The organism is Acinetobacter sp. NEB149 (assembly GCF_012516415.1).
GTDB lineage: Bacteria > Pseudomonadota > Gammaproteobacteria > Pseudomonadales > Moraxellaceae > Acinetobacter > Acinetobacter lwoffii_V.
The window spans coordinates 288357-346027 of sequence record NZ_CP051208.1 but is presented as its reverse complement, the minus strand read 5'-3'; the positions used below and the strand labels follow the sequence as shown (position 1 = coordinate 346027).

Genomic DNA, 57671 nt, shown 5'->3' with positions numbered 1-57671 from the left:
TGATACTGATCAGGCTGATCACACTGTTCATGCTGTTAAACAAAAAATGCGGCTGAATCCGTGCCTGCATGGCCTGAATCCTAGCATTCAACTCACTATGCTGCTGCTGCTCCCATTGCTCACGCAAATAAAGATAGCGAAAACAGAAAGTTCCCAGCAAAATTCCCAGACTTAAATGGAGTCCGACCCGATCCAGCGCAATCGCCAGGTTTAAATCCTGAAAATTAAAATTCTGTCCAAAATATATCAAGATATTCAGGTTCACCGTAGTGAGCAGTACAATTGCCTGTAACAGCAGAAATCCAGAAATCAAAGCCAGTTTGATTCCCATACGTTGAAAGGCTTGATGGAACAGCTCGACCAGTGCTGCAAAACATAACAGTACCCAGTTGATATACAGCATATATTGCAGCAGGTGCATTCCATTCAAAGCCTGCCAGGATTGCGCTTCTGCAAGCGCCAGAATCATGGCCAGAATATTGCCGCCAGCAAACAGTTCCAGCAAATAGCGTAGATTGCCGATCTGGCTAAAAAAATAGGAATTTTGCGTCTGTTCGTTTATCGATGTAAAAGATTGAGCAGATGTGACTTCGGCAATGGGCTTTGAATTTGTTATACTCTTTTTCGTTCTACTGCTTTTAATCTGATTGAGCCGACATGACCACATCTTCTAATTCCTCTAATCCATCACACGCCCAGACTTCGGGTATGTGGGGCGGTCGTTTCTCTGAAGCGACTGATGCTTTTGTTGCTGAATTTACAGCATCTGTTCAATTTGACCAACGTTTTTATAAACAAGATATTGCAGGCTCGATTGCCCATGCAACCATGCTGGCAAAAGTGGGCGTACTGACCACGCAAGAACGCGATGACATTATTGAAGGTCTGACAGCGATTCAAGCCGATATTGAAGCAGGCAACTTTGAATGGCGCATTGATTTAGAAGATGTCCACATGAACATTGAGTCACGCCTGACTCAACGTATCGGCATTACTGGCAAGAAACTGCATACCGGTCGTAGCCGTAATGACCAGGTGGCTACAGATATCCGTCTTTATGTACGCGATGAAATCGATAGCATCCTGGAATTACTGAAAAAATTACAAAAAGGTATTTTAAGCTTAGCGGCTAAAAACACCGACACCATCATGCCAGGCTTCACCCACTTGCAAACCGCTCAGCCAGTGACTTTTGGTCATCATCTAATGGCTTGGTTTGAAATGCTGGTACGCGATTCAGAACGTCTGATTGATTGCCGTAAGCGTGTCAACCGTATGCCGCTTGGTTCTGCTGCACTTGCAGGCACTACTTATCCAATCGACCGTGCTTATACTGCTGAACTGCTAGGTTTTGAAGCTGTTGCTGAAAACTCGCTGGATGCAGTATCGGATCGTGACTTTGCGATTGAATTTAATGCCGCTGCATCTTTAATTATGATGCATTTATCACGTATGTCTGAAGAACTGATTCTATGGACATCTGCACAGTTCAAATTCGTGAATATTCCAGATCGCTTCTGTACTGGCTCTTCAATCATGCCGCAGAAGAAAAATCCGGATGTGCCTGAACTGGTACGTGGTAAAACCGGCCGTGTCTATGGCGATTTGATGAGCCTGCTGACTTTAATGAAAGGCCAGCCTCTAGCCTATAACAAAGACAATCAGGAAGATAAAGAGCCATTGTTCGATGCGATCGATACAGTTCGTGGTTCACTCATGGCATTTGCTGACATGATTCCTGCACTGGTTCCAAACATTGCTGAAATGCGCGAAGCAGCGCTGCGTGGTTTCTCAACTGCGACTGACCTAGCTGATTACCTGGTGAAAAACGGCGTTGCATTCCGTGATGCGCACGAGATTGTAGGTAAAGCGGTTGCACTCGGTGTACAAGAATCTAAAGACCTGTCTGAATTGACACTCGAACAACTGCAACAGTTCTCTGACCTGATTCAAGCAGACGTATTTGAAAAAGCCCTAACTCTTGAAGCTTCGGTGAATGCCCGTAATCACATTGGTGGCACCGCGCCTGCTCAAGTGAAAGCAGCCATTGAGCGTGCACATGCGCGTTTGGAACAACTTTACGCATAATTTTGGAGTATGGATATGTCTCGACAAGTTTTTTGCCGTAAGTATCAGGCGGACATGGAAGGTTTAGACTTTGCTCCATTCCCGGGGCCAAAGGGTCAGGAATTGTTTGATACCGTGTCTAAACAGGCTTGGCAAGAATGGCTAAAACACCAAACCACGCTAATTAATGAAAAGCGTTTGAACGTGTTTGAAGCTGATGCGAAAAAGTTTCTAGAAGAACAGCGTGAAAAGTTCTTTAACAATGATGCATCCCTAGAAAAAGCCGAAGGGCTAAAGCCTGAGTAAAAAAGAAAGCACTGCTTTTCTTTTTTACGTAAGACAAGGACGAAGTCCGCGTAGGCTTTAATCTAAAAGAATCTCCATTATTGGGGATTCTTTTTTATGTATTGCTCTAAACATTACTCAAGACCAGCGAAGCGGGTAGTTTTGAATGTGAAGAGCTCCCAATGCAGGAACTTTTCACATTAAAGCCCTGCCTTTCTTTTTTACACAAAACAAGAATGAAGTCCGCGTAGGCATAAATCTATCCCCTATTTCAGGGGATTTTTTGACTAATTCTAGCAAATCTTACTAACTCACACTTAGAGCACAAAAACAGATTTTTACTTATTCTATTTCGTTTATCTAGTCAGCCACTATCCTGCTGAAAAACATTCAGATTTGTATCAAAATAATAGATTGTAAAAGCAATATACAGAGTATTCACAAAACACAACATTCTGCTACAAGAAGCCACATGATTAAAAAAAACTGTCTCTCTATAATGAGCACTAAGAAGATGAGATATCTTTGAATAACTATAATAATAAGCAACAAATACCCCGATTTCATCCCAGTTCTTCCCCCAAAGACTGGGTATTTTTTTGCCTGCAATTTGCCGATTGGCTTGATAATTTAAGCGCATAAAAAAAGCCCCCTTTCAAGGAGCTTCTCTTTTCATTTCGATTAAGGCTGTTTCAGATATGGCCAAGCCGCTTTCAGATAAATGAACATCGACCATAAAGTGAGTACCACTGCGGTGTATAGCAAGGCATACGCCAGCATTTCTAGCGGTGGCCAGTTCAGCAGGAATACGGTGATAGCGATCATCTGAAAAGCGGTTTTGTATTTACCCACTGTTGAAACCGCAACATTGGTCCGCGCACCGAGTTCTGCCATCCATTCACGCAGGGCTGAAACGGTAATTTCACGCGAAATAATTACAATCGCAGCAAAAGCCATCGACATGGAAGGCTGCCATTGCACCAATACAATCAGTGCAGCTGCGACCATCAATTTATCTGCAACCGGATCGAGAAACCGCCCAAAAGCGGAAGTCTGGTTTAATGTACGTGCCAGATAGCCATCAAACCAGTCCGTTACCGCAGCCACCACAAAGATCGTGGTTAAAATGATATGCCGCGTCATATCGGGGTTATGAGCATCAAAGCCCATTGCAGGTGGCCAGTAAGCCACCAATAAAAATACCGGAATAAGAGCGATACGCGCCAAGGTCAAGATATTTGGAATATTCAGGATACGACCTGTAGTCATAGACACCGCCAATTTTTCCCCTCATGTACGATGAAAATGCACACTTTTTTAGAGGTTTGATCCATCATTAATAGGCTTCACTTTATACGAATTGACTTGCAGTGTCACTAGGCAAACACCGTCACTGTTTGTCTTGCCATCGCAATCAGGCGATTTTCGGCATCCCAGAGATAGGCATGCTCCGTCGCATAACCATCCGCAGCATAGTCGGTAAATACTTTATATTTAAACCAATCATGCAATTGATGTTGAACCGGATGCACATAGGTCACTGTCCAGGTCAGACTACTCGCAGGCGCCATGTTTTTAAACATCGGCAACACCCCAGGTGGCCAGATATCAAAAATAGCCATCAAGTCTGCGACCAGAAATTCACGGTTGTGATGCTTTTCAGGATGAAACCGGCACCAGCCACCAAAGTCCGGACGAGGACTGGCACTACAAGGTAGATTGACATCCGCCCAGGCTACTTCGAAATGGTCATAACAGTCTGGCATACCATAGCCAACAGGAATCTGAAACAGCTGCTCTGGCGCAGCATAGTCGGGTGCCTGAACTTTTTGCTTTACCTGAATCTCTGAATCACGGGAAATACCAAAACTGGCAATCAGAATACTTTGCACCGCGCCGTCCTGCCATAAGCGCACTTCAATCGTGGTCACCGACTTGCCCTGCCGCAGGATTTCGGCACTCAGTCGTACTTTGGCTTGCTGAATCGGGCCGACAAAGGTCACACTGCAACTCAGCAAATGCTTGGCCGGATCATTGATGTGAGTGACGGCTTTTTGCATCATCATCGCGGCAGCCAGACCACCATACAGAGTACGACCCTGTAACCATCCCTGTGGAAACTCTACCCATTCCTGTTCGGCAATTTGTGCATAAAGTGCATGCAAAGACATGTTGATCCCTCAGTAAGTCTTGATGCTCAGTATATTCGGCAAAATTCTTCAGGTTGTGAATGTCACGTGACCCAAGCGTCAATGCGCACTTTGGCCCTTGCATTTAAGCCACGCGTCATTCATGCAGCACTTTATAAATCATCCGGGCCATGACTGAACCCAGTCCCGGTACCAGTTGCAGATCTCTTTCTGAGGCTTTCAGTACGCCCTGAATCCCGCCAAAATGGGTCAGCAAATCCCGACGGCGTTTTGGTCCGAGCCCCGGAATAACTTCCAGCACTGATGAACCACGCTTTTTATCGCGTTTGGCACGATGCTTGGTAATCGCAAAGCGGTGTGCTTCATCACGTACCTGCTGAATTAGATGCAGTGCCTTATGATCCTCCGGTAATTGAATTTTACTGCCATCGGTAAAGTGCAAGGTTTCCAGACCAGGCTTACGTCCCTCACCTTTGGACACACCGACCATAAAGGCATCCAGTCCCAGTTCCTGCATGACTTCCATTGCCATGTGCAATTGCCCCTTGCCACCATCAATCAGCAGCAAGTCTGGCAACAGGGCTTTTTTATAACGACGGGTCAGCGCCTGACGCATGGCGGCATAGTCATCACCCGCCTGAATATCGTGAATGGAAAACTGGCGATAATCGCGCTTGCGCGCACCACCACTATCAAAGACTACACAGGATGCCACGGTATCTTCGCCCATGGTATGTGAAATATCGAAGCACTCGATCCGGTCTACAGGATGGCCGACCACCTGCTCCAGCTGATGAAAACGCTCATTTAATTCTATATGATTGGCCAGCTTGCCCTGAATCGCGTGCTGTACATTCATCTGCGCCAGTTCCAGCCATTCGGCCCGGGTTTCGCGGACTTTGGACTTGATCTGGATTTTCTTGCCAAAATGCTGCGAGAGTGCTGCTTCCAGTTCTTTACGATCAGCCACTTCCAGATTAACAATCAGTTCAGCCGGAATTTCATCGGCCACCTGAAAATAAAAATTGGCAATAAAATCGGCCAGCATCTGCCCCAGGTCATCACTGAGCATATCTGGGAAATAACTTTTTCCACCCAGCATTTTGCCGTTGCGCACATGCATGATCTGCACACAGGTCACCCCGGCCTGATAGGCAATCGACAGGATATCGGCTTCGCCTTTGAGCTTATAGATCGCCTGCTGCGACTGTACGTCTCTTAACAATGCCATCCGGTCACGATAGAACACCGCTTTTTCAAATTCCAGCGCTTCAGCGGCCGCTTCCATTTTTGCGATCAGTTCCTGATTCAGCTCCTTGGTATCGCCCTGCAAAAATCGGATCGAGTTATCGACATCTGCCTTATAGTCTTCCGGAGAAATAAATCCGACACAGGGCGCAGAGCAGCGTTTGATCTGGTATTGCAGACATGGCCGGGTCCGGTTGGCAAAAAAACTGTTTTCACAGGAACGCACATTGAACAGTTTTTGTAGCACCACCAGAGTATCCCGGGCGGTATACGCACTCGGATAAGGTCCAAAAACTTGCCCACCTGGTGCTTGCCCTTGCCGCGCCCACTGGCTAAACGCGGATAGGGTTTATCTGCCGAAACAAAAATATAGACATAAGATTTGTCATCACGCAGCATGATGTTATAGGGCGGATGATGCAGCTTGATCAGGTTCTGTTCCAGCAACAAGGCTTCAGTTTCAGAACGTACCACCAGGGTCTGGATATCATAAATCCGTGCCACCAAGGCCTGGGTTTTGGGATGATCCAGCGTTTTGACAAAATAGCTGGAGACCCGGTTTTTCAGGTTTTTGGCTTTACCCACATACAATAATTCACCGTCTTTGCCATACATCCGGTAGACCCCGGGCAGGCTGGTCATATTCGCCAGGATTTTTTCAATATGGGGGCGTGCGTTTTCGTTCACCTAAAGCCTATTTTTCACCTACAATCTGCAGATATATGTGATGATTGTTGCGTCATTTTCAAGCAAAAACACAAAATTCCCCTGAAGCTGCCACTTAATCTTAAAGTTCCTGTCGGGTTATCCCCCCAATCTATAATCCTCACGACATAAACTGATTGTTAAAAGCTATAAGTTTCAACCTTTAACTTTGTTATGCTCAAAAAGTCTAGTTTTGAGATGATTCGCATGACCCTGCAGCAATCGGGCATTCATATTGTTCAACCCTCCACCTCCACCCATCACCCGTCTGAACGTGCTCGCCTGATTGGTAAACCGCGTTTTCATTTCGAGCCGAGTAAGGTAATGCAACTGCTACGTGAACGGATTATTGGGCAGGATGCAGCCCTGAATGAAATTGAAAAAATGTTGCATGTGGTCAAGGCAGATTTTTCCAGTCCGGATCGCCCTTTGTCGGTTACCTTGATGCTGGGCCCTACTGGCGTCGGTAAAACAGAAACCGTGCGTCTGATTGCCGATGCGATCTATGGCCGCCCGGATGCCTTTTGCCGGATTGATATGAATACTCTGGCACAGGAACATTATGCGGCGGCTTTGACCGGCGCACCGCCCGGTTATGTGGGATCAAAGGAAGGTCACAGCCTGTTTGATGAAACTGCGATTGCCGGCAGTCATACCCGGCCCGGCATCATGCTGTTTGATGAACTGGAAAAAGCCAGTAACGAGGTGATTCGCGGCTTTATGAACGTGCTGGATACTGGCCGGCTGACATTGACAGCGGGCACCAAAACTATCGATTTTCGTAACTGCATGATCTTTATGACCAGCAATGTCGGGGCACAGGCGGCGCAGCAATATCTGAATAAACTCAGCTATCTGCCGGAAAAAATGCAGGCCCTTTGTCTGAAGCGCGTTCCCGTCCAGCACATCATTGAAAAAGTCATGCAGCGTAAATTCGACCCCGAGTTTCTCAACCGGATTGACCGCAGCCTGCATTATCAGGCGGTACAGCATGATGTCCTGCCACGTCTGGTCGAAATTGAACTGGATAAACTGAACAAGCGCTTGCAATATCAGCAACGCAGCGTGTATTTAAGCGCTTCAGCCAAAGCCTATTTCTATCAGGGTCATGATATCCGTTACGGTGCCCGGCATTTGGGCCGCAAGATGCGTACCGAACTGGAGCCAATTCTGGCGCTGTATTTTTTAAACCAGCCCGAGCAATTGAGCCTGCATCTGGACTGTGTCGATGGACAACTGGTGGTTCTGCCTGAGCAGGCAAAAGCTTAACTAAGTCAGACTCGACATCAGTTTTTATTCGGCTGAAGCGCCTGTATAAAAGCAGTCTGATCTTTGGGTGAAACCAATATAAATTTCTGCATGCCCGCATCTGTATAGTCAATTCGCAGACGCTTTAAGGATAAGGCTGGCGCAATGATAGAGTGGTCTGTGGGCTGAATGGATTGGATTTCACTTAACGGAATCTTCCAGCTTAACCACAGGCTTTTTATGGTCAACACCCCATTGTCTACCACATAGCGCGTACTCCACAGCGGCCACCATAAAATGATAATAGTCAGGACATAAACCGCAGTGTGCAGCGGATATTGCTGCATAGTGCCTTTGGCCTGCATGGTCAGCAGTAGTTGCAGCAACAGGCCACTCATACAAATCACAAAAGCCAGCAGCCACCAGTCTTTTTTAGAACGAAATACGTGCATCGATATCCCCCATATCTTGGTGCATGATCATCATAAACAATTCCATAGCAGATGACAGGGATTCAACCCGGCAGGATAGAAATTATTTCAAATCACACATCGATAGGATCGTTCTCATTTTCGATCTCATCAGAAAAGTTCAGCAACCGAAATGAGCTACTGCGCTTTTATTTGTACTGCTTGAACACTATCAGCAAAGACCTGAAAGCCCTGCACTCAGTATGCTTCAAGGCTAAAAATGGCACATTCAAGGACAGAAATTGACTGAATTGACAAAACTCCGCTAGAAATGAACCTTGAAAATCAGTCACCCTGCTCCATATCTATCAGGCTGATTGATAAAAAATAATGAATTGAAACAAAATCTTTGGTTCATCTGCTTTTAGAAAACTGAAAGGAAAAGTCATAGCGGTTCGAACCAATCCGGCAGAAATTGATGACCATTGCGTCACGGCTTGATACAACTTGTTATGTTCTTTTTGGATATAGTTATCGTAAGATTAGCGAAGTCAAAAAGTGCGCGGGACATGCGCACTTGCTTCACAACATCAACTTAGAAGTCCTCCAAAATAAAGGAGATCAGGGCATGATCCACGCTGGCAATGCCATTACCGTCCAAATGCTTGAGGACGGGATTGCAGAATTCCGCTTTGACTTACAAGGTGAGTCCGTTAACAAATTCAACCGTGCAACGATTGAAGATTTCAAGGCTGCTATCGAAGCCGTCTCCCATGCCGATATTCAAGGTCTGATTGTGACTTCAGGCAAATCTACATTTATTGTAGGTGCTGATATCACTGAATTCGGCGACAACTTTGCTCAGGGTGAACAAGCGATTGTTGACTGGGCAATGCCAGTACATGAAATTTTTAACAGCTTCGAAGACCTCGACATTCCTAAAGTGGCTGCCATTAATGGCATGGCACTGGGTGGCGGTTTCGAAATGTGCCTGGTGTGTGACTACCGTGTCATGTCAGAACAGGCACAAGTGGGCCTGCCTGAAATCAAGCTGGGGATCTTCCCGGGCTTCGGTGGTACAGTTCGTTTAAGCCGTCTAATCGGTATCGACAACGCGGTAGAATGGATGGCAATGGCCAATCCTAAGAAGCCAGCTGCTGCACTGAAAGACGGCGCAGTCGATGCTGTCGTTCCTGCTGACAAGCTACAAGATGCTGCACTTGATCTGGTAAAACAGGCAATTCATGGCCGTTTAGACTGGAAAACCAAGCGTCAGGAAAAACTCGATCCAGTTAAACTCAGCCCGATCGAACAGATGATGGCGTTTAACTCATCGAAAGGCATGGTTCTGGCAAAAGCTAATCCAGCTCAATACCCTGCACCAAAATTACTGCTTGATTCTCTTCAAGCGGGTGCGAGCCTGCATCGTGATGACGCGCTGAAAGCTGAAGCTGAAGGCTTTGCCAAAGCTGCGGTAACACCTCAGGCAGGTGCCTTGATCGGTTTGTTCCTGAACGACCAGATCGTGAAAAAAACCTCGAAGCGCTATGAAAAAGGTGCGCATCCAGTGAACCAGGCGGCTGTTTTAGGCGCGGGTATCATGGGTGGTGGTATTGCTTACCAGGCGGCAAGCAAAGGCACACCGATCATCATGAAAGACATCGGTAACCAGCAACTTGCTTTGGGTATGAAAGAAGCCAATGGTTTACTGACCAAACAAGTTGAACGTAAGAAGATGAAGCCTGCTCAAATGGGTGAAACTCTTGCGCGCATCCGTCCAACTTTAAGCTATGACGAGTTTAAAGAAGTGGACATCGTGATCGAAGCCGTGACTGAAAATCCAAAAGTTAAAGGCATCGTACTGAAAGAAACTGAAGCGAAAGTTCGTGAAAACACGATCATTGCATCTAACACTTCTACGATTTCAATCACGCGTCTGGCTGAAAATCTGGAACGTCCTGAAAACTTCGTGGGCATGCACTTCTTTAACCCGGTACACATGATGCCACTGGTTGAAGTGATTCGTGGTGCGAAGACTTCTGACGAAGCGATTGCAACCACAGTCGTTCTGGCTCAGAAGATGGGTAAAACACCAATCGTGGTCAATGACTGCCCGGGCTTCCTGGTGAACCGCGTATTGTTCCCTTACTTCGGCGCATTTGACCTGTTGCTTAAAGATGGCGCTGACTTCCAGCAAATCGATAAAGTGATGGAAAAATTCGGCTGGCCTATGGGCCCTGCTTACCTGATGGACGTGGTCGGTATCGACACTGGCGTTCACGGTGCAGAAGTGATGGCTGAAGGCTTCCCGGATCGCATGAAGCCTGACTACAAAGGCTCGATCCAAGTCATGTACGAAAACAAACGTCTGGGGCAAAAGAATGACGTTGGTTTCTACAAGTATGAACTTGACCGTAAAGGCAAAAAAGCCAAAGTGGTTGATCCGACTGCGTATGAGCTTGTAGCCTCTGTTGCAACTTCGGAAAAACGTGAATTTGACGCTCAGGAAATCATTGACCGTATGATGCTGGCTTTCTGTAACGAAACAGTTCGTTGCCTGGAAGACAACATTGTAGCGACTGCTGCTGAAGCAGATATGGCGATGATCATGGGTGTTGGTTTCCCGCCATTCCGTGGTGGTCCATGCCGTTACATCGATCAAACCGGTGTAGCTGAGTATGTTGCGCTTTGCAATAAGTATGCGCACCTTGGTAAAGCTTATGAAGCGCCAGAAATGCTGCGTGACATGGCTGCTAACAACAAAAAATTCTACGGTTAAGGAGCAACGTGAATGGCTACTTTAAATCCACGTGACGTTGTCATCGTCGATGGCGTACGTTCAGCAATGGGTAAAACCAAAAACGGTATGTTCCGCAATGTACGTGCCGACTCGATGTCTGCTGAGCTTGTCCGTGCCCTCTTGGTACGTAACGAATTCGACCCGCATGAAGTTGAAGACGTAATCTGGGGCTGTGTCAACCAAACCCTAGAACAAGGTATGAATATTGCCCGTAATATCGCATTACTGGCAGACCTGCCGAAGACCGTTGCAGGTCAAACGGTCAACCGTCTTTGTGGTTCGTCTATGCAGGCGATTCACACTGCGGCTGCGCAAATTGCAACGAACCAAGGTGATATCTTCATCATCGGTGGTGTTGAGCACATGGGCCATGTCGGCATGATGCACGGCATCGACCTGAACCCTGAAGCGTCTAAGCATTATGCTAAAGCGTCGAATATGATGGGCTTAACTGCTGAAATGCTGGGCCGTATGAACGGTATTAGCCGTGAAGAACAGGATGCGTTTGGTGTGGAATCACATCGCCGTGCCTGGGCTGCGACTGAAAATGGTCTGTTCCAGAACGAGATCGTCGGCATTGAAGGTCATAATGCAGATGGCTACAAAATCCTGTGTGATATCGATGAAGTGATCCGTCCAGATGCGAACCTTGAATCGTTCAAATCTTTGCGTCCAGTCTTCGATCCGAAAGGCGGTACAGTAACTGCAGCGACTTCATCAGCCTTGTCTGATGGCGCTTCTGCAATGTTGTTGATGTCTGCTGAACGTGCTCAAGCTTTAGGTCTTAAGCCACGTGCTGTAATTCGCTCTATGGCGGTTGCAGGCTGTGATGCTGCGATCATGGGTTATGGTCCGGTTCCGGCAACACAAAAAGCGTTGAAACGCGCTGGCCTGTCAATTGCTGATATTCAGACTTTTGAATTGAACGAAGCATTTGCTGCCCAAGGTCTGTCTGTTCTTAAAGGCTTAGGCATTTATGACAAACAGGACATCGTGAACCATAACGGTGGCGCGATTGCATTGGGTCACCCATTGGGTTGTTCTGGTGCGCGTATCACAACAACATTGTTGAACGTGATGGAACAGCAAGATACACAAATCGGTCTTGCGACGATGTGTATCGGTCTTGGTCAAGGTATTGCAACAGTGATCGAACGTGTTTAATTCTTAAATACTTCGACAAAAAGAAAACCCCGCTTTTGCGGGGTTTCTTTTTTATTGACTAAGCAATCATAAATACAAACTAAACGCTTATAGTTAGAATTGGCTTTGTTGCACAAACCTATCTGTAAAGGCTTTTTCAGCGATATAATTTTCAAATGAAGAAGCCTACACACAAAATCTACCGCACAACCAATTGGCCCGCATATAACCGAGCACTCATGAGTCGCGGAAATATTGCCATTTGGTTTGATCCTGCTACGCAATGGTATGCGCCATCAAAAGGCAAACAAGGGCGAAATCAAACCTACTCCGACGCAGCCATCCAATGCTGCTTAATGATTAAATCCTTATTCCGTCTGTCTTTACGTATGGTTACTGGCTTTGTGCAAAGTCTGATTAAACTTTGCGGATTAAATTGGATAGCTCCAGATTACACCACGCTTTGTAGAAGACAAAAGCATATTGATATTGTAATCAGCTACCAAAAAAGTAGCGATGGGCTGCATCTACTCATGGACTCTACAGGCATGAAGTTTCTAGGTGAGGGCGAATGGAAACGCAAGAAACATGGAGCTGAATATCGTCGCCAATGGCGTAAACTACATATTGGTATAGATGCCAAAACCCTACAAATACGCGCTATTCAGCTCACAACCAATAATGTCAGTGATTCACAGGTGCTTGGTGATTTACTTAATCAGATTCCACAAGATGAGCAGATTGACTCTGTTTATACCGATGGAGCTTATGACACCAAGCAATGCCGTCAGGTCATTGCAGATCGGCAAGCGCATGCGGTGATTCCACCTAGAAAAAATGCGAAACCATGGAAAGATACAAAGATTAGCTCGCTAGAGCGAAATGAATTACTTCGAACAGTTAAGCGTTTAGGCAGGACACTATGGAAAAAATGGTCAGGCTATCATCGGCGAAGTTTGGTTGAAACTAAGATGCATTGCATCAAATTATTAGGAGATAAACTCAGTGCAAGGAGTTTTGATAGCCAAGTGAATGAGATCCATGCACGTGTAGCAGTCCTTAACAGATTTACGGAATTAGGTCGACCACTTACCCAAGTTACGCCTTAAATTTGGCTCAATTAGGGGCGCTTTGCATTTCAAATCTTTGTGCAACAAAGCCTAGCCAAATTATGTTTAATTTTTATAAATGTTATTTATTTGTAAAATTGGTTTATTTCTCAATCATTAGACCTCTTGCGAAAGTAAAAACCACCTCAATATAAATTTCATGAGATATCAGAAATTAAATCGTTTTTCAGATTCTGAATTCAAACGCTTGGTTGGCGTACCTCGACATGTTTTTACTGAAATGGTAGAGGTTTTAGAAAAAGCAGAATCACTCAAAAAGAAATCAGGTCGTCCTCATACTTTAGATATAGAGGATCAGTTGTTATTAACTCTCAATTACTTACGGAACTACAGCACTCAACTGGAATTAGCGGCAAATTACCATATCGCTGAAAGTAATGTGAATCGAACCATTAAAAAGGTTGAAGATGCATTGATGAAATCAAGACGTTTTACTCTGCCAAAACGAAGCATTACCACAGCAGACGAACACTTTAACTGGGTCATTATTGATGCGACAGAATGTTCAATAGAACGTCCGAAAAAAAAATCAGAGTAAGTTCTACAGTGGTAAAAAGAAGAAACATACGCTAAAAGCACAAGTGATCTATCATCCGAACAGCAAACAAATCATAGGGCTAGATATATCGAATGGCAGTCAGCATGATATTAAATTGGCAAGAAAAACGGTTAAGAAATTCAAACATTGTGAATATGTTATGACCGATTTAGGGTACTACGGATTAGAGCAAGATGGCTTTAAATTATTGATACCAATAAAGAAAAAGAAGAATTTACCCTTATTTGATGTTGAGAAAAGGTACAATAAAATGATTGGAAAAATACGAGTTGTGATCGAACACATTAATAGTCAATTGAAAACATTTAGAATATTAAGTGAACGCTATCGAAATAGACGGAAAAGATTCGGTTTACGCATTAACTTAATTGCTGCACTCGTAAACCGGATAAACTTGCAATAATGACTTTCGCAAGAGATCTATTTAAAACTTATTTATAAATTACTTAAATTTTATATGCGTATGATCAAGCCTCTTTTTTTCTATTTCCTTAAAAGGGTTTATATGAACATGCTTAAAACAATGATCGCAACTGCAATCGTAGCGACTTCTGCATCTGCAATGGCAACTGAAGCTCAAGTTGCGCCAGCAACTGTTGTAACTAAAACAACCCAAACTGTTGCCAAAGAAGCTGCTGCACCTGTACAAGCGAAAGTTGAAGCGACTCAAGCGACTGTTGCTGCAACTCAACAAGCGACTGAAACTAAAGCTGAAGCAGTAAAAACAGAAGCGACGACTCAATTAGAAACAGCTCAATCTACAGCAGAACAACACGTTGACGCTGCGAAAACTGAGGCAGTAGAAACCAAAGATACGGCTGCTGAAAAAGCATGAACCGTACCGGGTTTGTCGGAGACTTTTTATTTAAGTTAGGCCACCTGACCTAACTGGTTAATTTTATCATAGTACATTGCTTCAAAATCAAAAGGTGATACATAATCTAGCGCACTATGTACACGTTCTTTATTGAACCAATCCACCCAGTTTAGTGTCGCAAGTTGTACATCCGCTAAACCTTGCCAATCTGCTTTTAAATATTCAATCACCTCTGTTTTGTATAAGCCATTCACCGTTTCAGCCAAAGCATTATCGTATGAGTCACCCGTTGTACCGACTGAAGCTCGTAAATTTGCTGCTTCTAAACGATTGGTATAGCGAATGGAAAGATATTGAACACCTCTATCGGAATGATGAATCACATTCTTTGGCATACCTCGGTCATGCAATGCTTGCTCCAATGCATCGAGTACCATATCTGTATTCATCCGTGTAGATACTTTCCATCCAACAATTGCTCGTGAGAACACATCAATAATAAAGGCAGTATAGACCCAACCTGAATTAGTTTGAATATACGTGAAGTCAGCGACCCACAGGTGGTCAGGCTGATCTGCACTAAAATTCCGTTTTACCAAGTCATCCGCTCGTTTTTGATCATCTCGGCTACGGGTAGTTTGTTTATTCTTACCACGCCAAACACCTTGTAGACCTAGCTTTTGCATCAATCGAGCAACTGTACAGCGTGCAATAATATAGCCTTCACGTTTCAGTTTTTGCCAAACTTTACGTACACCATATCGACCTGAACTTTCCTTCCAAATTCGTTTAATTTGTTCCGCATTATGCAAGTCATGTAAATCTCGTTTCGCTCGATGTTCTGGATTGTCCGCGAGATCTAAAGTCCGGTAATAGGTTGAAGGGGTGATCGGTAAAATTCTACAAATCGCCTCGACTCCATACAGCTCTTTATTATGATGGATAAAATCCACCATTATTTGTGTGGGCGGTCGAGCTCCGCCTGGGCGAAAAAAGCGGCTGCTTTACGTAAAATTTCATTGGCACGTTGCAGTTCTTTATTTTCACGTTCAAGTTGTTTAATACGTTCTTGATCTGAAAGCTGCTGTACTTTGATTGGATTCTGTAGATTTAAATGCTTCTGATGCCAGGAGCGTAGTGTTTCAGGCGTACAGCCAATCTTGGGAGCAATTGCTGCGATTGCAGCCCAAGTAGAAGGATAACCTTTTTCGGATTCAATCAATAATTGAACCGCTCTATCTCTGATTTCAGGGGTATATTTTGGTTTTGTCATTGGGACATTCTCTCAAGAAAAGTGGTCTCCGACAAACCCGGTACGGTTCAGCAGAAGTAAAAGCCGAGAAAAAAGGCTGGTTCTCTTGGTTTAAAAAAGCAGCTTAAGATTTTTTAAGCATAAAAAAAGATGTCAGCCTGACATCTTTTTTTGTTTTGGATGATTTAATTTATTTTCAGAAATTAAAAGACTTAATCTTATTTAAACCTTTTGCGCCAACATGGTGGCAAAGTGCTGTTTAATCCGCTGGCCCTGCTCATCGACACGATACAGCTCACCGATATCTTCATTGTATTTCACAATATTCCAGCCCTGATAATATCTTCGCAACTCTCCCGGCTGAAAAGCAAATGGAAAATCGGCTTGTGCCGGAATATCTGGCGTATCCATGGCACAGACAATCAGGTTATAGCCACCCGGCACGGTCGCCTGCTGCATCTGTGCAATGAGCGGTGGAATGGTTTTCGCCTCAAGGAACATCATCACCACGGTACAGTAGATAAAGTCATATTGGCCTGCAATGCTGGTATCCGTGTTGAGGTCGCGGCGCTGTACCTGCACATGATTAATCTGCTCGGTCTGCACAATCTGTCTTAAGGTTTGCAAACTGTTTTCGTTGACATCCCAGGCATCGACCTTAAAGCCGTTCTGACTTAAATAAAGCGCATTACGCCCTGTACCACAACCAACGTCCAGCGCACGGCCACCTTTTAAATAGGGCATCGCTGCCAGCACTTCAGAATGGGTAGGATTCAACTGATATTTCTTGATGAAGTAATCCTCAGGCCGGCAGTAAAAACGCAGCTGGCATTCGATATTCTCACTGGCAGAAACAATTTTGTGCCAGGCCTCAGGCTCAATAAATGGCGGTTGCTGCTCTGGTGTAAACACATGCTCGGATTGCACTGCGCCAGATTCTTCCAGCATGGCAAAACGCAGCTCACCTTTTAATACTGTCAGTTTCGCCCAGGTACCCGCTTTGGTATTGTGCTGATTCTTGAAGCCCTGAGGAATACTCTGCTGAGTCCAGACTGGAAGTTCCTTATAACATTTCAACTGTTGCATAATTTTTTGCCCTCCATATCATCCATGCTCCGCCTGTCATTCTTTTGGCAGCGGTAATAAGTTTCAGCATAGCCTGTTCAAATCGGAATTGGAATCAGCGCCTGTTCGCGCTGTGCCGATGCAACAGCAAGATCAATACCAGTTTTCTATCAAAATAAAAAAGCTGCCTCTATTGAGACAGCTCGGTTGTATATTAATGAGGAATATGGCGACTCGATTAATGCAGCAGTTCCGACTTCAGCCAGTTGATGTATTTATCCTGATCCATAAAATCCGGTACGCTCCCCAGATCCAGACTGAAATACTGCTGATTGAACTGAATCACAATCTGTTCGGTATAGTGCCAGTCCTCGATCAGCGTGAAATATTGATCCAAGAACAACCGGTTCTTATCCCCATTATTCATCCTTTGTAATTTTTGATCTGTTTTATTTGCGACAAACTCACCGTACACCTGCTGAATATCAGCAAAAACCTGAATTGTTTGCATGACTCACCTGCTTAAATGTTATGTCGTGATCTGTGCGACCCCTTCAATTTAGCAAGCGAGTTTGAACAGCAGATGACAGTCCTATGGCAATCCTGTCATCTAAGTCAGGCTATAACTTGTTTTTAACCGCTTTCTGGTTAGCAGTCGCCACTCGTTCCATCTGCTTATTCAGGTGCAGCATTTCTTTATACAGCGCATTAAACTCTTGCACAGCTTTATCGTCATAGAACATAAAGGTATTATTTTTCTTTTGCCATTTATGCTTTTTCAGTACTGTAAATAAGGCATCGGCCTTGGCCAGCGTCTGTTTTTCAATTTCAAAAATGACATGTGCATTACTATTTTGCTGACTGTCTTTCAGGGTCAGGCTCAGTTGCTGGCGATAACGGTTTTTAATATCCAGTTGCTGCGCCTTGTCGATCAGCTCGGCATCGCGCTGCTGGATTTTCTGCTGATAGCTGTTCACAATCTGATGGACTTGCTTGAGCATGGCTTCAGTTTCTTTATAGCCTTGTGCCTGATCCTTGGCCAAGCGGTCGATATTCAGAAAATTCTGCCAGTTGGCGGCTTTTAAGTCGCGTAGATACTGATTGCGTTCCTCGGCACTGTCGCGCAATTGCCCCAGCATAAATTCTGCCATGATGGCATAGTCACCATCCAGACGGTCATCCTCAAGTTCAATCTGAATCGGTTTAGACCAGTCCTGTGCCTGCTGCGCAATGCTCTCGGTTTTTTCTTCGAGCACGGTTTCATATTCGAGCAGCTCGGCCTGATGTTTTTGCTGAACCGAATTCTGATAAAACAGCCCAATAAAAATTGCCAGTGTCACAGCGGCTACAATCATAAAAACACGCGGCATGTATACGCTCCAGCTCTGTCAGTCAGATCTTGTTGATTTACATCCACTATGCTTATTTTTTAAACACAATTCAAGGCATTTGATTTTTCCAATAATATGTCTAGCTTAGACAGAAATTGCTCCCCTCACAAAGCTACCCTTTCCCAGCACACTATTTGTCGATCTCGTTGCATGGCAGATTTAATAAGCTCGTTTAACAAAGTTATCTAGACCGACAGGCGCACATTATGGGGAATTAAACGGCAGGCTCAGATTCAGCCGGTTCGGATCGAATTGCTCGCGGACAATACTCACATTGGTGGCATCGCGGTTAATTCCAAAAGGTTGCAGCAATACATACACCCCATTTCTTGGGTCTGAAGACTGCAAGCCCTGTGCGATGGCCAATACATATTCACGGAACACCACAGGCAGGCTATCCAGATCAGGGTCGGCAGGTGCACGCATCACATCAATATTCGCGACCACATCACCATCCACGCTATAGGCCTGAATTTCACGTTCAATTTTCATCAGGCGCATTTGCAGGGCTTTGCGCTGGCTGTTCTGTTCCTGATAAGGCAACATTTTTTCAGTCACGGCGCGCAGTTCCGGTTCCGCCATGACAGTCAGGGTCGGCAAGACGACAGAATTAGCAGCAGGCGCAGCATGGCTTAATATCGGTAGGCTAAAAGCAGTACAGGCCGTAAGAAAGCCGAGTTTAATTAATGTTAGCAGATTCATCATTTTCACCCTCGTTTGGAAAAGGGAAAGCATCAAAGCTAAATCTTACAAATAATACCAGTGCCTATTGTTAAGTTTGATAAACGGTCAATGATGCATAAAAAGGCAGGAAACCTAGAAAAAGAAGAAGTTGAAACAACTGAAAAATAGAAAAGAATGCTGATCTGGCTTTGGTGCAGGCAAAAAAAATCCCCAAACCAAGTTTGAGGATTTTTTGAATATGGTGGCGAGACCCAGGATCGAACTGGGGACACACGGATTTTCAATCCGTTGCTCTACCTACTGAGCTATCACGCCGATGCGGTGTATTAAGCCGTATCTGGCCTCATTAGTCAATCAAAATTATGAAAAAAATATTTGAGTGGCTGATTTTTGGCCTAAAAAAAATCCCTGATGGGATCAGGGATTGAAAACTTTGAAATCGTTTTAAAATATGGTGGCGAGACCCAGGATCGAACTGGGGACACACGGATTTTCAATCCGTTGCTCTACCTACTGAGCTATCACGCCGATGTCGCGTATTAAACAGTTTCAGCTGTAAATCGTCAAGAGCAGAGAGAATAATTTTCATCAAATGTTTACTTTTCCATCAACTCGCATCAATTTGAGTCATAAATCGAACAGTGTTTACCAAAGACCTCAGCAATAAAACAGATTTAAGCGCTTATTTACATAAAAAAGCAGCCTAATGACTGCTTGATATTGCTCTATCTTCAGATTTTTTCCAGATTGGCGAGACAACGATGAATGGCCCCACAGCCTGGGACGAAATTTTTCACGCCTTTTTCTTCTTCCATGCGGCAGACTTCGCTGACCAGCCTTTCTGCCACACCACGACCGCGATTGGCCGGATGTACCACGATATTTTCCAGAATGCGGCTTTCGCCCTGTCCAGTGCACCAGATTGCCCCAATAATTTTGCTATTAAATTCTGCGCTATAAACTGAGGTATACTGTGCAAGGTTTTGCTCTAGTTGTTCCATGGCATCTGCCCCGTCGCTAAATTCCGGGCTCGTGTCATACAGTCGCTCAAGCTGGCTGCGCACTTCGTCATTTTCTAAAGAAGTATAAGCATGTACGGTGATAGGCATTGATAAACCCTCCTGAGCAATCTAATATGCGGTGACTTCGTCACGGCGAAAATATTTTCTACATCAATCATTTTGACGTATTTGAGGAACGTGTCTATGACAGATCGTATCAGTGAAGTGGTAAGAAATACCAACGAAACCAAAATTCGAGTTCGTTTGAATCTCGACGGTACTGGTCAAGGCACCTTAAACACGGGTATTCCCTTTTTAGATCATATGATTGATCAAATCAAGCGTCATGGCCTGTTTGATATTGATATTCATTGTGATGGCGATCTGGAAATCGATGACCATCATACTGTGGAAGACTGCGGTATTACGCTGGGTCAGGCATTTGCACAGGCATTGGGCGATAAAAAAGGCCTGAAACGCTATGGTCATTTCTATGCGCCACTCGATGAGTCTTTAAGCCGTGTCGTGGTAGATCTGTCTGGCCGTCCGGGTCTGTTTATGGATATTCCATTTACCCGTGCCATGATCGGCCGTTTTGATGTGGATTTATTCTCTGAGTTTTTCCAGGGCTTTGTAAACCACTCCTTGATGACGGTACATATCGACAACCTGAAAGGCAAAAACAGCCATCACCAGATCGAAAGCGTATTTAAAGCATTTGCGCGTGCGCTGCGTATGGCCTGTGAAGTGGATCCACGTGCTGCCAATACGGTAGCTTCAACCAAAGGTACACTGTAATGACCCGTATTGCCCTTCTTGATTATGGCATGGGAAATTTGCACTCTGCGGCAAAAGCATTAGAACATGTCGGTGCCACGGTAGATGTGACCAATGATCCTAAACTGATTGCGCAAGCAGACAAGATTGTCTTTCCGGGCGTAGGTGCGATGCGTGACTGCATGCAAGGTATGCACGAAGCCGGGATTGATGAAGTGGTACGTAATGCCCTATTTAACAAACCGGTACTGGCCATTTGTGTCGGCATGCAAGCCTTGATGCAGCATTCGGAAGAAAATGGCGGTACCGATGCACTGGGTATTTTCGAAGGTGCGGTCAAGCATTTTCCGGAAATGGCGGGTTTAAAAGTGCCGCATATGGGCTGGAACCAGGTGCATCAGGCTGATCCTGATCATCCGATGTGGAACAATATCGAACAGGATGCACGTTTCTACTTTGTACATAGCTACTATGTAGAGCCACAAGATTCAGACTTGGTAGCAGCTACTTGTACCTATGGCATTGAGTTCTGTACTTCAATTCATAAAGAAAACCTGTTCGCGACCCAGTTCCATCCGGAAAAAAGTCATACTGCCGGTTTGCAGTTATTGAAAAACTTTGTGGAATGGAAAATCTGATTTTCCTTTCGCCTAAAAGCTCGCAGATTGCGGGCTTTTTATTGATTATTTTTTACACTTTTCATTTATAAAAAACCCCTTTATCATAGACTTGCTTATAAAAAATATAATAAAAACAAAGGAAAAATAATGAGTAATACAATTCAGGATTCGGGGTGGAATGCATCAGGACGTTTTGGGCGACGTTCTTATATCGCATGGAATATGCTGCTTGGTTTTTGCTTTATGAGCATCGGGATCATTGCTGCTTTCATCTTGCCTGGAATGAGTCCAGAGACTTTAGATGGTAAAATGTCCATGCCTTTAATGGTGGTGTTGGTTTTGATCTACGGCCTTGCGATTTATTTTAGCGTAATTTTTTTAATTCGTCGTTTACATGACCGTAATCATAATGGCTGGCTTTCTTTACTGATTTTTGTGCCTGTCGTGAACCTTGTCTTTACACTTTACCTGTTATTGGCACCAGGTCACAACGAAAGTAATGAATATGGTCCTCCACGTACTACACGTGGCTGGGAAACGCTTTTGGTGGTGCTGTATCTGGTACTCGCGGTTATTTTGGCAGCCTTTGCTGTCCCTGCTTATCAGAATTATGTTGAACGTGCTCAACAGGCGCAGATGGAATAGAGTAGCTATCACACTGATTAATCCTTGTTAAATTTTGCATAAAGCCCATTCTGCATGGGCTTTATTTTTGCCTAGAGCTGGAAAAGTGATTAAGCTGAACGCATTCATTTCATGATTGAAGCTTATGCAACAGCTGCTGGACACTTTACCAAGCAAGGAACAAATTCAGGCCTTTCCTGTATTTCAAAATCTTCCGATGCAACAGATTCAGGTGATTAATCGTCTGGAACAATGTCATGCTCTTGAACAGGAGCTAAAAAGCTGTGCAGTTCTGGGTTTCGATTCTGAATCCAAACCGACCTTTAAAGTTGGTGAGGTTTCTACCGGGCCACATCTGATTCAGCTGGCCACTTTAGACAAAGCCTATTTATTTCAAATGAATGATGTGATCTGGGATTTTCTTAAACCGATCTTTGCCAGTCGAGACCAGATCAAGGTCGGTTTTGGCCTGAAAAATGATGCGCATCTGTTCCGTAAAAAAGGCATTGAACTGAATAGTGTGATTGAACTGTCTAAATGTTTTAAAGCTTTTGGTTTAAACAATCCGGTCGGATTAAAAAATGCCATGGCGTTATTGTTTCAGTTGAATTTTCCTAAATCCAAACGGATTAGTACCTCGAACTGGGCCAGCAAGAAGCTAAGCCCGGCACAAATTGATTATGCAGCCGCAGATGCCTACGCGCCCGTGTTGGTATTTGAAGAATTACTACGTCGGGATTTATTACCCAGAGAGATTCCCAATACTTCATTAAAATTAAGAATCCGTCCTTCATCGACGGCTTAAGTGCTTGCATGGCCTGCTGGTACTGGCAACTTGATGTACGCATGAAAGCTGTGATGAACGCGGTCGATGAGAGAGCTGTGACTTTAACAGGTCTTACAGCTTCGGTTATCGACCAGCTCAGTACACGATCCGTTGTGGAACATCTGATCGCCATTAAAGAGACGGATCACTAAAACCATTAAAATAAATTACCTCACTGCTACCTATCTATGGACAGGTTTTCTTTATTCATACCGTTTAAGAGTTAGAAATTTCGACTTTATTTGCTAAGATGAATACACTCAAATTCATTCTAAAGATTAAGCAAGGAGCGAAAGCATGCTGATCATCCCTGCAATTGACCTGAAAGATGGCAAATGTGTCCGTTTAAAACAAGGTCGTATGGAAGACGATACCGTATTTTCAGACGATCCGGTCGCAACAGCACAGCATTGGGTAAATGAAGGCGCTCGCCGCTTACATTTAGTAGATTTAAACGGTGCTTTCGCAGGTACACCAATCCATAAGCCAGTGGTTGAAGCCATTGTCCGATCTCAACCTGATTTGCCGATCCAGATTGGTGGTGGTATCCGTTCTCTGGAAACCATTGAGCATTATCTGCAAGCCGGTGTTTCTTTTGTGATCATTGGCACCAAAGCAGTTCAGGATCCTGAATTTGTTGAAGAAGCATGTCGAAAATTTGCTGGTCATATTATTGTTGGGATTGATGCCATGAATGGCATGGTAGCAACAGATGGCTGGGCCAATGTGACTGATGTCAAGGCTACTGACCTGGCGAAACGTTTTGCCGATGCGGGCGTGTCAAGCATTGTCTACACGGATATCGCGCGTGATGGCATGATGCAGGGTGTGAATATTGAGCAAACCGTGAATCTGGCGCAATACTCAGGTTTGCCTGTGATTGCTTCAGGCGGCGTGACCAATCTGGATGACGTGCGTAACCTGAAAGACCAACCGGGTATTTTAGGTGCAATTACCGGCCGTGCGATTTACGAAGGTACATTAAGCTTGCGTGAAGCACAGTTATTGCTAGATGAGCAACAGGCGCTATAATTAACCTGAGTTCGACATAAAAAATAAATAAAAAAAAGCCTTAGCATCTGTAATATCTTGGTTACGAAGACAAAACATTTCAGAGCAAGGCTTTTTCATGGACTATATTACCGAATTATTTTGTATCTTGGATGATTTCTGCAAAAAGTTTAATGAATCTTTAGAGAAAGCTCTAATTTCTGATCAAAAAACAACAATGAAAAAGTCAGCTTTAAGCTTGTCTGAAGTCATGACCATTGTCATTTTATTTCATAAATCCGGGTTTAGATTTTTCAAATATTTTTATTGTCATATGATCATCCCATTTTGGAAATCAGCTTTTCCCAAGCTTCTTAGTTACAATCGTTTTATTGAAATTATGCCGCGTTGTTTGCAAGCTTTGAGTAGTTTCTTCCATCAAGTTAAAGGAGAAGATACCGGAATTTGTATTATTGATTCGACTAAATTGGTCGTTTGCCATAATCTTAGAATTAAAAGACATCGTGTATTTAAAGGCTTAGCTGGTCGTGGTAAAAGTAGCACAGGTTGGTTTTATGGATTTAAAGTCCATATTGTTATCAACAACTTGGGTGAAATTATTAATCTCAAGATTACATCGGGAAGTGTTCATGATGTTGCTGTACTTGAATCTTTAACCCAAGAGTTAAAAGGTATTTTACTGGGCGATAAAGGCTATCTGAGTAAAGCAAAAACTGAAGCTTTAGCAGCAAGGGGGCTCAGACTATTAACCCCGTCACGCAAGAATATGAAAAATAAACCCATCCAAACTGAAGAAGAAAAACAATTGCTTTGCAGAAGAGGATTGATCGAAACAGTGAATGATCAGTTAAAAAACTTACATCAAATTGACCATTCACGTCATCGTTCGGTGAATAACTTTATGGTGAATATTATGGCTGCTATAGTGGCTTATTGCTTAAATCCAAATAAGCCAACTTTCCAAAACTTGCTAAAAAGCTAAAATATTTCATCGAACTCAGGTTAATTAAGTCTGCTGTAAAAGAGGTCTTCGGACCTCTTTTTTATTTTTTTAATTTTCTGATCTCCTGGCATGTCTACACTTATTTCCAAAAATCACTCCGGCTGGATGGTGAAAGCGCCGCAACTCGCCTTGATCCTGATCACCATTATCTGGGGTGGCAGTTTTACTACCGTGCAATACGGGCTGAACTTTAGCAGTCCGATTATGTTTGTCGGCCTGCGTTTTGCTGCAGCAGCGCTTGCCGTCACCCTGATTTCCCTAAAGTCGCTAAAAGGCATGAACCTGAAAGAGGTGTTCGCTGGCGCGGTAATTGGGATCATGATCGCCATCGGCTACGGCACCCAAACTGTGGGTTTGCAGACCATCAGCAGCAGTGAGTCGGCTTTTTTAACGGCCTTGTATGTTCCGCTGGTTCCGATCCTGCTCTGGCTCATGTTCCGTAAAAAACCGCATGTCATGACCTGGATCGGAGCGCTGTTTGCCTTTATCGGTCTGGTGTTTTTGACAGGAAATGGTTTTGCTGCGATTCAGCTCAGTTTCGGGCAAACCCTGACTTTGCTCGGTTCGATTGCGATTGCACTGGAGATTATTTTTATCAGCCATTTTGTCGAGCAGGTGAATGTACGCCGGGTCACCGTGCTGCAACTGATTTTTGCGTCCTTGTTCTGCTTTATGATCGCACCTGTTTTAGGTGAATCTCAGCTACCTGAATTCCACTGGCATCTGGCAGGGATTTTATTCGGTTTGGGCATTGCCAGTGCCTTGATTCAACTGGTGATGAACTGGGCGCAGCGCATGGTCGACCCATCACAGGCAGCGATTATCTATGCCGGCGAACCGGTATGGGCAGCCCTGTTTGGCCGTCTGGCCGGAGAACGTTTACCGTCACTGGCTTTATTAGGCGGATTGCTGGTGGTACTGGGCGTGATTGCCAGTGAATGGAAACCGAAGTTTTTAAGAAAACAACCAACAGAAGAATTAAAGCAAGATCTTTCTTAATTCCGCTAAATCCCCCTGAAAAAGAGGGATTTTTTTCTCTAGGGAAATACGGCTAAAATTATTTGCTATACATCGGTCTATTGTCATTTAAGCGCATGATGCCGCGAATCGCCCGATACACAATCCAGATCCAGGCCAAAACCACCACCACTAAACAGAACGCGGATGCACCAAATGCGACCCCTGCAAACAGGTTAGGATCTTCACCGGTAAAGAACAAAAAGAAAAATGGAATAAAGGCGACGATATTCCAGAACAGATACCACCAGAAACTGCGGATCTGCCAGGTAAAATGGCTTTCAAAGATGGAACCGCGCACATCGTGCCGTTTCACATAGTTAATGATCAACGCCACAAGAGCCAGCAGGCCAGCACTAAAAATGGCCACAATATATAAAATGTACAGTGCAAAAGTCAGTGTGCGGTTTGAATCTTTATCAATGGAATAGTTCACGTCCCCTCCTAGTACTTCCCCCTAGATATTTAAACTATTCAATGGGGAAATTAGCCATATAATCAAAATGATGTTAAAGACTATGGTACAAAAATATATCTGCCGGAAAGGTTGTTTTTGTGTTTTATGCCGTAATTTCTGCTGTGCCAGCCATGCTGCTGGCCAGCCGCCCAAGAAAGCCACCAGATGCAGAGTATTTTCCGGAATACGACGGTCGCCCAACTGGGCTGCTTCTTTGTCTTGGGCATAAAGCCAGTAGCTGAGCGCATTCATCAGGCTGACCAGCAACAACACCAGTCCACTCAGTAAACCACCCAAGGTCAAAGCCACCAGTAAAAGAATATAGGCCACACAGGCAATCTGCATCGGCTGTAATTTCTGTGTCTGCTGTGGCTTGGAGGGTTTGAATTTTGCTTGCAGACTTTTGGCTTGTACTGCTTTCAGGTACATCACCTGCTGCGCACGATAACGGCCGCGTTCATCCAGAATGACCAGATAATCCAGCGCACAGCCCACGATTGGACGTGGGCCAGGCTTGGCAAAGTCCTTGATATGCAGAAATACGCGATCTTTGGCCGGATCACTGGGCTGGATAAAACCATAGCCTTGGTCATCAAACCATTCCACTAAGCGTCCCTGATCGCGCATATTCCCTATCCCTGTTGATTTGATTGTTTAAGCGGTGACGAATTTTAAGCGTTCAATCAGCATATTACGCATTTCATCCGGATTTTTTTGCAAAATATCTTCGCCAGTACGGCCTAATGCTGCATTACGCTGAGCCACCTGCAGACGCATCATCCAGAACCGTCCTGCTGCCATAGCCAGATACAATTCCAGACAAGCGCGTTCATCACTGGTTAAAGGACGAATCGTTTCATAGGCATTTAAAAAGGCAATCGCTTTTTCTTCGTTCAAGACCACGTCAGGATATTCGGTACAGAAGTCATTTAACGTAATAGCAATATCAAACAGCCATTCATCTTTATTTAGCTCATAAAAATCCAGAATGCCATTCAGCTGATCGCCTTCAAACAAGGTATTGTCACGGAACAGATCGGAATGAATAAAACCGCGTGGACGATCCGGATATACCGCCGTCAACGCCTCATATAAACCTAATAATTTACCGAGCAAGACTTTATCTGCCGGACTTAAACTTGGTTTGATCTCTTGAGAAACGGCCAGCCAATAGGCATGATCACGCACAAAATTACGTTCTAATTTAAAGTCTTTGAGTGCCACATGCATTTTCGCCTGAGCCACTGCAATCGCTTCAACCTGCGCAATGGTAGATGGCATCGGATGTTCACCCATCAGGCGTGGTGCAATCTGTGCCGGTTTATCTTTAATGCTGTGAATGGCCTTGCCTGAATGCGACAAAGGCACGGGAACGGCCAATCCGGCTTGACCCAGATGTTCTAGCACGGGAACCAGTTCACCTGCCGCCTGTTCATCCATATCCTCAAATACTGTCAGCACATATTGCTGATCTTCGCAGACTAAAAAATAGTTGGTATTTTGAATACCGCCTTGAATGGGAATCAGATCAATCGCCTTTAAACCATAAGGCGCTGCAAAATCCTGAACTTCCTTTAAAGTCAAAGTGGTATAAACCGACATAGAAAACCTGCGAAAAAACTTACATAATTTTGCTAGAATACCGTTTCCATCTGCCAAGGTGTAGCGCTTGCGTGGGTGAGTTTCATAATCGGCTGTAATAATTGGAAAAATTTATGCTAGCTAAACGTATTATTCCTTGTCTGGACGTGGATAACGGCCGCGTGGTCAAGGGTGTCCAGTTCCTTGATATTCGTGATGCGGGTGACCCGGTCGAAGTGGCGCGCCGTTATAATGAACAAGGTGCCGATGAAATTACTTTCCTTGATATTACCGCTACACATCATGGACGCGACACGACTTATCGTACTGTAGAGCGTATGGCCGAATCTGTATTCGTACCGTTAACTGTAGGTGGTGGTGTCCGTAAAGTCGAAGATATCCGTTTATTGCTCAATGCCGGCGCAGATAAAGTCAGCATTAACTCGGCTGCGATTTATAATCCTGAGTTTGTGCAGGAAGCGTCTCAACGCTTTGGCGCACAATGTATCGTGGTGGCGATCGATGCCAAAAAAACCGGTGACCATAAATGGGAAATTTTCACCCACGGTGGCCGTAAGGAAACCGGGATCGATGCGATTGAATGGGCCGTGAAAATGGCTGACTTCGGTGCAGGTGAATTACTGATTACTTCGATGGATGCCGATGGCACCAAAGCCGGTTACGACATTGCCCTGATGCGCGCCATCAATGACCGCGTCACGGTACCGACCATTGCTTCTGGCGGTGTGGGTAATTTACAGCATTTGGCGGACGGCATTATTCATGGGGGTGCCGATGCGGTACTGGCAGCTTCAATTTTCCATTTTGGCCAGCACACCATTCCGGAAGCCAAAGCCTATATGGCAGCCCAAGGCATTGAAATGCGCCTTTAAGCCGTTTTAGATGATGATTTAATTAAAGAGTGTTTTTATAAACACTCTTTTTTTATGCCTTAAATAAAACAACACAGCAAATACGGGACAAAAAAAAGGAGTCTTTCGACTCCCTATAAAACCAAGATAAGACTACAGCACTTGGTATTCAAAATAACTCATTACACCCAGAAATATTATCAGTATGAGGCTTTGCTCACCGACAGGAGCAAATAAGTGAAATCCACAGGACAATATTGACAATACAATCGTATTTTATTGACAAATCACGACAAAGCCCTGTTTTACTCCATAACCTGCGTATTTAACTGCTTCATTACCGTATTTTTTGCAGTATTTTTCGTCATCTTAGAGTAAGCATCGGCCGATTTAACTAGAAAATATTGTTCTGCCCAGCGGTTCAATTTTTTCGAGATCGGTGCAGGCGAGCTCAAACCTAAAGGATTCTGTTCCTGCAAATCTGCCGAGGAAATCACACGGGTACCGAGCAGATAATCAAACCAGGGCTTGGTGACGCACCAGTTGGCATCCTGATTACTATTCATATGATGATCATAATGCCAGGGTAATTTCTTTTTGGCCCATTCCGGTTCCAGATGAGCCCGGCGATGTAAATAATAATAGTTGCCTGCACTATACAGGGCGGCCAGTGACATGCCTTTGGAGAAGGGATAAAAACTGAGTCCAAAGACGGTCGCAACGACTGCCAGTGAGGCAATTTCATTGCGGGTACGCCAGTTGTCCAATCCTTCTACATAGCCGAAATCGGAAAATTCCGTTTTCCGCACAATCCGGTGATGCTCCCAATGTGAGCGCATACTCTCGGGTACCGGACTATAACGGCTCTGTCCCGGCTGGTGAACACCATGCAATACATATTTATGTGCAAACCATTCAAATCCATTTGCGACGACAAGTCCTGCCAGAAAACCTTTCCACATAATCTTTTACCTCTTGGTCTATTTTTAATATAGGCTAAATAAAAGACTAGATATTGACCAAAATATTCAATATGATTGACAAAATACGACAAAATAAAAGAATTAAAAATGCTGGTTCTAAAAAACTACGTAGGTTCAGTATACGGTGGTTTAGGACATTTACTTTTGGACTATTATCAGTTGAAACAGCTTGAAGTCCCTGAGAAATTATTGGCCATTCAAAATCTGGAACGCTTTGATTTCGCCTTGTGGCGTGATCTATTAACGACACTTGATCAACAGCTGCAACGACCGGCTTTAGGCTTGGAAATCGCCCAACTGGTTGAAGCTAAACACCTCGGTATTATTGGCTATCTGGCACTCTCAAGTGAGACCTTGGGTGAAGCCTTTATGCGCTATCATGATTATCATCGTCTGATTTATGATGGCGGCCCACTTCAGCTGCAATGGCAAGGCGATTATCTGTCGATTGGCTGGGTTGAAGTTCCCTTTCATCTGAATACCCAACTGACCGATGAAATCGCGATTGCGCTAATGACGGAATTCGTAAAAGCCAATGTTCAGAACCCGCACGGGGTTCAGTTATATGAAGTTCATTTCCAGCATGTAATGCCTAAAAATATTGCACTCTATGAGCAGTATTTCGGATGTAAAGTCCGCTTTTCTCAAGCCAGAAATCAGGTATTGATGCATGTCAGTGAACTGTCCAGACCACTGAAACAGGGCGACCAGACCTTGCAAAAACTGCTGATGCAACAGGCCAAAGCATTATTAGAAAAATTCCCGTACTCCACTCTGGTAGATCAGCAGCTGCAACAGGCGATTCTAATTGGCCTGCAAAAAAACCTGTTCCAGATCAAACATATTGCCGAGCAGATGAATTTTTCCGTGCGTCAGTTACAACGCCATTTACAAAAACAGGGCAAAACTTATCAGCAATGTATGCAGGAGATTCGCTGCATGCTGGCTATGCAATATCTGAAAGATCCGCACTTGAGTTTGCAGGAGACTGCCATGTTACTGGGTTATTCTGAACAAAGTGCGTTTCAGCGTGCCTTTAAGCAATGGACCCAGCTGACACCGCAGCAGTGGCGCCAACAGAATATGCCAGCTGCTTAAACTACCAGCATGTTCGTTTGATATACGGGCTTCAAGCAGGGTTGACGATTTTAATCCCTGTCCCCTATCACCTGATGATAGATAGAAAAATAAGGAATTAAAATATGGGTAGATATCTTCCCGAATTGCTCGGCACGTTCTGGCTGGTGTTTGGAGATATTGTGGGAGCAGAAAATTAGGCTTTTTAATAAAAACCCTCTAAAAAGCCATGATTTCTAGATTCTGTTTTTCTGCATGTTTTACATGGAACATGCAGATCATCGCGTTTAAAAACGCTTATAAAAATGGATTTTCAATTTCATCCATATCATCACGCTGAATTTTTTCTGGCAAGTCCGGCGTGTTTTCAAGTTGTTGTACCACATCATTCAGAAAAGCCTGCAAGGCTTTGGCCACTTTCAGTCCCTGCTGATCCTTGGTGATTTGCAAGTTGCCATACAGACTGACACAGTCCAGATCATTTTCCAAAGTCAGATCATGAATGGCATGGGATTCACTGCCATTTTCAAATGCTTTAAACATATCCTCTTCACCTGTCTTTGTTATTTTTCCATGAACGTCTGATGTCGATGCTACCCGAATCCCGGTTTTTTCAGCAAGCTTATTTCAACAGCTGCAAAATATATTGCAACAAGGCATCAATCAGCTGTTTCACGATGGCATCTTGCGTTGCGTTGTCTATCGTGCCGCCAGTCGCAGAGGAGGTCGAACTGCTTGAACCAGAAGACTTAAACTCGCGTTGCAGTGCCTGCAGGTTTTCTTTGGAAACCTCTTCGGCACACTGGCTTTCTGCATCCCAGTTGGAATATTCGATTTTCTGGTTGGCTTTTACGGCATTTCTGGTCAGTGGCAGCTTATAGGTATTGCGCTTCTGCTCTTCGGTGAGCTGCGGGAACAGGTTAATTCCGAGCTGTTCTTCCAGATAGCAGACACTGACAATACGCACTTTGAGAGAATTGTCATTCGGTGCATAGTAAGCACCAATAGCACCGGTTTTCGGCATATAAACCGCCTTATAGACCGCGGTTGGCACAATCACGCCATTGCCAATGGTTTTCAGCTTTTTCCCGGCAAAGACCGGCCCAGTCACCACATAGACATTCTGTTTCTGCTTGGTCACAATGGCACGGGTGGCCTCTTCCAGCTCACGCCAGACCTGCTGATTATTCTTGGGTGCTTGCGGCACCATATTGGCCAATGAAAAACTGTCAGACTGCGCAGCCTTGTTAGGCATATCCGCATTCGGTGCCATATGACCGCGGTCATAACCTGAACCACGATAATCCGCCAATGTGGCACGATGCTTCGCACTGACTCGATCTTCTTCATGAAAATTATCTTCACGGGGAATTTTCTGGCTTAAGCGTGCTGGCGTTAAGGCTTCTGCGACCCAAAGCGGTGTTTTGGATACCCCGGAATAACCGACATTAAAGCCATTAAAACACAGTGAATAACTGTCTTTTTTCAGGCTGTCTTTTATCAAATATGGCGGTACATCACGATAAAACTGGTTCAGACAGGCAGAATCGCTGGAAGAGGAAAGTGACACCCACTGACTGATTTTTTCCTGGCCAAAAGCGATGGCGAAGCTGCTCGAAGCCACCACGCCCAGAATGACTTTAATACTATTATCATTTAAAAACTGAAAAAAAGAGTTCTTGGGTTTACGCTGCTTCTTGGCCATTATTACACGTACTTTTTAGATCAATACAGATTTTGACCGAGCTTAACAAGCTGTATAAGTGAAGTATATCTTGGCTCTACCATTCGTTTACTAAATAAACAATAAGTATCTAAAACCCCGGCTAGTTGTAACAAACTGTCTAATTTTATTTCTTTTTAAATGAGGTTTCTCGGTGTTTGCGTAGCTTTGTTTGGCCCAGTGGATTGAGTGTGTAAAGCTAACGGCCTATCTCAATTCGTACAAATATTTAGTAATGGTGTCAATCATGAATTCCAAACTCTCTAAAGCATTAGGTTTAGGATTATTCACAAGTGTGATCAGCGTAGCTGCATTTGCCGAGCCACCAGTTCAACCCGGTGAAACACTTGAAAGCTTGTCTAAAGCTAAAATTAGTACCAAGGTGAATGGTCAGGAAGCCTCTTTAGAAAGCTTGGTGAACTCTGGTCAGATCCGTCTGGTCGATCCGCGCACAGCGGCACCACAACCAGTCATGCCCGATACACAAATGCCAAATGATCCAGCGATGGCCCAAGCCCCGAATCATTCCGGCACTGTCTCTCCTCAGCCGCCTGTCACAGAAGCAGGCATGAATGAATCAGAGGTGCCGGCCAATCTGGTTGAACCAGCCACTGAATCAGAAGTAGAAGCCAGCACGTCTATGACGACGCCTCAACAACAACCAACACTGGAAGAACAACAAGCAGCTGTACCAGCAATGTCTGAAGAGCAACAGCAAGCAGCTATTGCTTCAGAACAACCGATGCCTGAAGCACAGCAACAAGCGGCTGTGACTGAAGCAGATGTGAGCAATGAACAAACTGAAATTGCAGCTCAATCTGATGCAGAGCCAGTACTGATGGAAGAACCTTTGAATGCTGCACCTGAAGTGCCGGCTGCGGTAGAACTCGAACAATAATCTGAAACTCATTTATTTATTAGATCTCTTGCGAAAGTTAATTCAAGAGCATCCAATTCACCATTCCAACAATTAAATTCATTCTTAGACCAAATCGTTTCCGTCTATTTCTATACCGTTCTGTTAATATCCGAAAATATTTAAGTTTGCCGTTGATATGTTCAATTGTGATCCTACGCCGACTGATTTCTTGGTTGATCTGTTTTGCTATTTTGGGTAATGATAAATTCTTAGGTTTCTTGATTGGAATGAGTAACTTACTCTTAATCTGATGAAATCCTTTATAGGCTAAATCTGCCATAATACAAGGATAAATGATCATCTCCTTAAAATACTTACGCGCAATCGTCAGATCATGTTTTCTGCCACTTTCGACCTGTATACTTACAATTTGCTTTAGTCTTGGGTTAAAAATGACCTGTGTTTTTAGCGTATGTTTCTTCTTTTTACCGCTATAGAATTTCTTTGTTTTTTTGGGACGCTCAATCTGTGACTCAGTGACATCAACGATCACATAATCACCTTCACTAAACTTTTGATTCCTTTTGGGTAATGCAAAAATCCGTGATTGAATCAGAGCATTTTCAACTTTATGAATAGTACGATTCACATTACTTTCAGCAAGATTATAGTCAGCGGATAATTCAATTTGAGTCCTATAACAGCGTAAGTAGTTTAGAGTTAACAATAATTGATCCTCTAAACACAAAGAATGCGGCCTTCCAGATTTTTTCTTGGCAAGTTCAGCGTGTTGTAACACCGATACCATTTTTAAGAATAATGGACGAGGAACTCCAACGAGTCGTTTAAATTCCCCATCATTAAATCGAGTTAAATTTTCATATTTCATGGGGCTAGTATAAACAATTTTTTACTTTCGCAAGAGATCTATTGTTTCTCTCATAAAAAAACCAGAGTGTGCCTCTGGTTTTTTTATGCTTTTTTATTTTATTTACATCTGAATCTGGGTGCCCAGCTCGACCACACGGTTGGGTGGAATCTGATAGAAATCACTGACCGGACTGGTATTGCGTTGCATAGAAATAAACAGCTTTTCCCGCCACGGTGCCATACCCTCACCCACAGTATGCATAATCCGTTCACGTGAAATAAAGAAACTGATCTGCATCAGGTCATATTCAAAATCCCATTGCTCATAGGCCTGCTGTAAAGCTTCCGGAATATTCGGCTGATCCTTAAAACCATAATAGATAAACACCCGGTAAAAATGTTCACTCAGTTTTTCCAGTTCAATCCGCTCCTGCCTGTCAACAAAAGGAATATCTCGGGTAATCACTGTCAGCATGATATTGCGTTCATGCAAGACCTTATTGTGCTTAATATTATGCAACATGGCATGCGGAACAATATTTGGTGTACCGGTCAGGAAAATGGCATCGCCTGGCACAAACTTGGTGCCTTCCCCCATCGAAATACTTTTAATAAACAGATCAATCGGCAAGGCATCCTGTTCCAGCCGGTTCAGTACCAACGCACGCCCATCTTTCCAGGTCATGAGAATCGTAAACAGTACCGCGCCAATCAGAATCGGCACCCAACCACCTGAAGCGATTTTCAAGGACGTTGAGGCCACAAAAACCAAATCCAGTGCCAGGAATGGTACAGCAAATAACGCTACTTTCCAGACCGGCCAACGCCAGAAGCCATAGGCCAGAATCGAGATCAGAATGGTGCCGCAGAGCATGGTCATGGTCACTGCAACGCCGTAAGCACTGGCCAGATTGGCACTATTTTCAAACAGTAAAATCAGGATCAACACCGAGATAAACAACATCCAGTTAATGAAAGGCAAATAAATCTGGCCGCGCTCCAATGCAGAGGTATGCTTGACTGACAGGCGCGGCAAATAACGCAGTTGAATGGCCTGATTGACCATAGAAAATACACCAGTAATGACCGCCTGTGAGGCAATCACCGCAGCTGCAGTCGCCAGTCCAATCATCGGGAATAAGGCCCAGTCTGGCAGCAGCATATAGAAAGGATTCGCCAGTGCTTCAGGACTACGCAGTAACAAGGCACCTTGCCCGGCATAATTCAGTAATAAACATGGCAAGACAATAATGAACCAAGCCAGACGAATCGGCAGACGGCCAAAATGCCCCATATCGGCATAAATCGCTTCACCCCCAGTCATGGTCAGAATCACCGCCCCCATGGTCAGAAAAGCCACATAGGGCTGATCGACCACAAAATGATAGGCCCAGTAGGGATTCACCATCCAGAGTACAAACGGGGTCTGGATAATGCTCCACAAACCAAAACCGCCAATCGACAAAAACCAGAGCATGGTTAAAGGCCCAAAGAACTTGCCCATGGTGGCTGTGCCGTGTCGCTGAACCATAAACAGCCCGGCCAGAATCCCGATGGATAAAGGCACCAGCCATTGATTGAAAATGGGTGTAGCAATACTCAGGCCTTCAATGGCTGAGAGCACGGAGATTGCCGGGGTAATAATCCCGTCACCAAAAAATAGTGAGGCACCGACAAAACCCAAAGCGATCAGGAATATTTTCTTTTGATCAGAGATTCGTGTGGTACGCAGGTTTAATGCCAACAGTGACATGATCCCGCCCTCGCCGTTGTTATCGGCACGCATGATTACCATGACATATTTAAAGCTGATGGTAAGCATCATGCACCAGAAAATCAGGGACAGGATGCCGAGTACAGAAGCTTCGCTAATGGCGAGATGTGCGGTAAGGAAGCATTGGCGCAGTGCATAGAGCGGACTGGTACCAATATCTCCGAAAACGACCCCAAGCGCAGCCAGTGTAATCACCGGGAGAGCTGCCTTTTGTGCAGTGCTTTGCATATATTGTCTTCGTTTTTTAACAAGCATTTTTGCGAATCATAGCACCGCATTAAAAGTTTTTCTGCAAATCAATTGTTTCAGCTTGGCACAGCTGGTTTTTTTCGCTATTATCCTCGGCCTATGGTGAGGTGTCCGAGTGGCTGAAGGAGCACGCCTGGAAAGTGTGTAAACGTTTATAGCGTTTCGAGGGTTCGAATCCCTCTCTCACCGCCAAATTCGATGTTTACGGTAGTCCGCCGTAGTGTAAAAGACTTGATTCCAAAGGGGTTGAGTCTTTTTTTATGCCCGATACACTACGATGGATAACGGTAGTATACCGACAACTTTGTCGGTATATTTGTCGGTATAAACTCAATTCAGCTAAATTTTGACCATCAATCCAAAGAAATGCTGATTTTGTACCGACAACTAGGAGAAATCAGAATGGCAAAACAGTCTAATAAGCTGACTGCTAAAGAGGTTAAGAACCTTAGCTTTGATGTAAATGGTGCAAAGAAGCAAAGACACCCAGACGGCGGTGGCCTGTATTTATTGATTGATGATACCGAAGCGAAGTATTGGCGCATGGATTACCGTCGACCAGTGACGCAAAAATATAACACCCTTGCAATTGGTACTTATCCAACCATTAGCCTTGAACAAGCTCGAATAAAGAGAGAAGAATTTAAAAAGCTGCTGGCAGATGGCATCGACCCAGCCGAGCAACGGAATAATAAAAAACGCGAGCAGCTTGAAACCTTAGAGAACACTTTTCATAAATTTGCTACGGAATGGTTAGAGATTCGCAGACATGAAGGAAAGGTGGACAGTGAAACAATACGCAAGCTTGATAAAGATATACTGCCTTTTATTGGTAAGTTACCAGTAGCACAACTGACTACTGAGCAACTGGAACGTGATGTGACCAAAGCACTTGTTGACCGTGGTGCACTTGAATCGGCTAGACGTGTTAAGTCAATTATGAATATGGTGCTTAAACTTCCATTAAAGCGCCGAATCATCACCTACAACCCTGCTCCAGACATTAGCCTACCTCAACCAACCAAGGGCAATCACAATGCTGTGACAGATGAGAGAGAGTTAGCCGATCTACTCCGTAAAACGTGGCGCTTAACTAAAGACTTTCCACGTACACGAATCCGAACTGAGTTAGCAATAAAGCTATCAGCGTATATTTATCAGCGCCCGGGAGAAATCAGAACCTTACTATGGGAATCGGTAGACTTTGAAAATAGATGCCTATCATTTGCAGCAAGTAAAACCAATCAAGACCATATCGTGCCGTTATCAATTCAGGCTTACGACATTCTCAAAGAGCTTGAGGACATGCGGACCACTTCAAAATATGTATTTCCAAGCGTCAAAACTTCATCTGAGTGCATGAGTGACGGCACTCTAACCCAAGTATTAAAGCGAGTAGGTTTTAAAGGACAGCATACAGTACATGGATTCAGAGCAACGGCGAGAACGCTGCTGGATGAAGAAATTGAATACAGAACCGACATTGTGGAACACCAGCTTGCACACAAGGTTAAAGACCCAAACGGTACAGCTTATAACCGAACCAAGTTTTTGCGCCGTCGACGCGAAATGATGCAGCTGTGGGCTGATTATTTAGACACACTTCGTCAAGGCGGAGATGTATCAAGGTTTAAGCCAAATAATGATGGTGAAAATTTGATTCAATTCAAACCGAACGCCAAGACAGCATAATTTTTGGTATTATTGAATAGTCAGGTATAGGAGGCATCCGACAAGCAAGTACCCAACTTGTTTACCTGACTGCTTCTGGGTGCGCCGTGGGAGGCAAAGTGCAATATTTAAATCAAATATATACCTATAATCTTTCTTTGAAGACTCAAGTTCTAAATGAAATTATTGGTATTGCGAAAGCATCAAACCGAAAGAATACACATTTGTGCAAGCCAGATAGTCAATTCGAGATATTAACTCCAAAAGAATTAAATGTATTAATAGAAAAATATACAAAAAAGTGTTTTCAATATTATTCTTTAGATGAAGAAAGAAAAAAAATCAAAGGAATGCTGAGGGTTCATGACTCCTTTGGCGAATTACAATACTTAATTTATTTATTATAGGACTTACGCATTGACGGATTCAAAAAAGTATTAAAATAGTTTATAAAGTATCTGTGATCAGACGAACTAAACATGCTTCTACAGCAACTTGTACATTACCCATTTATATGGGCTTTCTCATGACAGAACCGAACTCTATTAGCTGCACACAACTTGCCGAGACTTATAATATCTCGCATGATAGTGTAAATCGCTTTCTAGAGCGTGAAGACTACACACCTCACGACCTATATCAAGAAGCAATTCAACATATTGATAATAATAAACTTATAGTCAGTATTGATGATACTGTTTTAGATAAACCATATAGTCAACATATGGACTTGGTTAGCTATTTTTGGTCAGGCAAACACCACCGATCCGTCAAGGGGATTAATCTCATTACCTTGTATGCGACAGATCAGAATGGTCAAAATATTCCAATTAATTTCCGAATTTATGACAAATCTGAGGGTAAAACCAAGAATGATTACTTTATGGATATGTTAAGTGAAGTACTTAGTTGGGGTGCAAAGATTCAATTTATTACAGGTGATAGTTGGTATTCATCGACTGCAAATCTAAAAACCATAAGAAAACATGGTATTCGATTTATGTTTGGTATCGACTGTAACCGTAAGGTTTCCCCTGAAAAAGGACAATGGTTTCAACTGCGTTTATTGCCGAATTTCCATCAGGGTCAAGTGGTCTGGCTCAAAGATTTTGGCTTTGTACAATTATTTAAGACTCAGTTAAAAGAACAGCAGAGGTTTTATATTGTGTATCAAGATGAAGATGATTTATTGTCCTTTGAGGGTTTTCATGAATTACATTCAAGTCATTGGAAAATAGAACAATATCACCGAGTGATTAAACAGGTTTGTCATATTGAAAAGTTTCAAGTAAGACGGTCTAAACTGATTTTGAATCATATTTTTTCAGCCTTAATGGCCTACGTTGAGATACAAAAGAACCAGTTTGAGGGGATCTTTGAAAATGTATATCGTTGGCAGAAGAAATTATTTAGACCAATGATCAAAAACTTCATTGATGACTTTATTCTCGATAAAAATCATCTGCTACCACAGAGAGTCTATAAATAACAGTGCGTAAGTCCTATATTATATTATTCAAATTTAATTGAGTTAAAAAACAAAGAGAGTTTTAAGGATTTAGAAAAGCTTTATACGTCTAGTTTCTTGATTGATTACAGCACAAAAATTAATATTAAAGAGAGAGGTAAACATGCTTTTAATTTTGCAGAATATCAAAACTTCTATGATGAGATGTGTGAAGGATTTATTAAAGGAATAATTCCCCCTTCACTTACGAATGGTATAACCACATTAGATTACTCTAGCCTGAGATTTGATTTAATGGGACTGAATATGTTGTTTTGGAAGTACTGTTCAATTAATGCAATTTTCGAAATGGTAGAGCAATCCATTGATTTAACTCGTTATCTACATGACCTATTAAATGATTCAAAATCAATTAGAAACAAGCTTCTTCGCAATCCAGAATTACAAAAAAAATATCATAAGAATGTGGCTTCTGCTGGAGGCAAGGCAAAAGCTGATAATTATAAGAAAGATAATGAGCAAGCCTTTAAGCACATTGAAGAATTATGGGATACAGAAAAATGGGGAAAAGCCTCCAAATGTGCAGAGGATATTTTTAATTTGAAGGAAATTAAATTACCTTACAACACTGTATACAGCCATTTAAGAAGCTATATAAAATCAAAAAAATGATTTTTGCTAGCAGATATTAAAAACAGCTAGTAAATATTTAAGTTAGCTAGAACATTGATACTAATCAAATAAAATCTAAACCAAACTACCTCTAACGCCGTTGCAATACGGTACATAGTTAGAGGTTTTTTTATGTCTACCCATCAACAAACTACAGCACCAAAAGGTTTTTACCGCATGTCGCACCTTGCGACTACTGCACCACGCAAGGAACGCAAGTACACTGCCAAAGATGGAACAACTCGAATAATCAAGGCACGTCCTGAGCGTCAAGGCTTACTCCCAATGGGAGAAACAACAATCTGGGACAAAGTACGTGCTGGCGAGTTCCCTGCCCCGATCAAGCTAACCGAGCGCATCACCGCATGGCGCATTGAAGATATTGAAGCATGGATGGCTTCAAAAGGATTGGAGGCTTAATTATGAATGCTTCTGCAAATTTATTAACCAGATCCTCTGTACATCAAATCAATATTGACGGCGCTTTAATTCACCAAGATCAATATGGTCGTTACAGCCTGAATGATTTACATAAGGCAAGTGGTGGTGACGTAAAAAACAAGCCATCTAATTTTCTACAAAATGACAAGACACAAGAACTTATTGCTGAATTGGTCGATGATGGAAATCCATCATCGGTAAATATTGAGCCGGTATCCACAATTAGGGGTGGTTCAGGACAAGGGACATATGTTGTAAAAGAATTGGTCTATGCATATGCCATGTGGATTAGTGCAGCCTTTCATCTCAAAGTTATTCGCACCTTTGATACTGTAACAGCGCAGCCACAACTACCGGATCTTAATAATCCAGCGCAATTGCGGAACCTATTGCTGGGCTATGCTGAACAAAACATTCAGCTCAGTACTGAAAATATGGTGTTATCGAAGGCAATCGAAACAATTACTCATACTGAACATGGCGTGAAGTTCCAGCAGGCATGTAAGATTTTGGATGTTAAGCAACAAGTATTAGCTGAATGGCTTAGAAAACATAATTGGGACCGCTATCTAAACAATGCCAGGGCTTCAACTTATTACAGTGAAAACCGTGGGTACTGTGAAACCAAATACTCACTCAAAGAAGGTGTAAAAGCCTCGGGGCAGCCATATAGCTACACACAGACTGAGTTCTTCATATTGCCAAAAGGTATGCAAATCTTGGCTAAGAGGTTTGGAGAGTGAATATAAATCTTCAAAATATTTTCGCCCTACGGCTTTTCAAATCAATAATCTTTGGCTATATTGATTCCGTTCAGTGCAAAATCACTGAATTAGCTTTGGTCGGCTATGAATACACAAGCGCATACAGTCCGCTTCGGACTTTTTTTATGCGTAAAATCTCTATGCTTCTGCATCTTTATGGTGAAGCTGGAGAGGGACACCTTCGAGTGTGCAGGTCTCTTGTGTACCTGTCGACCAACCCTTTTCAGCTTTGCCACCCTCACTTGGTCGTGAATGGTAAAGCTCCTCAACAAACACAAGGAGCGCATTAATCATGCCTAATCAAATCAATACTGAATCGATTGTTAATCTTGAATCCCAATCAAAAGAAAAAATACAAACATGGATTAAGGTAATGTCCGATGACAGAAGTTATTGCTCTTATGTGGCTATTGGCCTTGTAAATAGTGAAATTGCTTATCCTTTAGGTAATTGGAATATCCCTTTTTATTCTTTTGAGGAAGCCGATCAGTTTAAGAATGCCGCTCAGTTAAAATACCCAGATCTTAATTTTGATTTTATTACTGGAGCTTTGCATACTGACAAAGCAATGGAAAATGTCTCTTGTGTATTTTGGGATAAATGGCAGAAGAAACATAATGAACGTATTTATTTATTAGATAATAAAAAGGCGGTGTTACTGTGAATAACACCGCCCAAAACTTGCAGCAAGACTCCGATAAGCCTGCTGACATTCTAGCGCACTGTGAGCAACTTGTATCGTTTGATGATGCTTATTTATCACATGCCTTAGTACAGCGTTTTGGCAGCCCAGAACAGCCAATCCATGTTGATACTGGCAGTGTGGATATAAACGGCATTACCTATGAACAGCCTTTGATTCTGCCTATCTATGATGGGCAATTGGAGCTTGTACAGTGCGCCGTCATGCAGGATGGTCAGCGTGTGACTGTCATGCCTGATGGATTAGCTAAAGGCTTTGCAAGGTATGGTGATTTTGACCATGCTAAGCCTGTCATTATTACCTGCAACCTAGAATCATTTTTTAAGGTCGCACAGACTGGTTACGCCGTTGTATTGGTGCTACTACCTACCCTGTGCAATAAACATCAAACAGAACTCAAGCCATTTGATTTTGAGCAAATCCAGTTTGTGATTAATCAGCTATCGAAGGCAGGCTATACAAAGTTATATCTACCTGTCAGACCTGAGCATATAAACCTTGAGCCATTCAAGGCATTGGAACAAAACACGGCGGTTAGATTGCTTAGCCAGTATCTAAAAATTGGTGTAAGTGAATTTCTGATTGAATTGACACAGTATGAAAGTTTAAGTGATGTGCTGTATTTTCTTGATTTAGCTATTGAGGCCCTACCAGAAAAGACTAATCTACCCAAAGGCCATTTAGCCAAACCGTTCAAGATGGAAGATGATTCATTTTTACACATCATGGACAATGGCCTATACCTTGTAAAGGAAAAGAGAGATGAAAACGGCGAACTCAAACAAACACGGACATTTATCTGTTATTCGGTAACTATTCTAGGTGAAGCGCGAAGCTTGAATAATGATAACTGGAAACGTGTTATTCAATTCTACGATAAAGACAATACGTTGCACCGCCTGCTTATTCCTTACGAGCATTTTATGGGTGAAGCGCAGGAAGTGTTCAAGATTATTGCCAGTCACGGATTGATGCCACCGCGCCAAGCCCATAAGAAAAGTGTATTTATCAGCTATATTCAGGACTATCCAATAGAACAGCGTTTTAGATGTGTAGATCGGGCCGGATGGCATGGATATTGTTTTGCTACACCTAATAAAACCTATGGTAATAGTGAAGGTGAGGAACTACTTTTTCATAGTGAAAGTCCAAGTCCTTACACAGTTGCTGGAAGCTTTGGAGAGTGGCAGGATCTTAGTAGATTAATTGAACCTCATGCATTAGCAGTATTGGCATTTTCATGTGCATTTTCAGGGCAACTGGTTTTGCCTTTAGGTGCTGAAAGTGGCGGCTTTCATATTTATGGATCCTCAACCGATGGAAAAAGTACGATTACCAAGGCTTCTTGTAGTGTATGGGGAAGTCCTAAGCATATATCCAGGTCATGGAGGACTACAGATAACGCTTTAGAAAATGAAGCTGAATTAAGAAATGATAGTTTTCTGAATCTTGATGAGCTACGCCAAGCTGCGCCGAAAGCCGTATCAGATATTGTCTATATGCTGACAGGTGGACAAGGAAAGGCACGAAGTACAAAATCAGGTAAAAACCGAGATGCCAAGCAATTTAGCCTTATGTATACCTCTACTGGTGAAGTAACACTTGAGGAGCATTTGCGCCGTGGAAATATTGAGCTTGATGCAGGCCTGTTGCTTCGCTTTGCACATATTCCAAGTGATGCAGGTAAAGGCTACGGCGTATTTGATTGCATTAACTACGGTATAGCACCTCAAGATATTGGTAACCGCATTAATGAACTAGCATCAGCACATTACGGTCATGCCGGTATTAAGTGGCTTGAATATCTCACCAGCGATAAAGATATGGTAATGATAAAGGCACAGGAACTGTTAGATAGTTTTATTGAGCAACACACCCAGACGAAGAATGGGCAGGCTAACCGTGTTTTACGCCGTTTTGCCTTGGTCGCTGCTGCTGGAGAGTTAGCAACATTAGCAGGTATTACGGGCTGGCAACAGGGACGCGCATTTGAGGCAGTAGCGCAATGTTTTAGCACTTGGCTAGATAGTTTAGGTGGTGGTGAAAACATGGAGGAAACAAAGATTCTGGAGCATATTAAAGCCTTTTTTGAATCTAATGGAACCAGTCGCTTTGAAGACTTAACCGTAATCCGACAGCCAGACGGCGAAGTCATCCGACAACGTATCCACAATCGTGTCGGCTATTACGATCCAAGTGAAAAAGTTTATCTTGTGTCACCTACTATGTTTAAGAAGGAAATATGCATAGGTATGAATGAGGCAAACGTCAAAAAGATATTGATTAAGCATGGATGGATCAAGGAATTTTCCGAAGGGGAAAAAAAGCTGTACGTGAAGAAGCCTGGTAATAACCTACCCGATGGAACGCGCCCCCGGATGATGCACTTTAGTGTAGAAGCTATGCAGAACCTAGATAGCGAAATATAAATTAATATCTATAAGGTGGATGTGGTGGACAAGGTGGACATACAGATATTTATTTCAGTTAATATACTGTTATATATAAATATTATTATGTCCACTTTGTATAAATATATACATCTTAATAAGTGGACATAAGGTGGACACTATTTAAGGTAAATAGATCTCGTCCACTTCTACTACTTTATGTGTCCACTTTTTTATTAGCTAAAACCACATGTAAGTGGAATTAATTAATTACTTAAAAACATACACATAGTTAATTATGTACACCTTGTCCACTATGTCCACTTCAAAAAATACATATACATGAGTAGACAGACAGAATAAGAAAAAGTTCTGTGCCAAACGTAAATCAAGCAATTGTCATGAGCTTATCAGATCGTGACCCTTAAACTAAGAATCCTGCCCACAGCACAATTATTACCATATTCAGTTTACCAACATCAGAATTGAGCATAATCACCACCAGCAACCAACCTCCAACACTACAAGCAAGTATCAATAAAAGCTGAAAAGATTTATTAATAACGCCGTATTTTATAAACACGCCAGATCCCGAATTAAACTTTAATAAATAGCAAAAATTTAGAAAAAAACCTATTAAGCAAGGTGGGAATTATTAATATTTATTGGCATAAAATACCAAAAAAAAACATATAAAATGAGCTTATACAAAACCTATCAACCACAAAACAACCCTAAATTAAAATTTAATAATATAAAACAAATATTTAACTATGTTTTTTCTATTTTTTTATAGCTGTTTTAGAGGGCTTTTAGGGGTTCTAGCAAATAACCCCATGAAGCACACTTTAACAAAGTACCTTTTAGTATGGCTAAACGGCTTTTTATTGGCAAAATGTTACACTTTAGACATGCAAAATTATTGATTTATTCATGTGAAAATTACTAATAATTTTTTATCTTGTAGAGTTGAAAAAGCCCCTATGCTTATTAGAGGCATAGGGGCTTTTCAGCGATAATAGAAGTTAAAAATGTGTAACAGCTATATATTACACTTCAAATAAATGTCAAACCTTAACTTTTAAAATATACTTATAAAATAATAAAGCAGCATCTTCAATTTTTGCCGTATTTGGCAACCGCAACAGGCAGTAATTCCAATTAACTAAGAGGTTTTACTGTGAATATTAACCAGCACTTTAGCAATTTAGCTACAAAAGCAGCACAAGACGGCGCTGATGCAAGTCAATTAATCAGTCAGCGTGAACGTCTATTCAAAGACAAAGTGATTCCTGAACTAACTAAACGTGGTGCAAATGACACCGCGATTGTTCAGGCACGTGAAAAATGGTACTCACAGACTGATAAGGTCATGCAGAATGCTGGACTATTGCCGAAAGCTGGACAAAATAGCCGCAGCTTTGCCAAGGACAAACGAGCAGACAAGGCCAATCGAGAAGCCGTAAAGACTGGCAGTAATTTTCCGATCATCAAAGAAGCCCTTAAGTCTACTGGTGAAACTATTGGGAACCTGTTTGGACAAGGCGTAGGCGGCATGATCGAAGGTGCGGCTGGTTTTGTGCGTGATATTGGCGAGAATGAGAAAAATTCAACTTCTGCTAGAATTGCAAAGTACGGTAAAAACTTAAAGAAAGATTATGAAAATAGCGCCTCTACTTTCCAAAAAGAATTACAAGGCGGTCAGCACGGCAAGATCCCTCAATTAAGTGCCGGTGCAATTCAATCTGTCCCAGCTATGGCTTTACCGTTTGGTGCAGCCAAAGGTGTAGCAACTGTAGCTACTAAAGTCCCAATACTTGCAAGTAAAGCACCTTACTTAGGCATAGTTGCTGGTAAAGCAGCAGAGCATACTCAAAACTATGGTGAGGTTCGCCGTAACGCTACAGCCAATCTAGAGCGAGATTTCCCAACATGGGAAAAGCTACAAGGCAATCCACTATTTGAGCAGAACTTTAATGAAAGACTAAATAATGGGCTAACTATTACCCAAGCACGTGAACAAGCCTATGCGGCAACTCTAGATCAGCTTTCAGAAAAAGCATCTGATAAATATGGCACAGCGATGACAGCTATTGGGTTTATTGCTCCATCTGGTGCCGTCCTTGGATCTGGCATTCTGAAAAATGCACCAACAAGCAAGATCGGTAAGGCATTGACTGGCGGCGGTGTAGATTCAGCTTTGGTTAAGCGTGAAATGCAACAGGTCCCACGTACCGGCATGGCTAAACTTGTGCCGGATATGAGTATTGCAGCCAACAAAGCAGCGGCCAAAATGGTGGGTAAACAGGCCCTAGAGGAAGGTTTACAGGGCGGTATTGGTGAGTATGGCGCTCAAGCTGCATCGGCCAATATTGGCGGTACACCGGTTGATTATGGCAAGGTCGGCCAGACCATTTTAGAAGAAGGCTTGGTCGGCGGTATCATGGGTGGTGGTATGCAGTCTGCTACCGGTGGATCACCAACCAGCCAAGCCAAGGACGTGGCGAAGCAATTACGCAACCAGACCAACACATTGCGCCAGGAAGAAGCCGCAGCACGTAAAGAGCTGGCAGATGCCATGCAGCTTAACGATCCGGCAGCACTCCAAAGCGCACAAGACAACCTGAATAATATTGGTGCAGAAGCCAGCAAGGTTAAAGCTGCTTATGATCAGTACGGTATTGATACGCCGTATTTTGTAGAGCGTTTTGCGGCACAGTATCAACCACCAAAACAACAAGAACAGGAGCCGCCAGTAGTAGAACCGGAAGTACAACCGGAGGTGCAGCCAGAAGTAGAACCACAACCAACAGAACAACCACAGGCCACGCCAATTAATCAGGGCATGGCAAATACCACAAATCTGGTGATGGATAGTGTGAGCAATGGATATATCACACCAGAAGAAGCGCAGGTAATCCAGACAGACCCTATTCGAGCTGATGTATTCACCCTCACAATGACCGGTGATGAAGCCGCAGCGCATAATGTGGTAATGAACGCCGTTTCACTGGGTAATATCGACACAGACCAGGCGCAAGAGCTGATTCAATCCATTACGCGTTATTCTCAAGCCAAAGCACCGAAAAAGCCGACTATCTCCAATATTGTGAACAACCATGTTAAGCAGCAGATCCATCCACAAGATAAAGGACTGTTTAGCAATCAGGTTGAGTTAGACCCCGAAACATTTGAACCGGTTGATCCTAATCAGCCATCGCCGTTCCAGGAGGATTTTAACGAGCCTAAAGAGTTTTATAATGCAGCCAAGGCAAATGATTATGTGCGGATCAATGGCTTAACAGAATCGCACGACATTGAGAGTGCCGATGATGGAACGCTTATTGTTGTCAAAAAACAAGGAATCATCCCGGACGACCCAAACCTAAACAGCTTTGGTTATAGCCCGGAAAATATTGTGCAGCCAACCCCGGCAGATCCCAATCTATCAAACTTCTCAGAAGGTCCAGTGAGTGTTGATAGCTTAAATCTTGAGAATGTGCCTGATGTCATTGATCCAGAAGAAGTGCAGCAGCCAGTAGAGTCGATCCCGAAAGCGCAGCCAGACCACAACAAACACAAAACTTTCACCAATTATGTGAGAGCCAATGACTTTGTGAAGCAGAATGGCCTAAAAGAGAGCCATGAGATTATTACTAAGGGTGAAGGGCAAGTAATTGTTCAACCTAAATCAGCAGAACCAGTTGAAGATTTTGGAAGCGATCAGGAATTTGATGATGTACTTAGCGCCGTTCCACCTATCGGCACACCGTCACAAGATCCAGTTGAGCCAGTACAGGCCGCAGATCCAGCAACGGACTTTGACAGTGATGAAGCATTTGACGAGTTATTAAATGCTGTGCCGCCAAGTGATAAACAAACTGATCCAGTACAACCAACAGACAGCTTTGCTGATCAGGTCCGTGATGCTCATTTGAACAACCCAAAGGCTAAGCCAAAGCTTATCCAGGATGAAATTAATAAGGGCCGTCCACGTGCGGAAGTCTTAGCAGAGGTTTCGGACATTGTTAAGGCGATCAATACAATCACTACACCGGAGCTTAAAACCGATACACCGGAGCCAGAAACACCAGCACAAACACCGATTGAGCAAAAAACAGACGAAAGTGGCATTCAGAAAAATGATGCACCGGAAGGTATAAAATCTGGCGATATTGGCCGAGGTTCTGATGGAAAACCATTTTTAAGTAAGAATGCTGCAAATCGAGGTTTAAAGCTTCGTGATGTGGAAAAAACACATGAAGTTGTTGAAATTTCGCCGTCTAATTTTGTACTTCGCGCCAAGGAAACAGTACCAGGAGTTGATAAGCCACAAGAATCTGATAATCCCTATCAAAAGTATGATGATTTAGCCAAACAGTACGGTAGATCCATTAAGCCGGATGGAATTATTGTAGCTCGGAACGGCCAAGATACCGCTTTTAAAATCCAAGAGAAGAATGGTCGTTTACATATTAAAGATGTTTTAGGAAATCTTGCATTCAGTGGTGCAACAACCCCTGAAAGCCTGGGTAAATTCCTAGAAGATTATTGGTATGACAAAAAAGACCAAAGCAACCAGAAGGAGCAAGCACCTGCGGAAAATTCTGTATTAGACACACCAGCACCAGAAGAAATGAAAAAGGGTGATGTAGGCCGTAAGTCTGATAATCAGCCTTTTGCCAGTGCAACCGCAGCAAAAACTACGATTAAAAAACAAGGGTTAGATAACTCACATGAAGTTGTGCAGCTGGCACCGTCACAGTTTGTATTGCGTGAAAAGGCAAAGTCAGAAGATGATAGTTTAGAATCAGGTAGCGAAGAACTAGCACTGGCAGACCTCCCCCACCCTCCATTTCAAAGGAACGATACACCGGGCACCATAAAAAAGAAGGATATTGGTCGAGCATCTGATAACAAGCCATTTGCTAATAAATCAGCCGCTACTACGACAATTAAGAAAGAGGGCTTATCCGATACCCATGAAGTTGTGCAGCTGGCACCGTCACAGTTTGTATTGCGTGAAAAACTAGATTCAGAGCAGGAGCAGAATGAATCAAGTATTTCTGATATGAATAATGCTAAGCAATCAATAGATAGAACAGTCACTCTAGTTACTCATGACCACTTCTTAAAAGGTTCTCTTGGTGATACTCAGCATAGCAAATCAGAAATAATCCGTAGCATCCCGAATGAAATGATGGATCAAGTACACAAGCTCGAGGATATTTTTAGTGACTTATCTAGTTTGCAAGCGGATGAAGTAAAAACAAATGTGACCTATAACAAAGAATTATTAATCAAGCTTGCAAAACTAAATCCTGATGTACAAGTACATATCGTTTCTGATTTAGCTAATAGTTCCGATTTAATTATTCAATCTATTTCTGATCAATTACTGGAAGGTGGATTTTATTCAATTGATTCACGTATCTCTTATATTTATCCACGTTCTTCTGAATGGAAAGGTACAGTATCTGAATTAATTAATCATGAGCTGATCCATGCTGCGACCCAAGAATATATTGATACAGATAAACTCACACCAGAACAACTTGAGCACTTAGATGAAATTAAAGAAACAATTTGGAGTAATAATCGAGAAAGCTTTGACAATATAGATTCAGATGTTCTAGATCGAATTAACTATGCAATATTTACCTCCTACCCTCATGAGATGTTTACGGTGTTTGGTGCGGAATCAAGTCCAAGAGAGATATTGAGTCAAATTGGTATATTGGATAGATTCGACACAATTTTTAATAATGTTTTAAAGGAAGCAGCTAATGACAATGGGCAAATCAAGCAAAGAAGCAGTGGCCGATTTAACGAAGAAGGAACTTCTGAAAGAGTTTCAGGCAATGCCTTTAGAGTACCAGGAACAATTTCCGCAATACGAACAACAACTAGCTCAAGCGAAAACATCGAAAGAAGCCCTTCAAATCAACCAGCCAGTTTATCAAGTCCAGAAAAAGATGAAGTAGGACAGGTTGATGACAAGCGTAAGCAAGAATCAAATTCTGGTAGTGATTCGCCGTTACGTAGTCGGACAAAAAATCAAAAAGTCCAAGGCAGTAATCCAAATCAGGTACGTGCAGAGCTTGTAAGTCGTTTTGGTGGGGACACAATTCAGCAGCTTGAGCAAAAAGGCATTTTAAGCATTGTGCCTACTTATGCCGAGCAAGGTGTGGAAGGTTTTGCGGAAAATGGCCGTGTAACACTGGTTGCTGATGCAATCACACCTGAAAACATCGTACCAGTGTTCCTACATGAGCTTGGCGGCCACATTGGGATGCAGGGTGTACTTAAAGCCAGTGCGTACGATAATTTAATGTCGGAATTTAATCGTCTGGTGAAGTCTGGAAACCCCGATGCAATCGAAGCCAAGCGATTAGCAGAGCGTGAATCTGATGCACAGGTACAAGCTGATGAATATTTACCGTACTTAATCACCGTAGCTGCAAGGAATCAGCAAAACCAAGGGCCAGCACAGAAGCTTATAAACCGCGTTTTAAGCGCAGTTAAGGCGTGGGCGGTAGATAGGCTAGGATTAAACCTAAAACTTAACTCTAACGACATGGTTGCCCTTGCTGAACGCATGATTAAAACTATTTCTAAGGGAACGCCACCAACACCACCAAAAGGCGAACGCCGTTATAGTCGAGGAAGCACAACTAATCCTCAAAACATGAGTCAAACTAAACAGCGCGAGCTTTTAGACAAAGCAGCGTCAACCGCTTTTGGTCAAATGTCTTTACGTGGTGCCGAAGGTGCAAAAACCCTGAGCAGTCGAACGCTCAACCTATTCCAAACCATGCTGCATAAGTCATTAAGGGATGAAACAGGGCAATTTAAAAAGACTTTTGATTTAGTCCAGGGGAAAATCAATCACGTTACTTTTGCCAGTAGTAAGTCAATGGACGTTGCCCCGAACGTGCTTATTCAATTGGAGCAAGGCGAAGATTACTGGAAGGAAGTCAAACGAGTTGGCCGCACAATTGGACATACCTTTTCTGGTGGAAAAATTGACAAGGCCAAAGTTGATAAAGACTTGAAGAAAGTTGGCGATCTAATGTTTGAAAACACCTTAATGGATAACTCAGAACGTCATTCAGTTAAGGAATTAAAGCAATTAGGTTTTGATGATGACCAGATTGGCCTATATAACGAGGTTCGTGATGCAATTGATACGTCATTAGACACCTTTGCAAATACAACCTTCTCAAATATCTATAAACACCTGGGCGGAACCAATGAGGAAGTATTGGAGCTGGCCGCTCAAGATCTGGATATTGTGGACCATTACAATGAGATCCTAAAACGCATAGATACATTGACCAAGGGTAAACCAGAGAAGGCAGAAGCTAGACAGGCTGCAATTGAAGCGATTGACCGGGTATTTAAGAAAGCCAACGATCTGAAAGACCAAGGCTATGTACCGCTAATGCGTTTTGGTAAGTATTTTGTGCGGATCTACAACCCAACCACAGGGGAAGTTGCATATCGCCAACACTTCGAAAGTGAATCTGAACGCAACTTATTCTATCGGAACTATGACCAGTCGAAGATTCCAGCCGGTTATGAAATTGAGCAAGGTCAGATTAATGAGTTACAACACAAACTGTTCCAGGGCGTAAGTCCTGAAACCGTGGCGTTATTCGCTAAAGAATCAGGTTTACCGATTGGTGATGCTGAAACAGCGTATATTAAGTACGCCGTCCAGAATAACCCTAACCTTAAACGACTTTTGAAACGCCAGGGGATTGAAGGTTTTGATAGTGACTTAAAGCGCGTCCTAGCATCGTTTGTTATGTCGAATGCGCGTTATTCAGCAAACCAGAGCTACAACCCAGCCATTGATGAATCAATCACAAATATCGAAGATCCAGCCTTTCAAGAGGATGCTATCCGGTTGCGTGATTATTCGCTCGATACTCAGGAAGAACTTGCAGCAGTTAAAAACTTTGCGTTTGTTTGGTATATGGGATTCTCAGCCATGTTTGGTGTGGTGAACTTAACCCAGCCACTATTGCAAACCTTCCCTTACTTGATGCAGTACAGCAGAGACAAAGGAACTATTCTAAGAGCCTTCCGTAAAGCGGTTATCACTTGGAGAAAAGGCACCGATGCAATGGATCGGAAGTATAAAGACCATTATGAACGTGCCAGAAAAGAAGGCCACTTAGATCCACAAAACACATGGATGATGCAGGGCCTAGAGCGTGGTAAGTCTGGCCTTGGTGCGAGTACATGGCAATTAATCAGCCATGCGTCTGGCTTATTTGCTCAAGCGTCTGAAGCGGTCAACCGCCGTACTTCATTGTTTGCAGCCTTGGACGTGGCCGAAAGTCTGGGCCAAGCCAAATTAGAGAAACTAGGCTTTAAAGATGCGTATGACTTCGCCGTCAGAACTATTCAAGAAACCCAAGGTATCTACAACAAAGGCAACCGACCACGTTTAGCACGTGGCAACATCGGTAGCGCACTGATGATGTATAAGCAATTTATGATTGCATATATCGAACAGATGGTCAGAATGCAAAAAGCTGGCTTGTATGGCGGCGAAGATGACGAGTTTAAAAAGAAAATGGCCGCATTAGTCGGTTTTGGTGTATCCAGATCCATCCTAACCATGCTGGGAATTTTAATGGCCCTTTCTGGTACGACTGGCTTGCCGTTTGTACGCGATATTCTAGATGTTGTTGAAACTGCCGGCGGTTTAATGGGTAAACCAGTTAATACCGAACGTGAGATTCAAATAGCTTTACAGGATGCATTAGGTCAAACGCTGGGCAATGGCGTAAATACTGTCTTAATGGATGGTATCGTCAACTTAAATCCATTGATTGATGTTAAGGGTCGTATGGGTATGGGTGACTTAATCCCTGCGACTGCATATTTCAGCCCAACCACCAGTGATTATATGAAATCTTCCGAGATTTCACAGATTGCAGGTCCTATCGGTGGATTACTTGAGAAGGTGAAGGAATCCGTTGCACTGGCTCAAGTGGGTGCCTATGGTCAATCTGGTGTGCAATTACTACCTAAAGCGATTACAAGCGTGGGGCAAGGTGCTATTGCTGCAACCACTGGTGATTATCGCAATATGAAAACCGGAGTTAAGACAAACGATGTTGAAGCATGGGAAGGTATTATTAAGATGCTTGATGCACAGCCAGCCAGCATTGCTAAAGAAGGTCGATTCCGTGGCATGGAGCTGAAAGATAAATCAGCACAAACTTATGTCAATGCACGTTGGAAAGAACGCTATGTGAATGCGCTTGAATCTGGAGACCGCACTCAAGTTCGCGCCGTTAAGCAAGAAATTAATGATTACAACAAGGATAATCCGCGTTATCCAATTAAGTTTAATCAGAAACTTGCTGAAACGAATTACAACAAGTCTAACCAGACATGGCAAGAAAAGCGCAAAATCGTTAAGGGGCTAGAATGGATGAGTGAATATAATCCGCACTTAAAGCAGTGATGAAAAAAGCGCCCAAAATTGGGCGCTTTTTTAATAATCAGAAAACATCAATCTCTGAACAGAAGGCTTGTATATTTGGGGAGTAATAAAGCTCAAAACTTGTCGAATCTCCACCAGAGCCAATACTATTAACTTTGTATAAGTAAGTAGTTTTTTTACCAGGTGTAGAAAGCTGATAAGCCTCATAAACAAGTGATCCTTTTGTTTTATCTAAACAGATCTTTTTGGTAGTAATTCCTTGTTTTTTCAATGAGGGTATGTGCTCGAATGAACAATTACTTGTTGGATAACCATAACAACCATTAACTTTATCCCCTGGTTCCAACAATACACTTGTAACTCCAAACCTTTCTTGTCCGCCTTTATAAGTTATTGCCCAAGGAAGTTCATATTTACGATTTTTTAGAATCGTTGGAGTGCTTCCTAGCACGTTAATACGAACTAAGCCTTGTCTAGAAGACTCAACAGAACCATCATAATTAATGACTTCTTGTGAGCTAGGCGTTAACCACTTGATATTTTTATCATTAGCAAGATGATCCCACCAAATACGATTTACAGGCATGAGTTTTTTAACAAGAGAACCAAATTCATATGATCCATATCCTTGCATACCAGGCAAAACCGGTATTTTTTCAGCTTGAGCTATACCAGAAAGCAATATCGACAATAACCCTACAACTTGAATCAACCTCATAACCCACCCTCTTTAATTTTTATAAGAAATACTTACTATAATTTTTAAGTACATAACCTACTGAAAGGTATAGCATAAAAATACAAATGTATGTATACCACCGTAATTTAACCAACCAATAAAAAACAAAGAGTCAACTTATATTTTTTTAAGATAACAAATGATTTCTATATTCAAAAATGACCAATTCGTGACAGAGGAAATCTAATTGACGATACGTGTAGCAGCTTCACAACTTTTTTCACTTGTCGGTATATTTGTCGGTATATTTAAAATTATATAAATTTATTATTATATATTTCAGTATCTTATATCATAATTATGACTTCCTCTCTCACCGCCAGAATTTAAAAACCCGAATCACATGATTCGGGTTTTTTTATATTTGGCGGATTCAAGCGGCAAGTGCAACAGTATAAAAACCAGCCATAACTTCACTAGGCGTATACCAACCTAGTGTTTTTCTAGGACGATGGTTGAGTGCAAATTCTATCTGCTCTATTTGTTCGTTTGACACGTCATCAAACGATGATGATTTTGGCAGATATTGCCGGATTAAACCATTCGTATTTTCATTCCTTGCTCGTTGAATAGACTTGTAAGGATCAGCAAAATACGTATCTATGCCGGCATCAGTGATTCTTTTGTGTTCGGCAAATTCCTTACCATTATCAAAAGTAACACTATAAGCATGGCTCATCCGTAAACGATCTAATGCACAAGTAATCGTTTGAGAGGATGCTCTCGTTGGCCCTAAATGAACAATATGTACGTACAGGCTCTTTCGATCAACGAGAGTTAATAAAGCACCTTTATGATGTTTACCAATTACAGTGTCACCTTCGAAATCTCCTAAACGTTGTCGTTGATCAATGACCTGGTCTCGGCAATGAATACTTGTTTTATCAATGATTTGCCCCCTACGATCCGTGTTTTTGTAACCTCGTTTTCGATATTTCTTCTGATGCCTTAAATGTAGGTGGAGTTTACCGCCTTTTGATTTATCTTCATAAATGTACTGGTAAATCCACTCATGTGAAGGTACATCCAGCCAACCGCGTTGTGTTAAAGCGCCTAAAATTTGTTCTGGTGACCAGTCCAAGCCAATCAAGTAATCAATATAAGCGAAGGCAAATGCTGTCATGGGTGATGAAGGACGGTACCGTCTTTGACTTGCAAATTTCGCTGCCTGTTGAGCTCTATATCCACGTTGCCCAGTATTTCTTTTTAATTCACGGTAGATGGTTGATCGTGAACGCCCTAACTCCCGAGCAAGGCAAGGCTAGCGATTGAACTTTTACTTTTCAAAGTAGCATAAATTTCGTATCTTTCATCTTGAGAAAGTTGGGTGTATTTCTTCATTGTGTGCTTTCCAATTGCGAGTTGAAAAAGTCCAATGATTCTACGAATACACCTAACTTTTTCAACTAACTACAAATGTGTCGCACTTGAGATTTGAATCTGCGTTTAATTTTATCCATCATCCCATCAGTAAAAAAATTATCTGCTTAGATCTTAAAATATTATTATCTATCGCCTTAGGCAAAGGCATTGAATTAATACCAGTCCTCGTTCATAAAAATCTTTTGCAACACAACACTTACGCTCAATTCTATTTTTAAAAATCTTCATTTTTCATCAGCCAAAAAACTGATGAATTGTGCAGTTTCTGTACGCCATTCATTTCAGGTTTTTATTTATGTGTTCAAACAAAAAACTGGCACAGAAATAGCTTAATTTTATTGTCATCAAAGCTATGTTATGTTGCTTATAAATCAACTAAAAGGAGAATAAAAACCACAGGATAGAAAGAAATAACCAAGTGAACCGAGCCATTCAAATTTGAAGTTAAAAAATAGATACACTGCTATTCGGAGAGCGAACATGAATAACAGCGCAAACTATGCCAAACAGATTAAAAATGCAAAACGTGGCGGTTATACCCCAACCCTTGCCAAGGACATCAATAAACATAAAATTCAAAAAGCCTTGAGACTCATCGAACAGTGGAGAAGCCTCGCTCAAGAACTCAAACCTCAAATGCAGTTTGATATGGCCTTTACTTTAGAGGAATGTGCACAAGAATTAGATCGCATCCTGAAAAACAGATAAACCTTATAACCAACTCATATCCATAGCAAATCCTATGCTTTCACCCTCGCCCATATCTGCACATATGGGCCATTTCTTTGCACATAATCAAAAACAGAACTTTTCATCCATTCGGTCAAAATAAACAAATCCTGCCGAAACAGTTTAAACGGTTATTTTTTGGCTTGCGTGACCCAAAAAAATCTGTAAAATGCACTCCACCATGCCGGCATAGCTCAGTTGGTAGAGCAACTGACTTGTAATCAGTAGGTCCACAGTTCGAATCCGTGTGCCGGCACCATATCTTAGCCTCGCTTTTTAGTGAGGCTTTGATGTTTCTGGGTTTTGGTATTTTCAGCTGAGTCTTCTTGCACTTTCTAGTGCTTCGATTGTGCCGTCACTTGCACATATCTCATAATCCCTTCCTGATATAATTTTCGGCATAGTTTCGCTGTCATCTGAATTTTAAAATGATCCAGTTTTGAACCTTGAGCCTGATCATCTGATGCTTTTGAATTCAAAGTTTTTTGCACATAATCCGCAAAGCCTGAAAATACCGGCTCGGACAGATCCTGAATCTGGATATTTTTAAATTCAAAACGATCCAGACAGGCATATAATGCACCCACTGTCATTAAATCTTTTAAATTCACATCGGCAGATTTCAATAAAAACTGATATTTACGCCGTTGTAATGCATTTAAATTTTCCCAACGCTCGGACAAAACCAGATGATGAAAACCAATCCGTGCATTTGAATTTAAAACACTGCGGACCTGCTCCAAGAATAAAGGCACAGGACTGTGATAAGCCGCATCCAGGCACAACACCACATCAAAACGCTGGGAAAATGGCAATTCTTTTAAACGCAAAAATGACGCCTGATAAATGGCATTCAGTTCTGGTAAATATTGCTGAATATTGGCCACACAGGCAGCCTGCAGCTCAACCCCGGCCAGATATTGCACCTGATAATGTTGCTGCCAGTGCAGCAAGCTGGCGCCCTGAC

At 42.8% G+C, this 57671-nt stretch carries 49 protein-coding genes, 4 tRNA genes, 3 pseudogenes and 1 other annotated feature (2 of these 57 cut by a window edge); of the genes and pseudogenes, 31 read left to right on the top strand and 25 right to left on the bottom strand.

Translation table 11 applies throughout. The features are described from left to right. Positions 1–667 (bottom strand): annotated as a pseudogene (locus HGD77_RS01605) (sensor histidine kinase); its annotated part reaches 287 nt to the left of the window's first position; the annotation flags it as partial. On the opposite strand from HGD77_RS01605, the gene argH reads away from it, so the two are divergent. Further along, on the top strand, positions 658–2088 hold the full coding sequence (gene argH, locus HGD77_RS01600) for an argininosuccinate lyase (protein ID WP_171501402.1): 1431 nt from the start codon (positions 658–660) through the stop codon (positions 2086–2088). The pseudogene HGD77_RS01605 and the gene argH overlap by 10 nt on opposite strands. A 15-nt stretch (positions 2089–2103) precedes the next feature. Further along, the gene (locus HGD77_RS01595) at positions 2104–2373 is read left to right on the top strand and encodes an oxidative damage protection protein (protein WP_004278636.1); all 270 of its coding nucleotides are present in this window, start codon (positions 2104–2106) and stop codon (positions 2371–2373) included. Between the two features lie 343 nt (positions 2374–2716). Here HGD77_RS01595 and HGD77_RS01590 read toward each other — a convergent pair whose 3' ends face one another. The 4 genes and pseudogenes from HGD77_RS01590 to uvrC form a co-directional block, all read right to left on the bottom strand. Then, positions 2717–2992 carry a hypothetical protein gene (locus HGD77_RS01590; RefSeq protein WP_168730645.1) on the bottom strand — a complete coding sequence of 92 codons (276 nt, stop codon included), beginning with the start codon at positions 2990–2992 and terminating at the stop codon, positions 2717–2719. 41 nt (positions 2993–3033) lie between these two features. After that, complete coding sequence (pgsA, locus tag HGD77_RS01585; RefSeq protein WP_016806864.1) at positions 3034–3621, bottom strand: CDP-diacylglycerol--glycerol-3-phosphate 3-phosphatidyltransferase; 588 nt, start codon at positions 3619–3621, stop codon at positions 3034–3036. Between the two features lie 107 nt (positions 3622–3728). Next, the gene (locus HGD77_RS01580) at positions 3729–4523 is read right to left on the bottom strand and encodes a thioesterase family protein (protein WP_168730644.1); all 795 of its coding nucleotides are present in this window, start codon (positions 4521–4523) and stop codon (positions 3729–3731) included. Positions 4524–4638: 115 nt separating this feature from the next. Further along, positions 4639–6437: pseudogene (uvrC, locus tag HGD77_RS01575) on the bottom strand (excinuclease ABC subunit UvrC). Positions 6438–6662: 225 nt separating this feature from the next. Here uvrC and HGD77_RS01570 point away from each other — a divergent pair. Continuing rightward, positions 6663–7724, top strand: coding sequence for an AAA family ATPase (locus HGD77_RS01570; RefSeq protein ID WP_168730984.1), 1062 nt, complete (start codon positions 6663–6665; stop codon positions 7722–7724). A gap of 17 nt (positions 7725–7741) precedes the next feature. Here the strand turns inward: HGD77_RS01570 and HGD77_RS01565 are convergent, their stop codons facing one another. Further along, complete coding sequence (locus HGD77_RS01565; RefSeq protein WP_004278641.1) at positions 7742–8155, bottom strand: PH domain-containing protein; 414 nt, start codon at positions 8153–8155, stop codon at positions 7742–7744. A gap of 586 nt (positions 8156–8741) precedes the next feature. On the opposite strand from HGD77_RS01565, the gene fadB reads away from it, so the two are divergent. The 5 genes from fadB (at position 8742) to HGD77_RS01540 (ending at position 14580) form a co-directional block, all read left to right on the top strand. Beyond that, positions 8742–10892 carry a fatty acid oxidation complex subunit alpha FadB gene (gene fadB, locus HGD77_RS01560; protein ID WP_168730643.1) on the top strand — a complete coding sequence of 717 codons (2151 nt, stop codon included), beginning with the start codon at positions 8742–8744 and terminating at the stop codon, positions 10890–10892. 12 nt (positions 10893–10904) lie between these two features. Next, a complete protein-coding gene (gene fadA, locus HGD77_RS01555; protein ID WP_004729264.1) occupies positions 10905–12077 on the top strand; it encodes an acetyl-CoA C-acyltransferase FadA in 1173 nt (390 codons plus the stop codon). 155 nt (positions 12078–12232) lie between these two features. Beyond that, entirely contained in the window at positions 12233–13165 is a 933-nt protein-coding gene (locus HGD77_RS01550; RefSeq protein WP_168730642.1) for an IS5 family transposase, read from the top strand. Positions 13166–13325: 160 nt separating this feature from the next. Continuing rightward, positions 13326–14148 (top strand): IS5 family transposase gene (locus tag HGD77_RS01545; RefSeq protein ID WP_122365483.1). Its coding sequence is split into 2 segments (ribosomal slippage): positions 13326–13706 and positions 13708–14148, totalling 822 coding nucleotides; the frame shifts between segments, so codons are not numbered across the junction. A gap of 102 nt (positions 14149–14250) precedes the next feature. Continuing rightward, positions 14251–14580 carry a hypothetical protein gene (locus tag HGD77_RS01540; protein WP_168730641.1) on the top strand — a complete coding sequence of 110 codons (330 nt, stop codon included), beginning with the start codon at positions 14251–14253 and terminating at the stop codon, positions 14578–14580. Positions 14581–14615: 35 nt separating this feature from the next. Here the strand turns inward: HGD77_RS01540 and HGD77_RS01535 are convergent. The 8 genes from HGD77_RS01535 to HGD77_RS01500 all read right to left on the bottom strand — a co-directional run bounded on the left by HGD77_RS01535 (position 14616) and on the right by HGD77_RS01500 (position 20063). Then, a protein-coding gene (locus HGD77_RS01535) for an IS3 family transposase (RefSeq protein ID WP_168730640.1) occupies positions 14616–15835 on the bottom strand; the annotation gives its coding sequence in 2 pieces (ribosomal slippage) (positions 14616–15559 and positions 15559–15835; 1221 coding nt in all). Continuing rightward, positions 15444–15560: a sequence feature (AL1L pseudoknot), on the bottom strand. It overlaps the preceding gene by 117 nt. 201 nt (positions 15836–16036) lie before the next feature. Then, complete coding sequence (gene tehB, locus HGD77_RS01530; RefSeq protein ID WP_168730639.1) at positions 16037–16900, bottom strand: SAM-dependent methyltransferase TehB; 864 nt, start codon at positions 16898–16900, stop codon at positions 16037–16039. Positions 16901–17117: 217 nt separating this feature from the next. Then, positions 17118–17390 carry a hypothetical protein gene (locus HGD77_RS01525; protein ID WP_168730638.1) on the bottom strand — a complete coding sequence of 91 codons (273 nt, stop codon included), beginning with the start codon at positions 17388–17390 and terminating at the stop codon, positions 17118–17120. A gap of 109 nt (positions 17391–17499) precedes the next feature. Further along, a complete protein-coding gene (locus HGD77_RS01520; protein WP_168730637.1) occupies positions 17500–18249 on the bottom strand; it encodes a hypothetical protein in 750 nt (249 codons plus the stop codon). Positions 18250–18474: 225 nt separating this feature from the next. Further along, the gene (locus tag HGD77_RS01515; protein WP_168730983.1) at positions 18475–18972 is read right to left on the bottom strand and encodes a hypothetical protein; all 498 of its coding nucleotides are present in this window, start codon (positions 18970–18972) and stop codon (positions 18475–18477) included. A 221-nt stretch (positions 18973–19193) separates the two neighbouring features. Then, positions 19194–19269, bottom strand: a tRNA-Phe gene (locus HGD77_RS01510). A gap of 137 nt (positions 19270–19406) precedes the next feature. Beyond that, positions 19407–19482, bottom strand: a tRNA-Phe gene (locus HGD77_RS01505). 203 nt (positions 19483–19685) lie between these two features. Continuing rightward, the gene (locus HGD77_RS01500; protein WP_004278652.1) at positions 19686–20063 is read right to left on the bottom strand and encodes a GNAT family N-acetyltransferase; all 378 of its coding nucleotides are present in this window, start codon (positions 20061–20063) and stop codon (positions 19686–19688) included. 96 nt (positions 20064–20159) lie between these two features. Between HGD77_RS01500 and hisB the strand changes: the two genes are divergently transcribed. From hisB to HGD77_RS01460, 8 genes are all read left to right on the top strand, one after another. Beyond that, positions 20160–20753 carry an imidazoleglycerol-phosphate dehydratase HisB gene (hisB, locus tag HGD77_RS01495; RefSeq protein ID WP_004729244.1) on the top strand — a complete coding sequence of 198 codons (594 nt, stop codon included), beginning with the start codon at positions 20160–20162 and terminating at the stop codon, positions 20751–20753. Continuing rightward, on the top strand, positions 20753–21370 hold the full coding sequence (gene hisH / locus HGD77_RS01490) for an imidazole glycerol phosphate synthase subunit HisH (RefSeq protein WP_168730636.1): 618 nt from the start codon (positions 20753–20755) through the stop codon (positions 21368–21370). The genes hisB and hisH overlap by 1 nt, the downstream gene beginning before the upstream one ends. 129 nt (positions 21371–21499) lie before the next feature. After that, positions 21500–21997, top strand: a complete 498-nt coding sequence (locus HGD77_RS01485; protein ID WP_168730635.1) for a DUF805 domain-containing protein — start codon at positions 21500–21502, stop codon at positions 21995–21997. 124 nt (positions 21998–22121) lie between these two features. Beyond that, positions 22122–22781 carry a 3'-5' exonuclease gene (locus HGD77_RS01480; RefSeq protein WP_168730634.1) on the top strand — a complete coding sequence of 220 codons (660 nt, stop codon included), beginning with the start codon at positions 22122–22124 and terminating at the stop codon, positions 22779–22781. Between the two features lie 8 nt (positions 22782–22789). Beyond that, positions 22790–22954, top strand: coding sequence for a hypothetical protein (locus HGD77_RS01475; protein WP_168730633.1), 165 nt, complete (start codon positions 22790–22792; stop codon positions 22952–22954). 145 nt (positions 22955–23099) lie between these two features. Continuing rightward, positions 23100–23834 carry a 1-(5-phosphoribosyl)-5-[(5-phosphoribosylamino)methylideneamino]imidazole-4-carboxamide isomerase gene (hisA, locus tag HGD77_RS01470; protein WP_004278658.1) on the top strand — a complete coding sequence of 245 codons (735 nt, stop codon included), beginning with the start codon at positions 23100–23102 and terminating at the stop codon, positions 23832–23834. Between the two features lie 97 nt (positions 23835–23931). After that, a complete protein-coding gene (locus tag HGD77_RS01465) occupies positions 23932–24795 on the top strand; it encodes an IS982 family transposase (protein ID WP_004729973.1) in 864 nt (287 codons plus the stop codon). A gap of 90 nt (positions 24796–24885) precedes the next feature. Next, positions 24886–25815: a DMT family transporter gene (locus HGD77_RS01460; RefSeq protein WP_168730632.1), complete on the top strand. Its 930-nt coding sequence runs from the start codon at positions 24886–24888 to the stop codon at positions 25813–25815. Positions 25816–25873: 58 nt separating this feature from the next. On the opposite strand, the gene HGD77_RS01455 is transcribed toward HGD77_RS01460, so the two are convergent. The 3 genes from HGD77_RS01455 to HGD77_RS01445 are packed head-to-tail and all read right to left on the bottom strand — an operon-like array spanning position 25874 to position 27892. Next, positions 25874–26269, bottom strand: a complete 396-nt coding sequence (locus HGD77_RS01455) for a DUF4870 family protein (protein WP_004278660.1) — start codon at positions 26267–26269, stop codon at positions 25874–25876. Positions 26270–26290: 21 nt separating this feature from the next. Continuing rightward, positions 26291–26917: a DUF1294 domain-containing protein gene (locus tag HGD77_RS01450; RefSeq protein WP_168730631.1), complete on the bottom strand. Its 627-nt coding sequence runs from the start codon at positions 26915–26917 to the stop codon at positions 26291–26293. Between the two features lie 27 nt (positions 26918–26944). Beyond that, positions 26945–27892 (bottom strand): homoserine kinase, encoded by a 948-nt coding sequence (locus tag HGD77_RS01445; protein WP_168730630.1) that lies wholly within the window; start codon positions 27890–27892, stop codon positions 26945–26947. Between the two features lie 113 nt (positions 27893–28005). Between HGD77_RS01445 and hisF the strand changes: the two genes are divergently transcribed. Continuing rightward, a complete protein-coding gene (gene hisF / locus HGD77_RS01440) occupies positions 28006–28764 on the top strand; it encodes an imidazole glycerol phosphate synthase subunit HisF (protein WP_004647284.1) in 759 nt (252 codons plus the stop codon). A 284-nt stretch (positions 28765–29048) separates the two neighbouring features. Here the strand turns inward: hisF and HGD77_RS01435 are convergent, their stop codons facing one another. Continuing rightward, on the bottom strand, positions 29049–29705 hold the full coding sequence (locus tag HGD77_RS01435) for a sterol desaturase family protein (protein ID WP_168730629.1): 657 nt from the start codon (positions 29703–29705) through the stop codon (positions 29049–29051). 108 nt (positions 29706–29813) lie between these two features. On the opposite strand from HGD77_RS01435, the gene HGD77_RS01430 reads away from it, so the two are divergent. Continuing rightward, positions 29814–30824, top strand: a complete 1011-nt coding sequence (locus HGD77_RS01430; RefSeq protein ID WP_168730628.1) for an AraC family transcriptional regulator — start codon at positions 29814–29816, stop codon at positions 30822–30824. 276 nt (positions 30825–31100) lie between these two features. Here the strand turns inward: HGD77_RS01430 and HGD77_RS01425 are convergent, their stop codons facing one another. Together HGD77_RS01425 and HGD77_RS01420 are read right to left on the bottom strand one after the other, a co-directional pair. Beyond that, positions 31101–31346: a hypothetical protein gene (locus HGD77_RS01425; RefSeq protein ID WP_004729221.1), complete on the bottom strand. Its 246-nt coding sequence runs from the start codon at positions 31344–31346 to the stop codon at positions 31101–31103. Positions 31347–31425: 79 nt separating this feature from the next. Next, positions 31426–32508, bottom strand: coding sequence for a DNA/RNA non-specific endonuclease (locus tag HGD77_RS01420; protein WP_004729220.1), 1083 nt, complete (start codon positions 32506–32508; stop codon positions 31426–31428). A gap of 265 nt (positions 32509–32773) precedes the next feature. Between HGD77_RS01420 and HGD77_RS01415 the strand changes: the two genes are divergently transcribed. Further along, on the top strand, positions 32774–33424 hold the full coding sequence (locus tag HGD77_RS01415) for a hypothetical protein (RefSeq protein ID WP_004729219.1): 651 nt from the start codon (positions 32774–32776) through the stop codon (positions 33422–33424). Positions 33425–33461: 37 nt separating this feature from the next. Here the strand turns inward: HGD77_RS01415 and HGD77_RS01410 are convergent, their stop codons facing one another. Both HGD77_RS01410 and HGD77_RS01405 read right to left on the bottom strand, forming a co-directional pair. After that, on the bottom strand, positions 33462–34274 hold the full coding sequence (locus tag HGD77_RS01410) for an IS5 family transposase (protein ID WP_004729218.1): 813 nt from the start codon (positions 34272–34274) through the stop codon (positions 33462–33464). Positions 34275–34376: 102 nt separating this feature from the next. Then, positions 34377–36257, bottom strand: coding sequence for a potassium transporter Kup (locus HGD77_RS01405; protein WP_004729217.1), 1881 nt, complete (start codon positions 36255–36257; stop codon positions 34377–34379). A 122-nt stretch (positions 36258–36379) separates the two neighbouring features. Here HGD77_RS01405 and HGD77_RS01400 point away from each other — a divergent pair. From HGD77_RS01400 to HGD77_RS01350, 10 genes are all read left to right on the top strand, one after another. Beyond that, a tRNA-Ser gene (locus tag HGD77_RS01400) sits at positions 36380–36470 on the top strand. A gap of 210 nt (positions 36471–36680) precedes the next feature. Beyond that, positions 36681–37970, top strand: a complete 1290-nt coding sequence (locus HGD77_RS01395; protein WP_168730627.1) for a tyrosine-type recombinase/integrase — start codon at positions 36681–36683, stop codon at positions 37968–37970. A 98-nt stretch (positions 37971–38068) separates the two neighbouring features. After that, on the top strand, positions 38069–38356 hold the full coding sequence (locus HGD77_RS01390) for a hypothetical protein (RefSeq protein WP_168730626.1): 288 nt from the start codon (positions 38069–38071) through the stop codon (positions 38354–38356). A 53-nt stretch (positions 38357–38409) separates the two neighbouring features. Beyond that, entirely contained in the window at positions 38410–39438 is a 1029-nt protein-coding gene (locus tag HGD77_RS01385; protein WP_080591915.1) for a transposase, read from the top strand. A 96-nt stretch (positions 39439–39534) separates the two neighbouring features. Then, on the top strand, positions 39535–40089 hold the full coding sequence (locus tag HGD77_RS01380; RefSeq protein ID WP_168730625.1) for a hypothetical protein: 555 nt from the start codon (positions 39535–39537) through the stop codon (positions 40087–40089). Positions 40090–40221: 132 nt separating this feature from the next. Continuing rightward, positions 40222–40509, top strand: coding sequence for a helix-turn-helix transcriptional regulator (locus tag HGD77_RS01375; RefSeq protein WP_164542867.1), 288 nt, complete (start codon positions 40222–40224; stop codon positions 40507–40509). A gap of 2 nt (positions 40510–40511) precedes the next feature. Next, positions 40512–41273 carry a KilA-N domain-containing protein gene (locus HGD77_RS16930; protein ID WP_228747339.1) on the top strand — a complete coding sequence of 254 codons (762 nt, stop codon included), beginning with the start codon at positions 40512–40514 and terminating at the stop codon, positions 41271–41273. 313 nt (positions 41274–41586) lie between these two features. Further along, positions 41587–41958 (top strand): hypothetical protein, encoded by a 372-nt coding sequence (locus HGD77_RS01360; RefSeq protein ID WP_164542868.1) that lies wholly within the window; start codon positions 41587–41589, stop codon positions 41956–41958. After that, positions 41955–44426 (top strand): DUF927 domain-containing protein, encoded by a 2472-nt coding sequence (locus HGD77_RS01355; protein ID WP_168730624.1) that lies wholly within the window; start codon positions 41955–41957, stop codon positions 44424–44426. Before HGD77_RS01360 ends, HGD77_RS01355 begins: the two co-directional genes overlap by 4 nt. Positions 44427–45567: 1141 nt before the next feature. Further along, entirely contained in the window at positions 45568–53874 is an 8307-nt protein-coding gene (locus HGD77_RS01350; protein WP_168730623.1) for a PLxRFG domain-containing protein, read from the top strand. Between the two features lie 37 nt (positions 53875–53911). Here HGD77_RS01350 and HGD77_RS01345 read toward each other — a convergent pair whose 3' ends face one another. Continuing rightward, positions 53912–54565, bottom strand: coding sequence for a hypothetical protein (locus HGD77_RS01345; protein WP_410169313.1), 654 nt, complete (start codon positions 54563–54565; stop codon positions 53912–53914). A gap of 400 nt (positions 54566–54965) precedes the next feature. Then, positions 54966–55933: pseudogene (locus HGD77_RS01340) on the bottom strand (IS30 family transposase). A 522-nt stretch (positions 55934–56455) separates the two neighbouring features. Between HGD77_RS01340 and HGD77_RS01335 the strand changes: the two are divergent. Beyond that, a complete protein-coding gene (locus tag HGD77_RS01335) occupies positions 56456–56683 on the top strand; it encodes a hypothetical protein (RefSeq protein WP_004729215.1) in 228 nt (75 codons plus the stop codon). Between the two features lie 204 nt (positions 56684–56887). Then, a tRNA-Thr gene (locus HGD77_RS01330) sits at positions 56888–56963 on the top strand. Between the two features lie 76 nt (positions 56964–57039). Here the strand turns inward: HGD77_RS01330 and HGD77_RS01325 are convergent. After that, positions 57040–57671 carry the 3' portion of an SAM-dependent methyltransferase gene (locus HGD77_RS01325; RefSeq protein WP_004729214.1) on the bottom strand. It continues 217 nt past the right edge of the window, so the window shows 632 of its 849 coding nt (coding positions 218–849); the start codon falls outside the window, past its right edge; the stop codon is at positions 57040–57042.

Excerpts from the sequence above, each read along its gene's own strand:
- argH (WP_171501402.1), top strand. The coding sequence starts at position 658 with ATGACCACATCTTCTAATTCCTCTAATCCATCACACGCCCAGACTTCG.
- HGD77_RS01595 (WP_004278636.1), top strand. The coding sequence starts at position 2,104 with ATGTCTCGACAAGTTTTTTGCCGTAAGTATCAGGCGGACATGGAAGGT.
- HGD77_RS01590 (WP_168730645.1), bottom strand. The coding sequence starts at position 2,992 with ATGCGCTTAAATTATCAAGCCAATCGGCAAATTGCAGGCAAAAAAATA.
- pgsA (WP_016806864.1), bottom strand. The coding sequence starts at position 3,621 with ATGACTACAGGTCGTATCCTGAATATTCCAAATATCTTGACCTTGGCG.
- HGD77_RS01580 (WP_168730644.1), bottom strand. The coding sequence starts at position 4,523 with ATGTCTTTGCATGCACTTTATGCACAAATTGCCGAACAGGAATGGGTA.
- HGD77_RS01570 (WP_168730984.1), top strand. The coding sequence starts at position 6,663 with ATGACCCTGCAGCAATCGGGCATTCATATTGTTCAACCCTCCACCTCC.
- HGD77_RS01565 (WP_004278641.1), bottom strand. The coding sequence starts at position 8,155 with ATGCACGTATTTCGTTCTAAAAAAGACTGGTGGCTGCTGGCTTTTGTG.
- fadB (WP_168730643.1), top strand. The coding sequence starts at position 8,742 with ATGATCCACGCTGGCAATGCCATTACCGTCCAAATGCTTGAGGACGGG.
- fadA (WP_004729264.1), top strand. The coding sequence starts at position 10,905 with ATGGCTACTTTAAATCCACGTGACGTTGTCATCGTCGATGGCGTACGT.
- HGD77_RS01550 (WP_168730642.1), top strand. The coding sequence starts at position 12,233 with ATGAAGAAGCCTACACACAAAATCTACCGCACAACCAATTGGCCCGCA.
- HGD77_RS01540 (WP_168730641.1), top strand. The coding sequence starts at position 14,251 with ATGAACATGCTTAAAACAATGATCGCAACTGCAATCGTAGCGACTTCT.
- tehB (WP_168730639.1), bottom strand. The coding sequence starts at position 16,900 with ATGCAACAGTTGAAATGTTATAAGGAACTTCCAGTCTGGACTCAGCAG.
- HGD77_RS01525 (WP_168730638.1), bottom strand. The coding sequence starts at position 17,390 with ATGCAAACAATTCAGGTTTTTGCTGATATTCAGCAGGTGTACGGTGAG.
- HGD77_RS01520 (WP_168730637.1), bottom strand. The coding sequence starts at position 18,249 with ATGCCGCGTGTTTTTATGATTGTAGCCGCTGTGACACTGGCAATTTTT.
- HGD77_RS01515 (WP_168730983.1), bottom strand. The coding sequence starts at position 18,972 with ATGAATCTGCTAACATTAATTAAACTCGGCTTTCTTACGGCCTGTACT.
- HGD77_RS01500 (WP_004278652.1), bottom strand. The coding sequence starts at position 20,063 with ATGCCTATCACCGTACATGCTTATACTTCTTTAGAAAATGACGAAGTG.
- hisB (WP_004729244.1), top strand. The coding sequence starts at position 20,160 with ATGACAGATCGTATCAGTGAAGTGGTAAGAAATACCAACGAAACCAAA.
- hisH (WP_168730636.1), top strand. The coding sequence starts at position 20,753 with ATGACCCGTATTGCCCTTCTTGATTATGGCATGGGAAATTTGCACTCT.
- HGD77_RS01485 (WP_168730635.1), top strand. The coding sequence starts at position 21,500 with ATGAGTAATACAATTCAGGATTCGGGGTGGAATGCATCAGGACGTTTT.
- HGD77_RS01480 (WP_168730634.1), top strand. The coding sequence starts at position 22,122 with ATGCAACAGCTGCTGGACACTTTACCAAGCAAGGAACAAATTCAGGCC.
- HGD77_RS01475 (WP_168730633.1), top strand. The coding sequence starts at position 22,790 with ATGGCCTGCTGGTACTGGCAACTTGATGTACGCATGAAAGCTGTGATG.
- hisA (WP_004278658.1), top strand. The coding sequence starts at position 23,100 with ATGCTGATCATCCCTGCAATTGACCTGAAAGATGGCAAATGTGTCCGT.
- HGD77_RS01465 (WP_004729973.1), top strand. The coding sequence starts at position 23,932 with ATGGACTATATTACCGAATTATTTTGTATCTTGGATGATTTCTGCAAA.
- HGD77_RS01460 (WP_168730632.1), top strand. The coding sequence starts at position 24,886 with ATGTCTACACTTATTTCCAAAAATCACTCCGGCTGGATGGTGAAAGCG.
- HGD77_RS01450 (WP_168730631.1), bottom strand. The coding sequence starts at position 26,917 with ATGCGCGATCAGGGACGCTTAGTGGAATGGTTTGATGACCAAGGCTAT.
- HGD77_RS01445 (WP_168730630.1), bottom strand. The coding sequence starts at position 27,892 with ATGTCGGTTTATACCACTTTGACTTTAAAGGAAGTTCAGGATTTTGCA.
- hisF (WP_004647284.1), top strand. The coding sequence starts at position 28,006 with ATGCTAGCTAAACGTATTATTCCTTGTCTGGACGTGGATAACGGCCGC.
- HGD77_RS01435 (WP_168730629.1), bottom strand. The coding sequence starts at position 29,705 with ATGTGGAAAGGTTTTCTGGCAGGACTTGTCGTCGCAAATGGATTTGAA.
- HGD77_RS01430 (WP_168730628.1), top strand. The coding sequence starts at position 29,814 with ATGCTGGTTCTAAAAAACTACGTAGGTTCAGTATACGGTGGTTTAGGA.
- HGD77_RS01425 (WP_004729221.1), bottom strand. The coding sequence starts at position 31,346 with ATGTTTAAAGCATTTGAAAATGGCAGTGAATCCCATGCCATTCATGAT.
- HGD77_RS01420 (WP_004729220.1), bottom strand. The coding sequence starts at position 32,508 with ATGGCCAAGAAGCAGCGTAAACCCAAGAACTCTTTTTTTCAGTTTTTA.
- HGD77_RS01415 (WP_004729219.1), top strand. The coding sequence starts at position 32,774 with ATGAATTCCAAACTCTCTAAAGCATTAGGTTTAGGATTATTCACAAGT.
- HGD77_RS01410 (WP_004729218.1), bottom strand. The coding sequence starts at position 34,274 with ATGAAATATGAAAATTTAACTCGATTTAATGATGGGGAATTTAAACGA.
- HGD77_RS01405 (WP_004729217.1), bottom strand. The coding sequence starts at position 36,257 with ATGCAAAGCACTGCACAAAAGGCAGCTCTCCCGGTGATTACACTGGCT.
- HGD77_RS01395 (WP_168730627.1), top strand. The coding sequence starts at position 36,681 with ATGGCAAAACAGTCTAATAAGCTGACTGCTAAAGAGGTTAAGAACCTT.
- HGD77_RS01375 (WP_164542867.1), top strand. The coding sequence starts at position 40,222 with ATGTCTACCCATCAACAAACTACAGCACCAAAAGGTTTTTACCGCATG.
- HGD77_RS16930 (WP_228747339.1), top strand. The coding sequence starts at position 40,512 with ATGAATGCTTCTGCAAATTTATTAACCAGATCCTCTGTACATCAAATC.
- HGD77_RS01360 (WP_164542868.1), top strand. The coding sequence starts at position 41,587 with ATGCCTAATCAAATCAATACTGAATCGATTGTTAATCTTGAATCCCAA.
- HGD77_RS01335 (WP_004729215.1), top strand. The coding sequence starts at position 56,456 with ATGAATAACAGCGCAAACTATGCCAAACAGATTAAAAATGCAAAACGT.